Source organism: Ferrimonas sp. YFM (assembly GCF_030296015.1).
In the GTDB taxonomy this organism is placed as follows: Bacteria; Pseudomonadota; Gammaproteobacteria; order Enterobacterales; family Shewanellaceae; genus Ferrimonas.
The window spans coordinates 4,352,806-4,409,174 of record NZ_AP027368.1; the positions used below are offsets into that span (position 1 = coordinate 4,352,806).

Here is a 56,369-nt window from a genome sequence, read left to right on the forward strand (position 1 = left end):
AGCCTGTGGTTGCCGATCTTTATGAAGCCTACCTGGATCATGACATCGTTCCCGTGGTTCCCTCCAAGGGCACCGTGGGCGAAGCGGACATCCTGATGGCCTCTCACGTAGGCCTGGCGATGCTGGGTGAGTGGGATGTGTACTACAAGGGCGAGCGCATGAGCTCCTCCAAGGCGATGAAGAAGGCAGGCATCAAGCCTCTGTCTCCCATCGGTAAGGATGCCCTCTCCATCCTCTCCAACAACTCTTTCGCCACCGCCTACGCCATGCAGGCACTGAAGGATTCCGAGCAGGTTCTGGACGTGGCCCCCACCCTGTTTGGCCTGTCTCTGGAAGGCCTGAATGGCAACGTTGCCCCCTTCCTGCCCCAGACCAACGACGTGCGTCCTTTCCCCTATGTTCAGGCCACTGCCGACACCATCCTGAACAAACTGGACGGTTCCTACCTGTGGGAGCTGAACAAGGATCGTCCTCTGCAGGATCCCCTCTCCTTCCGCACCTCCGGCTACACCTTTGCCATGGCCGAAAAGGCGGCAGACGAGCTGGAGAAGATGCTGAGCATCCACATCAACGCCTCTGACGACAACCCGGCCGTGGTTCTGAACCCAGGCAAGGAGTACGTCAACAAGCCTCAGGTGGCCAAGTACCTGATCGACGGCAAGGGCGGTGTGTTCCCCACCACCAACTTCAACCCTCTGCCTGTGGCCATGGCGGTACAGCAGCTGAGTGTGGCCATGACCCAGGTGTCTCACAACTCCGTGATGCGCACCACCCGACTGTCTGACGACCACTTCACCCACCTGCCCCGCTTCCTGACTGCGCCAGGTAACATGGGCCACGCTTTCGGTGCGGTTCAGAAGGCTTACGTAGATCTGCACGTACGCAACAAGCAGCTGGCTCAGCCTGTCAGCTTCGAGGGTGTGGCCATCGCCGGCAACATCGAAGACACCTTCACCAACCTGAAGCTGGCGTCCGACAACCTGATCCAGATTGCCGACAACATGAGCTACATCTTCGGCCTCGAGCTGTTCCACTCTGCCCAGGCCATTGACCTGCGCAAGATGGACAACCCCAAGCTGAAGCTGGGTAAAGACACCGGCAAGATGTACAAGGAGTACCGCAAACTGGTTAAGTTCGTGGATAAGGATCGTCCTTACACTCCTGACTTCCAGGCCTCTTCCGAGTTCGTGAAAGCCTACTAAGGGTTATCTCACCCTGGTAAAGCCGGCCCTCGGGCCGGCTTTTGCGTTCCTCGAAATCACCAAATGTCGCAATCGAAAGATCCGCATCACAAAGACCCGCCAACAACAGATAAGAAACTTTCCAAATCCACACTTAACTTACGAAAATCACTCCAACAACTCGTAATCAATCACCATATCTCGTGACGCCTTAAGCCGACATTTCGTGCTTATGTGGGGCGGCTCATGAATCTGGGCCTTTTCCCCCCACCTGGCCAGGGTGGCACGGCCACTGCAGTGTTCAGGCATCACTTTGCCAAGGTGCACTGGAGAATTAACTATGAGTCACCAACACAACACCAACCCCTCCCGCCGGGCGCTGCTGAAGCAGGGTGCCGCCCTGGCCGCCGGCATGGGCGGCCTGATGGTTGCCGGCCCGAGCGCCGCCGCCTCCTCATCCCCCAGCCCCAAGTTTGACGAGATCTTCGACATCATCGTGGTCGGTTCCGGTTTTGCCGGCATGTCTGCCGCCGTTCAGGCCGCCGAAGAGGGTGCCAAGGTACTGGTTATCGACAAGATGCCGGTATTCGGCGGCAACTCCACCATCAATGGCGGCGCCATGGCCGTCGCAGGTTCCGGCCTTCAGGCCAAATCCAGCATCGAAGACAGCGTGGATCTGATGGTGTCCGACATGCTCAAGTCCGGCCGCGGCATGAACGATGTGGAGATGCTGAAGCTGGTGTGCGACGGTACCGCCGAATCCGCCCGTTGGCTGGAGAGCTACGGCACCGTGTGGAAGCCCTTCGTTCAGCACTTCGGTGGTCACTCTGTGCCCCGGGTTCTGCAAACCAGAGAGAGCTCCGGTGCCGGCATCATTCGTCCCCTGATTGCGGCAGCGAAGAAGGCGGGCGTCACCATGTACAAGCAGAGCAAACTGACCGCCTTCGTCCAGGATGAACAACACCGGGTGATTGGTGTAAAGGTCAAGAGCGGTTACTTCTTCCCCAAAGAGCGCACCGGCAGTGACAAACTGCTGGGGGCACGCAAAGGGGTGATCATGGCCACCGGCGGTTTTGGTCGGGACATCCCCTTCCGCCAGATGCAGCAGCCCAGGCTCACCTCTGAGTTGGACTCCACCAACCATCCTGGCGCCAACGCTGACGCCCTCAAGCAGATGATGCTGATCGGCGCCAACCCCATCCACCTGGACCAGATCCAGTTGGGCCCCTGGTCCTCCCCGGATGAAAAAGGCTTCGGTACCGCCTCTCAGTTCAACACCGCCGCCACCTATCAGAACGGCATCGTGGTCGACGTTCGCACCGGTGAACGCTTCTTCAACGAACTGGCGGATCGCAAAGCCCGGGCAGAGGCGATCATGACCCGCCGGGACGAGCAGGGCCAACCGGTCTACCCCGTCGGTTTCACCAATGAAAAGGGCGCGGCCAAGGCGCAGACCCTGGAGTGGGGTCTGAAGTACGACGTGATCAAGAAGGCGGACACCCTGGAGGAGCTGGCGGGCCTCTACGGCATCCCGGCGGAGAAGCTGAAGGCCCAGGTGGCCCAGTGGAACCAGTATGTGCGCGATGGCGAAGACAAGCAGTTTGGCCGCCCCTTGATGAAGGCATTCGAGCTGACCCAAGGCCCCTGGTACGCGGTGCGCATGTGGCCCAAGGTGCACTACTGCATGGGCGGCGTCCGGGTGAACACCCACTCTCAGGTGCTGCACCTGATCTCTGACAAACCGATTCCTGGCCTGTTCGCCGCCGGTGAAGCCACTGGCGGCATCCACGGTGCCTCCCGACTGGGCGCCTGCGCCGTGGCCGAAGGGGTAGTGACCGGCCGTAATGCCGCTCGCAGCGCCGTCAAGGCAGACGCCGTTTCCCTGAAGCTGGCCTGAGGAGCACCCAATCCATGAAAAGAGCAACCATGATCAAAGCCATCCCCTCCCTGGCCGCCCTGTTGATGGCCGCCACCGTCGGCCTGTCACTGCCCGCCATGGCCGCCAAGATGCCGCTGAAGTCCTATCACAAGGAGATCTTCAGCGACGACAAAGGCAACGTGGAGTGCAGCAGTTGCCACGGCGACAGCAAGCCCTACACCATCCCGGATGAGGACGCCTGCCTGACCTGCCACGGCAGCAAGGAGGACCTGGCCGAGGAGACCGAACGTCCCGGTCACGGCGCCGCCTACGAACCCAACCCCCATGACAGCCTGCACTATGGTCAGGATCTGAGCTGTGTCTACTGCCACGCCCAGCACAAGAAGACCGAGGTGTACTGCAACAACTGCCACGAGTTCAAATACCCCGAGCTCAAGCGCAAATAACCCAGGGCAGGACGCCCCACAGGTTTCATCATCATCTCACCGCCAATGCCCACATCAGTGGGCATTTTTTATGGGTTGAAGAAATTTTGGCCGATTCTGGCATTGGCAGGCGCCGCAACCAGCAGATCCGGCCACTAAAGGCAAGAGAGAGGGGCGAAATACCGTGATCAGTGCCCCGGGCACTGCTAGAATCGGACTCTGTTCAAACCCTTAAGCAGTAAAGTCCTATGAGCTTAGATCTATTAGATAAATTGGAGTCTCGCGTTCAGAGTGCGCTTGAGACCATTGAACTTCAGCAGATGGAGCTGGAAGAAGAGCGCGCCCGTGCCCAGGAGATGGCAGAGAAGGCGGCAGAGCTGGAAGCGCGCAACCGCGAACTGGAGCAGCAGTTGCAAGCCTGGAACAGCAAGGCAGAGGGCCTGCTCAATCGCCTGTCCCAGGCCGATGACAGCAATCAGCCCGCTCCGGGTCTGAGCGAGCTGGCCTAAATCGTTATCCGGCTGCTGCGGGTTCTGGCTGCAGCAGTCCGTTCAATTCGTTGATCACATCTCTCACTTTGGGCAGCGAGTGTCTGGGCATGATGAAACGCCCCGCTTTGAACTCAAGCCGACCTATGTGCTTCACCAGCACCACTCCGTCCCTGAACACCCTGGCGTGCTTGGCAATCATCCTTGGTGCGTAGATTGGGAAAATTCTCACCGTCAAATTCCTTGTTATATTCTGACTGACGCAAACTATCAGACCGCCGCAATTGTATTTGGTTTTATACGCAATACAACGTACTGCGATCAGATTAGCCCAAAGGGATCCGTAGCGATAATTTGACGCCTGCTCATTTGGCAAGATGTTGCAACTTTGTTACCTTGCTTGACGCAGTGTTCCTAACCGCGGACACCGGCAGTCAGTACTGCGCCCTCGAGGGGTATGGGGCTGAGAGGCCGTGGGGTCGGTTCCGCTTTTTGATCGGTGATTCACCGATCTTTTTTTTGTTACTGAAATGTGTATACATTATGCAGAAACATCCATTAACAAAAAGGGCGCCCCAAGGCGCCCTCTCAGAATCGTCAGGCTAAGCCTCAATCCTGCTTCTTGGCCAGGTAGTTAACCAGTTCGCTGAGCTGTTCGGCGCTCTCCAGGCTGCCCATCTCCACCTGATACTTGCCGTTGACGATCAGCGCGGGCACACCGCGGATACCGGAGTCGATCTGCTCCTTCTTCCACTTCTTCACCTTGGCGTTCACCATAAAGCTGTTCATCGCCTTATCGTACTTGTCGCCGTCAACGCCGTTGTCCACAAACAGCTGCTTCACATCGGAACCGGTGGAGAACTGCTTACGGGCATCGTGAATGGCGGAGAACAGAGGCTTTTTCACCTGGTCACCCACCTTGAGGGTCTGCATCACCGCCAGGGCCTTGGTCATCTCCACGCCCATGGGGCCACCGATGAAGTCCACGTGCTTCTGCTCAAACTTGATCCCCTCATCCAGCCCCTTCTTCAGGTTGGGCAGGTGCACCTTCTCGAAGGTGTAGCAGTGGGGGCAGTAGAAAGAGAAAAACTCGGTTACCGTTGGCTGGCCCTGCACCTTGGCCTGGCTGACCACCTTGTAGTGGGTTCCCTCTTCAAACTGGGCGGCCATGGCCATGGGGGCCAGCACCAGGGCGAAGAGGATGGCGAATAGTTTCTTCATAATCTCTACTCTGAATCAAAGGGTTGAATTGGCAACTACTGTGCCACAGCCCGGGGCAAACTAATAGCCCGGTGTCAGCGACAGCGCCGGCTCCTGCAGGGCCGCCAGCTGCTCCTTGAGCGCCAGCACCTGCTCCTCCCAGAATCGGCCGGTGCCGAACCAGGGGAAGTTACGGGGGAAGGCCGGGTCACTCCATCTCAGGGTCAACCAGGAGAGGTAGTGGATCATCCTCAGCGCCCGCAGTGGCTCCACCAGCTGTAACTCTGAGTGGTTGAAGTCGCAAAAAGTTTCATATCCCTCCAGCAAAATATCCAGCTGCATCACCCTTTGACTGCGGTCGCCGGAGAGCATCATCCACAGATCCTGTACCGCCGGACCGGTGCGGGCATCATCCAGATCCACAAACCCCGGACCATCGGGTGTCCACAGGATGTTGCCCGGGTGCATGTCCCCATGCAGGCGCTGTTGGGCCTGGTCCCAGGGCGCCTGAGTCACCTGCTCCAACACCTGGTCCAGCACGGTGAAGAAGGCGGTCTCGATGTGCGCGGGCAGCTGCGCCTGCTGCTCCAGCACCTGACGGGGCTGGTGACCATGGGTGTGGATGTTCAGCGGTGCCCGGTGGGCAAACTGCCCTCCACGGGCCACCTGATGCAGCCGGCCGAGGAACTGGCCCACCTGCTCCAGCTGCTCCAGGTTGTCCACCTCAAACTCCCGCCCGCCGATGCTGTCCCACAGGGCAAAGCGGTAGCCCTGATGTTCAAACAGGGTCTCTCCGTCGATGCGCAGTGGGGCGGCCACCGGCACCTCGGCATCGGCCAGTTCATGGGAAAAGGCGTGCTCCTCGAGGATCGCATCCACAGTCCAGCGCTGAGGCCGGTAGAACTTAACCACATAACGGCGGCCATCCTCGGCCCGAAACTGGTAGACCCGGTTCTCATAACTGTTCAGGGGCAGCAGGCCGGTGTCGGGGTAGATCCCCATGGATTCCACCGCATTGAGGATGCAGTCCGGTCCCAGGGAGTGAAAATCAAATTGGGCTTGGGTCATTGTTGATTCCAAAGTTGCGCCAGGAAGGCGACGACATCCGCCTCTTCGGGGCGTTCCGCCTCCAGCCAGAGGCTGTCACACAGCGCCTCATACTGAAGCCTCAGCCTGGCCCCTTCAAACTCCAGGGACCAGCAGTGGCGATCCGCCCCCCACTGGTGCTCGCCAATCTGGCAATCCAGGGCCCTCGCCAGCTGGGCGGCAAGTTCCCCCAGGCTCGATTCGGTCAGGCTGGCCTGCCAGCGCAGTTGCCCCGCGTCGGCATCGAAGTGAGCGCGGCCTAACTGGAGCAGGAGAGGGTGATGCTGCTGGCCCATGAAGGGGGGTCCTCGGAGTAGTGGGGCGTCTCAGGATGGTCATCATAGGGATGACACAGGGCCCGATGCAACTCCATTAGCGGCCCGGCGTCATCCCTTTCCGCCGCCTCGATCGCCTCCTGGGCCAGATGGGTACGCAGCACCACCGCCGGATTGGCCCGGGCGCGGGCCTGTTGCCAGGCCCCCAACTCGGTGAAGGAGAGCGCCTGCCGGTACTGCTGCCACCACTGCGCCCAGGCATCGTCACCGCCGAGGCGGACCTGCAGCTCGCCCCCCTCATCCTGGGGATCGAGCCGGGCAAACAGCCTCAGGGTGCTGTGGTAATCCACTCCGGCTCTTTGCATCATCCCCACCAGGGCAGCCATTCGGTCCAGCCTGGACTGAAGCTCCCCCTCTCCAGTCACCCCCAGCCGTGACTCCATCCGCCACAGGTAACGGGCGGTCAGCCGGCTCTGATACACCTCCAGTGCCTGAGGCATCACTTCGCTGTTCAGATGATCACTCAAGGCCAACGCCAGCCGCTGCAGGTTCCACCAACCGATGCCCGGCTGCTGATCGAAGGCGTAACGGCCATAGTGATCCGAGTGATTGCAGACGAAGCCGGGATCACAGCGGTCCATAAAGGCAAAGGGGCCATAGTCGAAGGTCTCCCCGAGCAGGGACATGTTGTCACTGTTGAGGACCCCGTGGGCAAACCCCGCCGCCTGCCAGTCGGCGATGGTCTCTGCGGTACGCGCGCACACCTCTAGGAACAGGGCCGACACAGGGTCCGATTGTTGCTGGCATTGGGGGAAGTAACGGGCCAGGGCGTAATCGAGCAGCGCCTGCAATCGTTCAGGCTGCTGGCTGTGGCGGAAGTACTCGAAGTGACCAAACCTCAGGTGGCTGGGCGTCACCCTGACGGTGATCGCCCCCCGCTCAGGCTGCTCACGAAACACCGGCGTGTCCGAGGCCAACACCGCCAGGGCCCGGGAGGTGGGGATACCCAAGTGGTGCAGGGCTTCGCTGGCGAGAAACTCCCGCACCGCTGAGCGGATCACCGCCCGGCCGTCTCCGCCTCTGGAGTAGGGTGTGGGGCCACTGCCCTTGAGGAACAGCTCCCAGCCATTGACCTCCCCCAGATGACAACCCCGGCCATCGCCCAGCCTGGGGGTATAGCCACCAAATTGGTGGCCGGAATAGACCTGGGCGGTCGGCGCCAATGGAAAAGGTCCCTCACCATTGAGCTGACGCAAAAGCGCCTCGCTGCACTCCCCCAGTCCGAGGGTGGAGGCCATCTGCTCACTCCAACCGAGCAAGGTCGGGTTTGCCAGGGGCACAGGCTGGACCTCCTCAGCCAATCCCGCTACCGCCTGATTGATTCCCGATGTTAGCTTCAGCACACTTTCTCCCATATCCCTCTGTCACAATAGCGGGATCTGTTATCCCAACTGGAGTGATCATGACCTCTATCCTGATGGTGGCCCACGACAGCCCCTATGGCTCCGAGAAGCTCTACAACGCCCTGCGCATCGCCCTGGCGCTGCAGGAACACGCCGACACCCCGATTCAGCAACACCTGTTCCTGATGTCCGACGCCGTGGGCGCCGCCCTGTCCGGCCAGAGCACCCCGGATCTCAGCTACCACATCGGCCAGATGCTGGAGCTGCTGATGGCCCAGGGGGTACCGGTCAGCCTGTGCAAAACCTGCGTCGAGGCCCGTGGCATCTCCGAAGAACGACTGATCCCCGGGGTGAAGATCGGCACCCTGGTGGAGCTGAGCCAGTGGACCCTCAGTAGCGACAAGGTGATCCATATTTGATCCCCTTCGCAAATCTAACCCAAGGCTGTAGAGGCATTGTCGATGCTTTTTTAAGATACCACCATACCTGAGCAATGAACCGGGGTATTGGATGAAAAGCGAATTTCTGACCGGGCGGCTGGCCCGTGAATACCAGACCATGGCCAAGATGACCCGCCTCTACTGTCGGGCCAACTGCAGCGACAGTGAGCCACAAACTGGCCTGTGCCCCCAGTGCGGCGAGCTGCTGGCCTACGCCGAGAAGAAACTGGACCGCTGCCCCTATGGCGGGGAGAAGCCCACCTGTGGCAACTGCCCCATCCACTGCTACAAGCCGGCCGAGCGTCAACAAGCCAGGGTGATCATGCGCTATGCCGGTCCGCGGATGATCCTGCGCCACCCCCTGGCCGCCATCCAGCACATTGCCGACAGCCGCCGCCCGGTGCCGGAGCGCCCTCCGATGCAGGCCAACCGCCGTCGCCGCAGCCGACCTCGGCCGCTGCAACCTTAGTACGAAAAAGGGCGCCAATTGGCGCCCTTTTTTGCCCAAAAATCCTCACCGGGACAGTAAGCCTCTACCCCAAATCCAATCTGAACCTACCGGCCTTTCACTCAAACAGACACAGGGTCGCCCTGACTCTTTAACCCTTTGGCAAAAATCCCCCTGTCGCCCCTACTCTGGGGCGGCAGATTTGGGTAAGCTCAACGGCAACAATCACAACAAGGACACGACCCATGAAGAGAGGATGGCTCCCCGCGGCAATCGCGGCGGCCCTGTTTGCCCAACCCGCCCTGGCCGAACGTCACCACGACATCACCCTGGACGACTTTTTCACCATCAACGGCATGAGCCAGGTGCAGCTGAGCGCCGATGGCAAGCAAGCTGTCTGGGTCCAGAGCTACTGGGACGAAGCGGCTGACAAGAGCCTCAACGATCTGTGGCGGGTGCAGCTGGGCAGCCAGATGCCCGAGCGTCTCACCTTCACCCCCGAGCGTGAGTCTCAGCCCCGCATCGACGCGGCCGGCAAGTACCTCTACTTCCTGAGAGGGGAGAAGCGCGGCGAAGGCAAGCAGCCTCCCTACAACGGCAAGTCCCAGGTGTTCCGCATGCACCTGAGCGGTGGCGAAGCGGTGCCTCTGACCCGCGAAGTCAATGGCGTGCGCCACTTCGAACTGGCGGATGGCCAGCTGTGGTTTACCGGGGTGCGTGACCACACCGAACAGGACGCCTTCACCCAGCACCGCAGTGCCAATAAGGGACCGGACTACGGCCACGGCACGGTCAAGGTGAACCCTCTCTACAAGCTGGATCTGCAAAACTTCCGCCAGGAACTGGTGCTGGATGACGACAAGGTGGTGTGGGACTTCGACATCAGCGCCGACGGCCAGCGCCTGGCCCGGGTCACCACCACGGACAACGAGCTGATCTTCCTCGAGGGCTGGTCCAACGTGGAGGTGTATGACATCGCCAAGGGCAACAACCTGGTGCTGGAGGACAGCGCCTGGCGTGAGCAGGCCCCCTCCCCCTACGGCTGGCTGATGCACCCCAAGTGGAGTCCGGATGGCGACAAGCTGGCCTGGCGCATCGACTTCGATGGCCACCCGGGCCAGATGTTCGTCGCCCAGTTGGACGATGAGATGAAGGTTGAGTGGCAGCTGGACATGAAGCGCCCCGGCAAGGCCACCCTCAACGGCAGCGACAGCCAGTGGCTGCCCGGCTCCGATGAGCTGTGCTACCGCGGCGCCGAGCAGGGCTCAGTCAAACTGTTCTGCACCGACATCGACGACGGCAAGCAGGGCAAGACCCGCACCCTGACCAAGGGCGACTATGTGGTGGGCAGCTACGCCTTCGATGGCCGCGGCAAAACCATGGTGATGAGCCACAATGCCCTGGACCACTTCTATGACCTCTATCAGGGTAAGGTGGGCAAAACCCCGCACCGGGTGACCAACATCAACCCCCAGAGCGACAGCTGGAAGCTGCCTCAGATCAGCCGCTACCAGTGGACCGCCCCAGATGGCAGCACAGTAGAGGGGATTCTGGAACTGCCCCCAGGCTACAAGAAGTCTGACGGCCCTCTGCCTCTGGTGGTGCAGATCCACGGCGGCCCGACTGCCGCCACTCCCTACGCCCTGGCACACCGCTCCTACGGGCGCGCCACCTTTGCCGCCAAGGGCTGGGCACTGCTCTCCCCCAACTATCGCGGCTCCACCGGCTATGGTGACAAGTTCCTGGTGGATCTCATCGGCAATGAGCACGACATTGAGGTGAAGGATATCGAAGCCGGCGTCGACGCCCTGATCAAAGAGGGGATCGCCGATGGCGACAAACTGGCGGTGATGGGTTGGAGTAACGGTGGCTACCTGACCAACGCCCTGATCAGCACCAACACCCGCTATAAGGCGGCCAGCTCCGGTGCCGGCGTGTTCGATCAGCGTCTGCAGTGGCTGCTGGAGGACACCCCTGGGCATGTACTCAACTACATGGAGGGACTGCCCTGGGAGAAGCCCGAGGCCTACACCCATGGCTCCAGCCTGAGCCACGCCGGCAACATCCGTACTCCTACCCTGATTCACATGGGTGAGAACGATGAGCGGGTGCCCGCTCCCCACGCCAAGGGTCTGTACCGCACTCTGCGCCATTACCTGAACGTGCCCACCGAACTGGTGATCTACCCGGGTGAAGGCCACGGCCTGAGCAAGTACTCCCACCGCAAGACCAAGATGGGGTGGGACCTGGCCTGGTTCGAGCACTATGTGCTGGGCAAAGAGCAGAAATAACTGATATTTCATCAAAATTGGGGAGCCTGTCGGCTCCCCTTTTTTATACTCTGGGTCTCGGATTGGCACAGCAAATATGGAGATTAACCTATGTGCACTCACCTGACCCTGGCTCCCTGGGGCGAGATCAGCAACCACAACCCCTACCTGTCGGGCCGCTGTCACGACTTCCCCTTCATCATTCCCACCACGCTGCAGCTGGTGCCGGCCAATGTGGACATTTTTCCTGATGGCCCAGCGGCGCCAACCGGCAACACCTACGGCTTTACTGCCGTTCGGGCGTCGGACGATTTGAGGGACTATCCGGTAACACCGGCCCTGAAGGCGCTGTTCAAAGGCCAGTTCGAGACCCTGGCCAGGAACACCTACTACGACGGCATCAACCAAGCCGGGCTCAGCGGCGCCGCCCTGTATATGGTGGGCTCCCAGTATGAAGTGGCTGACGCTGACCAGGAGGGCGTGCCCTACAACCAGCTGGTGGGCTTCATTCTGCGGCACTACGCCAGCGTGGATGAGATCGAGCGGGATTTCGGCCCACAAGGCAAGTTAGCGGTCACCAACCCCCTGCCCGGCGTATTGGAGCATGTGCTGCCCCTGCACATGGCCTTCACCGACAACAAGGGCCACTCATTGATCATCGAATGCCTGGAGGGCAAGACCCAGCTGTATCGCAATCAGCACGGCGTGATGACCAACCAGCCCGCCTACTCCTGGCACCTGAACAACCTCAACAACTACAACCGCCTCTCCTGCACCAATGTCATTGAGTTCGATGAACAGGGGCAGGCATCCCAGGCCAACGGCAGCGGCCTTCGAGGGGTACCGGCGGACGCCACTCCGGAATCGCGCTTTGTGCGAGCCTTCAAGCTGCGTCAGGCCGGCGCCACCATCAACGTGGATGAACCCGAGGAGCATCATTACCAGCTGAGGGTGATGCAAACCCTCAAGGTGCTGCAGAACATGTGGGTGCCCATGGGATCGGTGCTGGAGAATCTGAGCCTGGGACAGGACGGGGGGCCGGTGGACAAGCTGCTGGTGAACCCACCGAAAAATCCTCATGACTTCAGCCAGTTCTGTACCGTTCGCGACCACCAGAACGCCTGCTACTTCTACACCAGCTACAACAACCCCAGGCTCAACCGGGTAGAGCTGGCCACGGCACTGGAGGGACTGACGGAGATCCGCGACCTGAACCTGTTCCCGGCGAACCACTGGTATGAGGACGCCACCCAGACTGAACAGGTAACGGACTAACCGGCCCAGCCGTCACCGCCTGGGCGGACTGGTTCATCTACTGGGTATCAGGTGACGGCTGACCGCCAGGGTCTCAGAGGGGGTTTTGCCCAGGGTGTAACGCCCTGCCACGGCGAACTGCTGGTTGTATCTGGCCAGCCACTCATCCAGCTTTTGCTGAATGGGCGCCAACTCCTCATACCTTTGCGCCTTGAACAGGGGCTCATAGAGCTCGTTCCAGATCAAAGTATGGAAGCGGGCACCCAGGCCATTGACCACAGGACCGTTGTAGGCGCGCATGTGGATGTGGTTGCACTCCAGTTCGGCGATGGCCTGCTGATAAGGCAGGCTCTTGCCACCGAAAAATTCTGCCCCCTTATCGGTGAGCAGATTGGAGATGGGCAGGCTGTGCTGGCGATACCAGGGGGCCACCCGGCTCAGCAGGAATTCGCTGGCTGCGGCAGAGTCGTTGCTGGTGCTGATCCAGCCGTGGGCATACTGGCTGTAGGCGTCGAGGAAGGTGTGCTGATACAGGGTGCCCAGGGTACCCACCTCGCCCAGCTTGAAGGTGTCCTGAACGCACACCTCTCCAGGATAGCGACACTCCACCCCCATCTGATCCTGCTTGAGTTCGTAGAGCGCCTCTGCTTTGCGGCGAGACTCGGGATCCAGCTCCTTGCGCTGATCCAGGGCATTCTGCAAAGCCAGCAGTCGGTTCTTCTTGGTTTCCAGGTTGTGGCGAACCCAGATGGCCCGCACCCCGGAGGGGGAGATGGTGCAGCCTCGGGCGGTCAGCAGTTCGGCGGCCCTGGCCTGACCGTAGTTGGGGTAATCCAGGGCAATCTCGATCACCTGAGACTCCACCTCGGGGGAGACCCGGTTCTTCAATGCCGGCTTCTTGCGGGAGAGGTTCTTCAGACCCTGCTCTCCCGCCTTCTCATACTGACGCTTAAAACGGTAGTAGCTGTCTCGGCTGTAACCCATGATGTCACAGGCCCGGCTGATGCTGCCCAGTTCCTTTGCAAGCTGCAGCAGAGCCAGCTTGCTGCGAATGTCGCCACTGCTTTTTCCGGTCACTAGAGTGCCACTGATTTGTTGCAATTGAGTTCGAGGTTACCAGAAAACTCCATTAGGGGTGTAGCCCAACCACCTGAACCAGGTTTCTCCGAGTAACACACTGGTAATCCAGCCAATCATCAGCATGGTAAAGCCAAATTTGAAGGTGTCCGACAGGCTGTAATGGTCGGTGGAGTAGAGCAGCAACGCCGGCTTACTGTTGAAGGGGAGCACATAGACATGCTCAATCAGCAGTGCCACCGGCAGAGCCAGGCTCATCACCGGATAGCCGAAACGTTGGGCCACCCCAATGGCGATGGGCACAAACAGCATGGTCCTCATGGTCTTGGACTGAAACACCAATGAGCTGAGCAGCATGCATCCGGTCAGCGCCACATAGAACACCCAGAATGGGGTGGTCTCGCCCATGCCGAAGGTTTCCAGCCCGGCGTTCACCACCAGGTTGGGCAGATCCGTCTGCTTGAAACCGGCTCCCAGGGTATAGGCACCGGCGGAGAACATCAGCAGGTGCCAGGGGATGTCCACCTGATTCCAGTTGACCACCCCGATGCGGGGAGACAGCGCGACAATGGCGCCGATGAAGGCCACGGCCGTGGCACTGACACCGTGGTAGCGGTCAGTCGCCCAGAACACCAGGATGGTGACGAAGATCAGTATGGATTTGATCTCCATCCGGGTGACCGGCCCCATGGCCGTCAGCTCCTTCTGAAGCCGCTCCATGCCGCCGGGGATCTGGGGCAGGCGCTCCTCCGGCGCCAGAGGGAAGAACACCCGGGTGGCAAGTAACCAACCGATGAGGATCATGCACACCACTATGGGCAGGGCGACGATCATCCAGTCGGCAAAGAAGAAGCTGCCGCCTATGGCGCCGGCGATCAGGCTGGCCGCCAGCAGGTTGGCGCCGGACCCGGTCACAAAGGCGCCGGCGCAGAGGTTGATCTGCAGCAGGTTCTGCAGCACCAGGTTACGACCGAAGTTGTTCCTCTGGTTGCCGCCTCTGGCCCCGTAGACCGCGGCAATCACCATAAAGATCGGCATCAGTATCGCCGCCTTGGCGGTGGTGGCCGAGATGAAGGCGGACAGCACCAGGTTGATCACCATGAAGCTGTAGAAGATGGGGGTGGCACTGGTGCCGAAGCGACAGATAAACCACAGGGCAAACCGCTTGGCCGCCCCCGAGGTCACCAACATGGACGCCAGAATAAAGGAGAGGATGTTGAGCCACATGATGGGGTGCCCCAACTGGGCGTACGCCACCCGTTCAGGCAGTACCCCGGTCAGCACCATGGTAATGATCACGATGAGGGAGGTCAGATAGTTGGGCAGAGCCTCGGTGATCCACAGGATCACCGCCCCACAGAAGATCGCCAGCATCGCCAGTCCTTTCAGCCCAAAGGCTTCCGGCCCCAGCTCCTGATAACGCAGCGCCGCCCCCTTGCTCAACAGTTGTGGGTCAACCTGGGCCAGGAAGCCGGGCACATCGCCAAGCATCAGGGCAGCAAACACCGCCAGAGCGATAAACAACCCGCTCTGCTCCAGCCACTGCTCCAGGGAGGACTTGGCACGCACCGGCAGGTGCTCCATTCGATACTGACTCATGTCCAGGGGATCGTCCCTGACCACTTTCGCTACGTTCATCTGTCGTCTGCCTACTGTTTGACCTTGGTGACACGTTACCGATTTAGCCGAAGCAAAACCTGGATCCAGATCACTTTAACATCAAGGAAGTGTTTTTTTGATCAGATCCGCAAAGCTCAAACCAACTCCAAATAGATTTATTAAAATACTGAAATATAAGAAATAAAATAAAATTAACGACAAAGCAAAAAGGAGCACATGTATGATCTAGTCAAAACTAATAAGTTTCTTATTTGATCTGGGTCACACCTTTTTTCTGCCAGGCTGCTTAGCATAAATGGTGAAAACATCATCACGAACCGCGAAAGAAGGATTGCCCTGATGGCTGAACTGAAAATCGGAGAGATCTCCAAACCCCGTTTCGAATTCCGCACCTTTGGCCAGGACTTTACCCAGCCTGGAGAGCGTATGGCTCGCCTGTCCCAGCCGGTGCCGGAAAAAGTCTGGTGTCGTCACAGCGACGAGATCTACATCATGTCCAGAACCAACGACCTGAATAACACCAAGATTCGTGACGGCAAGATGGACATCAAAACCTTCGTGACCGAGCAGGATGGCCTGGAACAGTGGGATCCCAAACTGAAGGCGGAGTTTCCCGTTGGCCGTGCCCAATTGGCGGAAGAGATCCTGCCCGCCTTTATGGTGGATGCCCCCGAGCTGACCAAGGATGAATACAGCCTCGAGGCGTTCCTGGAGCTGGTGAACCGCCACCCCGACCTGCAGGCGGTCAAGGTTCACAAAGAACGCTACGGCTATATGGTCAATGACACCATCTGCGAAGTCGCCAAGGTCCTGGTCAACGGCGCCAGCATTGTCAGCATCAACTCCGAGTCCACCGAACTGGAAGACATCCAGAAAACCATCAAAGATGTTGGCCTGGAAGGTGTCGAGAACATCAACTATCTGCAGGCGATCAAACGCGTCATCGGCATGATCGACAAACCCCTGGCCAACTGAGGAGAGACACCATGACCCTGGAGATCGAACGCAAATATCGCGTCAAAGACGACAGCTTTAAGCCCCTGGCCACCAAGGAAACCCGCATTGTTCAGGGCTACCTGAGCAGCGTCCCCGAGCGCACGGTTCGAGTGCGCATCAAGGGAGAGAAGGGCTTTCTCACCATCAAAGGCATTGGCAGCGAATCCGGCGCCTCCCGCTACGAGTGGGAGAAGGAGATCAGTGTGGCGGATGCCCAAGCATTGTTGGCCATCTGCGAGCCCGGCGTCATTGACAAGACCCGCTATCTGGTTCCCCACGAAGGCCACACCTTCGAGGTGGACGAGTTCTACGGAGAGAACCTGGGCCTGACCGTCGCCGAAGTGGAACTGGAGTCTGAGCAGCAGCAGGTTCACCGTCCTCAATGGCTGGGCGAAGAGGTCACCGGCGACGCCCGCTATTACAACTCCATGCTGATGAAGACCCCCTTCAGCCAGTGGTAATGGCATGATCACCCTTGCCCAGGCAGACAGGTACCACCTTGAATTCAAGGTGGTCCTGCCGCCCGGTGTTCGCCGGGCCCAGTGGCAGGCTCAGCTGCTGCTGCCGCCGACCATGGCCAGCGACGGCAGCATCCCCACCGCAGACAGGTTCTATCGCAACCTGCTCCAGCAACAGCGACTGGTCTCCAGTCATCCACCCGAACTCGACTCGGTAAAGCGCTTTGGCCGTCTGCTCAGGGAGGGCCGACTGCTGAAGGAGCCGAAATTCAAACGGCTGTTGGCGGATCTGATCAATGGGTTGCTGACCCAGTTTCTCAACAAACGGGGAGAAGCCCTGCTGGCCTGCCGCCGACAGCTGCGGGCCCTGCTGTTTCTCAAGCCAGAGCTGACCCAATCCTGGCAGAAACGACGCTTCAAGCTGGCCAGGCAACTGCTGCTGTTTCATTTCCAGCAGGCACTGCTCAGGGAGCTGCATGGCGCCAGGGGACCTCTCAGAGAGCGGATAAAACGGCACCTGCGGGTCGTCGGACTCTATGCCCAGAGATACAGAGTCGCTCTGGATCATCCGGAAGAGGCCGGCAGGGAACGGATGCTTGAGCGCCTGACCCTGAGCCAAAGGGTATTGGATCGCCCCTATCAATTGAATCGTCGACAATCCCGGGACACCAAGCTGGCGGAGCAGCTGATTTTTGGCCTGGCCGCCGCCCTGGCGATGGCCTTCGCCACCGCCATCGCCTTCGCCACCCAGCAGGCGTTTGGCAACTTCAGTACGCCGTTCTTCTTCTCTCTGGTGTTCTCCTACATCTTCAAGGACCGCATCAAGGAGCTGGGCAGAAACTTCCTGGTGGACAAGTTCTATGCCCGCTTCTATCAGCGTCACTATCTGCTGTTTCAACCCGGTATCCGCAAAAACCTGGTGGAGATTCGCGACAGTTATTTCCAGCCCAAGGGAAAGGAGCTCGACTGCCTGGTCAGCACGGCAGCCTCGCGCATGACTTCAGGAGAAACGCTGCGTATCGACGGTGCCTGGGTCTACCGCCGCGCCTACCGATGCAGCCGGGAACTGGGCAGTAACAGCCCATACAGGTTTCATGACAATCTTACACTTAACCTGAGTCGGCCCCTCCGGCTTCTGCCCAGCAGGATTCAATCTCTGTGGAGAGAAGAATCCCACCAGCCACGCCGGGTGGATGTCCACCGCGTTACCAGCCTGTACCTGATGCTCCACACTCAGCACAACCAAATCAACTCACTGAAAATATTTCGCATACAGGTAAGCAGACGAGGAATTCACAGGATCAAGGAGGTGCAGATCACCCCGGAAATCTAGCTGATGATTGCCGTTGAACCCGCTGCTGTATCTGCACCTTGTCCTAGAGGTGCAGCCTTTGTCATGCCTGTAAAACCCATGCAACAACCGCGTTAAAAATAAGAGCCGGATTGTACGATAAGGTTAAGATTAGTTGATTAAGATCACATTAATTTGGCCAGTACGGACTTATTCTGATTCCGACAACGAAGCACAGACTTCCAACCCTTTCTCAGGATGAACTCCATCGGAGGAGACCGATTATGGCCCGTTTTGCTGTTACCGCTATCGCTACCGCAGTCACCCTAACCCTGTCCGGATTTGCCCCTAATGTCCTGGCATCCGATGATGCTCGCATCGCCGAGCTGGAGAAACGGATGGAAGCTCTGGAGATGGAGCTGATTGAAGCCCGCGACGCTGCCAAGAAACAGGACAGGGTGAAGTTCTCCAAGCACTCCCCCGCCCCCGAACTGGTCTCCCGCGATGGCAAATCCACCCTGGAGTTCAAGGCGCGCATCCAGGCAGACTACGTGGACGTGGACGAACTTTACACCGGCAAGAAAACCGAGACCTACGAGCCCAGCCACAAAGAGACCGGCATTCGCCGCCTGCGCCTGGGACTGGAGGGCCAGTTTTCCCGCCTGTGGGAGTATGAGATTGAACTGGATCTGGCCGGCAACGAAGTGGACCTGAAGGACGCCAACGTCACCTGGGAGGGCTGGGACAATCAGAAGCTGACCCTGGGTTACCAGAAATACGCCTTTGGGCTGCAGGCCACCCAGAGCTCCGCCCATCAGATCATGATGGAGCGCGCCTCCACCGATGTGTTCTCCCCGGACCGCGCCCTGGGTGCCCAGTGGCGCTATGCGGGCAACAACTGGGCCCTGAGCCTGGGTCTGGGCATGGAGTACTCCACCCTGGAGGAGGAGGACTGGGACAAGGATGAACTGGAGTTTGTCGAGGAGGTCAGTTATCCGGAAACCGACTTCTACACCGCCCGCATCACCTGGGCCCCTTACCGCGACAATAACAACCTGCTGCACCTGGGCGCCAGCTACATGAACCTGGAGATCAACGACGACGTTGGCGAACTGCGCTACCGTGCCCGTCCCGCCACCCGCCCCACCGGCCGCATGGTCGACACCGGCAAGTTTGACTCAGAAGGCGCCCAGCACTACGGCGTGGAAGCCCTGTATCAGTACCGCAACCTGCTGCTGCAATCCGAATACGTCGCCGCCAAAGCCGACGCCATGGAGGATCCGGACGTAGAGGTCGACGCCTACTACCTGACCGCCTCCTGGGTGATCACCGGCGAGCAGTGGCGCTACAGCCGCAAGAAGGGTGCGATGAAATCTCCTCGTCCCGCCAAGTCTGTCTCTGAGGGAGGCTGGGGCGCCTGGGAGCTGGCGGTACGCTACGACAAGGCCAACTTCATCGATGACAACCTCAAGTATGGCGGTGACATGACCGACTGGGTGATCGGCCTGAACTGGTACCTGGAAGACAACCTCAAGGCCCAGCTGAACTACGTCTATGCCGAAGGCGACTATGACCGCGCCTTCGAGGATAAGGATGGGGTGGACCAGACCGATCAGGACACCAGCGTCATCCAGGCTCGCCTGCAGTTCAACTTCTGAGGAATCCGTTATGCACAACAAATTCCTATGGGGACTGGCCGGACTTTGTCTTTCCGGCAATGCCCTGGCCCTGACCAAGGGGGACTTTGACCGCATCGAGTACGCGGTCAACACCGGCACCGGCGACACGCTGCCCTACGCCAGCGACAGCCTGACCCAGGCCTTCACCGAGGCCTTCCCCTTCATCCGCTTCGAGGAGGAACCCTCAGAGAAGCTGGTGGCCTATCTGGATACCCCCGACCGGGCCCTGAAGCAATTGGACCTGAGCATCCGGGTACGGGAGCACGTCACCAAGCCCGCCAAGAGCAAGATCACCGTCAAGCTGCGGGCGCCGGACCCGGCAGGGTTTGGCGACCTGGCGGGCTACCGCAAGGCGGAGATCGACTATGACGGCCAGAACAGCAAGTACAGCGTCAGCTACGACATCCCCTTCTCACCGGAGGAGATCGACGTCAAGCGGGTCGACATGAGCAAGGTGGTTGAACTGATCCGTCAGGACGGTAATGCCTGGAACCTGGTGGCGGATGTGCTCAGCGCCCGTCAGGAGGACCTGAAGCAGACCATAGTGATGCGCACCTACGACTGGGAAGGCACCATGGCCGACGCCCGCTATGACCGCATCGAGGTGGATTTCCAGGTCTGGACCCCCTACTACCGCAAACCCAGGGTGACCTTCGCCGACTTCTCCTTCAAAGGCGCCACCCGGGACAGGGAGGAGTTGGATCAGGCGTTCCACTACCTGCATGAGCAGGTTCAGAAAGCGGGCCTGACCCAGGGCATGCACACCGGCTCCAAGACCAAGGCCACCTTCAAGATGTCCCAGGGTTTCCACTAACCCGCCTTAGGGGCCCGCAATGGGCCCCACCCTTCTCGCACCTCAACTCTGTCCACCACTCCCTAAGGAGGTTCCATGCTTTGGTTCTCCAAAGTCACATCATTACTCAATCAAAGTCAAAGCACCGAAACCCAGGTGTTCCAGTTTCTCGATCAGGTGATTCTGGCCCACCACAAATTTGTCCGCCTGTGGCAGATCTACCTCAACCAGGGGGCCAACTGCCGGGAGTTTGACGACACCCTGGCGGAGTTGCAGGCGGTGGAGAGCGAAGCGGATAAACTGCGGCGGGAGATCGACACCCGCCTCTACGCCCGCACCCTGATCCCCGACCTGAGATCGGACGTGGCCCTGCTGATCGAGCTGATCGACAAACTGATGAACCAGCAGGAGACCGTCGGGGTTCACCTCAAGGTGGAGCAGCCGCTGATCCCCGAGGAGGTTCACGACGACCTGCAGGAGCTGCTGCAACTGGTGGGCCAGACCATAGATCATACCCTGCTCTGTGCCCGCAGCTTTCTGACCGACCTGCAGCGGGTTCAGGAGTATCACCAGAAGGTGATCCTGTTTGAGAGTGACGCCAACAAGGTGTGCACCCGCGCCAAGATGACCCTGTTCAGCACCGACCTGCCCCTGACCAACAAGGTGCAGCTGCGCTACTTCTTCGACCGCATCGACGATGTGGCCAACGTTGCCGAAGACATCAGCGACAGGGTGTCGGTGTTCACCCTCAAGCGGATGCAGTGACGGGGGATTCATGGACGCAGCTACCCTCATCTTCCTCTCCAGCGGACTGTTTTTGGGCTGGTCCCTCGGCGCCAACGATGCCGCCAATGTGTTTGGCACCGCCGTAGGCTCCCGCATGGTCCGGTTCACCACCGCCGCCGCCATCTGCTCGGTCATGGTGATCCTCGGCGCGGTGATCAGCGGTGCCGGCGCTTCTCACACCCTGGGAGCGCTCGGCAAGATCTCCGCCATGGGCGGGGCCTTCACCGTGGCCCTGACCGCGGCGCTGACCGTCTATATGATGACCAAGTGGGGCCTGCCGGTCTCCACCGGCCAGGCCATTGTCGGCGCCATCATCGGTTGGAACCTGTTCAGCACCACCCCCACGGATGCCAAGGTGCTGACCAAGATCCTCTCCACCTGGGTCTTCTGTCCCATTCTGGCTTTTTTTACCGCCATCGCCCTCTACAAACTGGTGGCGGCGGCCATCAACCACCTGCGGCCCGGCCTGTTCGGCCTGGATAACTGGACCCGCATCGGCCTGGTGCTGGCCGGCGCCTTCGGCTCCTACTCCCTGGGGGCCAACAACATCGCCAATGTGATGGGGGTATTTGTCCCCAGCGCCCCCTTCGACCACACCACACTGCTCGGCATCGATTTCACCCCGGCGATGCAGCTGTTCCTGCTGGGCGGGCTGGCCATTGGCGTCGGCGTCTTCACCTACTCGAAGCGGGTGATGATGACCGTGGGCGACAGCCTGATCCCCATGACACCGGTTACCGCCTGGGTGGTGGTGATGGCCCACTCCATCGTGCTGTTCCTGTTCTCCTCCCAGGGACTGGCGGATGCCCTGGTCTCAGTCGGACTGCCTCCCATTCCCCTGGTGCCGGTCTCCAGCTCGCAGGCGGTGATCGGGGCGGTGGTCGGGGTTGGGGTCTTGAAAGGACTGCCTATACGCTGGCGGGTACTGGCTCGGGTAGTGATGGGCTGGTGCTGCACCCCGGTGATCTCTGCTCTTGGCTGCTGGCTGCTGCTCTACTTCGTGCAGAACATCTTCCGGGTGGTGGTGATCTAGATGATGACGTTCTGTTCCAACCGGCGCCGCCGGGCCTGGTGGCACAGCCGCCGGCCGCCAGCGGACAATGACCGCCGATGATTCACTCCTGGCATTGCGCCCTTCGGGGCGCTTTTTTCCAGACAAAAAAAGAGGCGCAGGCGCCTCTTTTTTATTGAGCATAAAGCCTTAGGAGCCCATCAGCAGCTTCACCGCGATGGACCACATCAGCGCCCACACCAGCAGGTCGATGGCCCGCCACACCTTGGGAGAGGAGAGCACAGGCGCCAGCTTGGCCGCCCCCAGGCTGAGCCCCACAAACCACAGGGTGGAGGCGGTCACCGTACCCGCGTAGAAGGACCAGCGCGCCTCTCCGAACTGGGCACCGATGGAACCGAGCAACACCAGGGCATCCAGGTAAACGTGGGGGTTGAGCAGGGTCACCGCCAGGGTGGTGCCCATCACTTTACGGCGGCTGGCGATGGCCTCACCGGCCTGCATCCCCTGCTGCCCCCCCAGGGCCCGGCGCAAAGAGCAGAAACCGAACCACAGCAGGAAGGCCGCACCACCATATTGGGTCAGGGCCATCAGCTGTGGGGTATCGGTGATCAGGGCGCCGACACCGGCCACACCCAGGCCGATAAGCACCACATCCAGCAGAGTACAGGTCAAGGCCACCATCAGATGATATTGGCGTTTCAGCGCCTGACTGAGCACAAAGGCACCCTGAGCACCGATGGCCATGATCAGCCCCGCTCCTACTCCCAAACCATTGATGTATGCCGATACCATCTTCCACTCTCCTGAACTGCAACCCTGAGGGCTTGTGACTCGATGGCTGGGATTGTAGGCTGGAGAACGAATTAACAAAAATTAATAGTGCTAATCAAATATTAGCGGAGCTAATTAACATATGCTGGATTACAAACTGCTGGAAGCGATGGCGGCGGTGGCCCGTTTGGGCAGCTTCGATCACGCCGCCAAGGAGCTGGGTCTGACCCAGTCGGCGGTGTCCCAGCGGGTCAAGTTACTGGAGCAGCGACTGGGGCAACCCCTGCTGGTGCGGGCCCACCCCATACGCCCCACCCAGGCGGGCCTGGCACTGATGCGCCACCAACAGCAGGTGGCGATGATGGAGTCGACCCTGGCCGCCAGCCTGACCGAAGAGCAGGATGACAGCCACACCCCGGTGCGCCTGGCGGTCAATGCGGACAGCCTGGCCACCTGGCTGACGCCGGCCCTGTCGCAGCTGTACCGACAACACGGGGTACTGGCGCAGCTGACGGTGGAGGATGAGGAGCTGACGTTAGAGCGTCTGCGAGGCGGCGAGGTGGCTGGCTGCATCGCCTCCCACGCCCGGGCCGTGCAGGGGTGTCGCTCTCACTTGCTGGGAGCCCTGCGTTACCGGTTGATGGCCACCCCCGCCTTCGCCGACGCCCATTTTGCCCAAGGCCTGACCGAAGAGGCACTGATCGCCTGTCCGACCCTTACTTATGGCCGGGACGATGAACTGCTCAACCGTTTCTTTGCCCGCCACTATCCTCAGGTTGCCGGCCGTCCTCCCCATCATCAGTTGCCCTCCTCCCAGGGGTTTGTGGATGCGGTGCTGCTGCATATGGGGTACGCCCTGCTGCCGGAGCTGCAGGTGGAGGAGGCGTTGTCCAGGGGGAAACTCAGGCTGCTGTCCGACGCCCACATCGATGTGCCTCTCTACTGGCACAGCTGGCGACTGCAGAGTCCGGTGATGGAGGTGGTGGGTCAGGTACTCACCGCCGAGGGGAAACAGAGGTTGATTCAGTAGAGGTCCGGGCTGGGTCGAAAGGACAAAAAAGGGGGCCTCAGGCCCCCGTTGTCTCAATCTGGCGTCGCTTAGAAGCGGTAGGTGGCCTGAACACCGGCCAGCCAGACGTCACCGGAGATCTCGCCTTCATAGACGGCCGCCGCCTGCTGGCTCAGGGCCACGCTCTCGGTGATGGGGGCATCGCCGTGAGACTTGATGTAGGTCAGAGACATATCCAGGGTCAGATCCTTGGACGCCTGGTAGCCGGCACCGAAGGAGAACCACAGACGGTCGGAATCTGGGATGCTCAGGGTGCGGTGCTCATCGTCTACCGCAGTCTTGTCCAGGGCAACGCCGCCGCGCACCAGCCACTGGCTGTCCAGCTGATAGGTGGCACCCAGGGCAACACGCCAGTTGTCCTTGAAGTTCTCCTCCTTCAGCAGGTTGGAGGGTTCACCGGGGAAGTCCACCACCAGCTCCTCGAAGGCACTCCAGTCGGTCCAGTTGATGGAGCCGTGCACGGACAGGGCCTCGGTCAGCTGATGGACGCTGGAGAGCTCGGCGAACGCAGGCAGAGGCAGCTTGAGGCTGCCCTCTTTGCTCTGGCCGGGCATCAGGCCGAAGGCCAGGCCTTCCGCATCCCCTTCCAGCTTCAGCTCCACCTCGGAGTGGTAGGCCAGGCCGATGCGATGGCCTTTGGCCGGCTCCCAGGTCATGCCCAGCTGATAACCCCAGTCTACGCCATCACCTTCAACAGACTTCAGCTTGGCACCGGCTGGCAGACCGAAGTTGGGCCCCCAGTTTGGTACTGTGCCTTCCACCTTGCCTTCCCCGTAGACGATGCGCAGACCCAGGCCCACCGCCAGGGTATCGCTCAGCTTGTACGCCACATTGGGTGCCAGTTCCACTGTGGTGATCTGGGTGTCGGAGCCAAAGATCGCCGCTTCATGGGTATCAGGCAGCTCGGTGGCAAACCCGTAGTTGGAGGTCAGGGCCAGGCCGATGGCCCAGTCATCACTCAGACGGTTGCTGTAGTAGAAGTTGGGGACCCACTGAGCCGGCGCGATGTCATCGGCATTGGCAGAGGTGCTGAAACCGGCGGCGGGCACGGAAGTGGTGCCTTCCACATCGATATTGGGATCCACATAGATGAGGCCAGCGGAGATCTGATGCCCCTCCAGCTGCATCAGCAGGGCGGCGTTGCGCCCCTGGGCGGAGGCGTTGTCAGCAATGGCGGCTTCACCGGCAAAGGCACGGCCAAGGCCAGTGGCGGAGTACTCGGCCAGCTGGAAACCGGCGGCGTGAACCTGACCGGCGAGGGCGCCAGCCACCAGGGCAGCAACTACACGAATTTTCATACTTTCCCCAAAAATCTTCGATGTGGATATTGTTAGTCGCGGCCATATTAGGGGGAGGAAAAAATAGTGCAATTACTCCAGCGCGAAAAGCATAAAAACCCTGATTCACCTGGAGAACACGGAAGATCCAGCGTGAACCAATGATGACAACCGGAACTTTCGGCGCACAGAAGTAAACAGCTGTACCCTTAGGGTGATATAACCAACAGCCCAAAAAAGACAAAAGAAGATAAATTTCAAAAAGATAGATCGGAACATTTAGGAAGTCCATGTAGGCCTAAAAAAGAAAAGTCAGCCAGTGGATCTCACTGGCTGACTTTAAGTCATCAGGCTCGCTAACCTAAGCAATTGATCTTAAAAAAATTATACTGGTCGGAGCTGTTAAGTTCAGTCATTTTCGGCGTACAACCGATCACTGCCTCCAGTCAGGCAACTGAGATTCATGATCGGCAATGGCAGCCTCATGAGCCAGAGTCAGGCCGATGGCATCCAGGCCGTTCAGCAGGTTGTGCCTGGCATCGGCATCGATCTCGAAGCCGAAGCTGTGCTCGCCACAGCTGACGCGACACCCTTGCAGATCGATGGCCACCGGCTGCGCTGAACAGGCCTCCATCAACGCCTCCACCTGCTCCTGAGGCAGGGTGATGGGCAGCAAGCCATTGTTGATGGCGTTCTGATAGAAGATGTCGGCAAAGCTCGGCGCAATGATCGCCCGCAGGCCAAAGTCCGCCAGGGCCCAGGGGGCGTGCTCGCGACTGGAACCACACCCGAAATTCTCCCCCGCCAGCAGCACACTGGCACTACTGCCAGGCTTCTGATTCAAAACGAAATCCGGGTTGGGTTGTGTGCCTTCATGATCCAGGTAGCGCCAGTCATGGAACAGATGGATACCAAACCCCTCCCGGGTCACCTTGGCCAGGAACTGCTTGGGGATGATCTGGTCGGTGTCGATGTTGGCCCGATTGAGTACCGCGGCCACCCCAGAGTGTTGTGTAAATGCTTGCATCAGGCTCTCCTAGATCTGGCGGATATCGACGAAATGACCGGCCACCGCCGCGGCGGCGGCCATGGCTGGGCTGACCAGGTGGGTGCGACTGCCCCTGCCCTGACGGCCCTCGAAGTTACGGTTGGAGGTGGAGGCACAGCGATCCCCCTCCTCCAGCCGGTCGTCGTTCATCCCCAGGCACATGGAGCAGCCCGGCAGACGCCACTCGAATCCGGCGGCGACAAACACCTTATCCAGACCTTCCGCTTCTGCCTGGGCCTTCACCAGGCCGGAGCCAGGCACCACGATGGCATCGACGCCTTCAGCCACCCGCTTGCCCTCGACCATGGCGGCGGCGGCGCGCAGATCCTCGATGCGGGAGTTGGTGCAGGAACCGATAAACACCTTGTTGATGGCCACCTGAGTCAAGGGGGTGCCCGGCTGCAGGTCCATGTAGGCCAGGGCCTTCTCGGCGGCGGAGCGGCTGACCAGCTCATCGAAGCTGTCCGGTGCCGGCACCGGCTGATCGATGGCGATCACCTGACCCGGATTGGTGCCCCAGGTGACCTGGGGTGCAATCTCGCTGGCCTCTAACACCACCTCGGCATCGAAGCTGGCACCGGCATCGCTGTGCAGGGCCTGCCAAAACGCCACCGCCTGCTCCCAGGCCTCACCCTGGGGCGCCATGGGCCGCCCCTCAAGGTAGTCGAAGGTGGTCTGATCCGGCGCCACCAAGCCCGCCTTGGCTCCCAGTTCGATGGCCATGTTGCACACGGTCATCCGTCCCTCCATGGAGAGGTCACGGATCGCCTCACCACAGAACTCCACCACATAGCCGGTGCCGCCGCCATGGCCAACACGGCCGATGATCGCCAGCACGATGTCCTTGGCAGTGATCCCTTCAGCCACCTTGCCGCGCACCTCGATACGCATGGTCTTGGCCCGGCGCTGACGCAAGGTCTGGGTGGCCAGCACGTGCTCCACCTCTGAGGTACCGATGCCAAACGCCAGGGCGCCGAAAGCACCGTGGGTGGCGGTGTGGGAGTCACCACAAACGATGGTGGTCCCCGGCAGGGTAAAGCCCTGCTCCGGCCCCATCACATGGACAATCCCCTGATTCTGATGGTGGATGTCGTACAGGGTGATGCCGAACTCTTCGCAGTTGCGCTGCAGGGTCTCCACCTGGGTGCGCGCCAGGGAGGGCAGCGCCTCGATGGAACGGGTACGGGTGGAGGTGTTGTGATCCATGGTAGCCAAGGTGCGGCTGACCGCCCTGACCTTACGCCCCGCCTGGCGCAGACCGTCGAAGGCCTGGGGCGAGGTCACCTCATGGACCAGGTGGCGATCGATGTAGAGCAGCGGCGTTTCGTCCGCTGGCACCTTGATGGTGTGGCTGTGCCAGATCTTGTCATAGAGGGTCTGTGCCATGTCGTCTCCTTAAGAAATGTAGGCGGCGATGGCATCGCCCATCTGTGCGGTAGTCAGGGCCTGGTCGCGGCGCTCCTCGGGCAGCAACTCGGCGGTAAAGCGTCCCTCGGACAGCACCTTGGCCACGGCAGCGTCGATGGCGTCGGCGGCCTCGGCCTCTCCCAGGCTGTGACGCAGCATCAGCGAGGCGGAGAGGATCTGAGCCACCGGGTTGGCAATGCCCATCCCGGCAATGTCCGGAGCGCTGCCGCCGGCAGGCTCGTACAGGCCGAAGCCGGACTCATTCAGGCTGGCAGAGGGCAACAACCCCATGGAGCCGGTGATCATCGCCGCTTCATCGGAGAGGATGTCACCGAACAGGTTGGAGCAGAGCATGACGTCAAAGTCGAAGGGGCGACGAAGCAGCTGCATGGCGGCGTTGTCGATGTAGATGTGCTCCAACTCAACATCGGGGAAATCGGCGGCCACGGCGTTGACCTCCTCCCGCCACATCACCGAACAGGCCAGCACATTGGCCTTGTCCACCGAAGCGACCTTGCCACGACGCTTACGGGCCGCCTCGAAGGCCAGTCGGGCGATACGGCGGATCTCATGACGGCTGTAGGTCATGGTGTCGAAGGCGGTCTCCTGGTCCCCCTCGCCGCGGCGCCCCTTGGGCTCACCGAAGTAGATGCCGCCGGTGAGCTCACGCACCACCAGCAGATCCATCCCCTGGGCGCTGATGTCCGCCCTCAGGGGGGAGAGCGCTTCCAAACCCGGGTGGATCTGGGCTGGCCTCAGGTTACAGAACAGGCCAAAGTGACCGCGCAGGGGCAGCAAAGAGGCTCGCTCCGGCTGCTCGTTGGGGGGCAACCCCTCCCACTTGGGCCCGCCGACGGAGCCGAACAGGATCGCCTTGGCCTGCTCACAGGCGGCCAGGGTCTGCTCCGGCAGGGCCTTGCCGTGGTTGTCGATGGCGGCACCGCCGATATCACAGTGGGTGGTCTCCAGCTCGAAGCCGAACCGCGCCCCAGCGACCTTCAACACCTTCATCGCCTCGGCCATCACTTCGGGACCGATGCCGTCCCCGGCCAATACTGCTACGGGATACTGCCTGCTCATGCTTCCTCCAAAATCTGCTGCTTCTTCTTCTCTATCTGTTGCTGACGGTGGATCAGGTTGTAGACCCGAACCAGGGCGATGGCCGAGGACTCGATGATGTCGGTGGACAGCCCCATGCCGTGGAAGGTGCGCCCCTCATACTCGGCGGTGATGTCCACCCGGCCCAGGGCATCGTGACCGCCCCCCTCGGCACCGATGTGGTAACTCTTGATGGCCAGCGGGCGATCGGTGGCCCGGGTAATCGCCTTGTAGGCGGAGTCTACCGGGCCGTTGCCGGTGGCCGCTTCGGTGACCGTTTCCTCGCCAATCTGCATCTCCACAGAAGCGGTGGCAAAGTGGCTGCTGCCCGCCTGCACGTTCAGCTGGTTGATGCGGTAGTGCTCCTCATCCTCTCTCTGGTTTTCGAAGAACAGCAGCGCCTCCAGGTCGTAATCGAACACCTGACCCTTCTTATCCGCCAGGGCCAGGAAGCGCTCATACAGGGTATCCAGATCGTACTCGGCGTCGGTGTAGCCCATCTCAGCCATACGGTGACGAATGACGTGGCGACCGGAGCGGGAGGTCAGGTTGAGGTTGTTGCGCCCCAGGCCGATGGACTCCGGAGTCATGATCTCGTAGGTGTTCTGGCTCTTGAGCACCCCATCCTGGTGGATGCCGGAGCTGTGGCTGAAGGCGTTGGCGCCCACAATCGCCTTATTGGACTGAATCGGCATGTTGCACAGGCGGCTGATGGCCTGGCTGACCCGGTGAATCTCCTGGGGGTTGGCCCCCACCTCCAGGCCGAACTTGGCCGCCCGGGTCTTGAGGATCATGATCACCTCCTCCAGGGCGGCGTTACCGGCACGCTCGCCGATGCCATTGATGGTGCCCTCCACCTGCCGGGCCCCCGCCTCGACGGCGGCGATGGAGTTGGCGACAGACAGGCCCAGGTCGTCATGGCAGTGGACGGAGATCACCGCTTGGTCGATATTGGGCACCCGCTCAAACAGGGTGCGGATGATGCCGCCGAACTCGGTGGGAGTGGTGTACCCCACGGTATCGGGAATGTTGACCGTGGAGGCCCCGGCACGGATGGCGGACTCCACCATGCGGCACAGGTTGTCAATGGGAGTGCGTCCGGCGTCCTCACAGGAGAACTCCACGTCGTCGGTGAAGCGGCGGGCGTAGCGCACCGCGTCCACCGCCATCTCCTCCACCTGGGAGAAATCCCGGCGCAGCTTGCTCTGCACATGGATGTCCGAGGTGGAGATAAAGGTGTGGATGCGAAACTGGTCCGCCACCTTGAGGGATTCGGCAGCGGCATCGATGTCGCCTTTGACCGCCCGGGACAAGGCGCAGATGCGGCTGTCCTTGATGGTGGCGGCTATCTGCCTGACCGACTCGAAGTCGCCCGGAGAGGAGACGGGAAAACCCGCCTCGATGATGTCGATCCCCATACGTTCCAGAGCGCGGGCAATCTGCAACTTCTCATTCACTGACAAGCTGGCTGCCAACGCCTGCTCACCGTCCCTCAATGTGGTATCAAACAGGATTACCCGTTCACTCATAATGCCTCCATGACGACCTGGCTCTGAGCGCGGGCATAAAAAAACCCGCGCATACAGCGCGGGTTCTAATGCTCGAGTCGTACCGTTTTCAGTCCACGACCAAGCCGCCCGCGCAGCGTCCTGCTAGGGTTAGGCTAATTAGTAGGTTGGACTGAAAAACGTTGTACATAAATGGATTCTGTTTTCGTGGTTACGAAGTGACCTAACTATGACCGGAACCCGGCCGGGATGTCAACCCCTGAATACACAATCACCCTTTGGTCATTATTATGCAGTCGTGAACGGTTATTGTGCGACCTGGATCAGCATCTATATTGCTTCTTCTTTACCCCGACTTAACAGAGGTCTTATCCTATACCCCTTTTTACCCAAGATACTGGCCTGATGCCCGCACTGTTAAGGATAACCCTCTGGCTGCTGCTGATTCTGAACTGCCCATTGGCAGCAGCGGACGACCTGACCCAACGCCTCGATGAGTTGACCCTCGAGGTGCAGATCGCCACACCCGGCGCATATCGGAAATTGGACCATCTGGGACCCAGAGTCCTGTCGGCCACCCCAAGACAACAGATGCGCTGGCACGTCTTAAGGTGCGAGTCAGCACTGAACCATCGCTCCTATTCCGAAGCGCAACAGGCGGTCAATCAGGGACTGGCTCTGGCGGAAAAGCTGAAACAACCGCAAATGATCGCCTATATGAGCGCCTGCGAAGCCAACAATGTGATGATGCAGGGGGAGTATGAACAAGCACTGGAGATCATCAACAGGGCAATCCACGGCGAGGGGGCGGACAGTTCTCGGGGCCTGAGCCTGATGAGGCGGGCCGACATCTACGCAGAGCTGGGCGATCTGGAATCCTCCCTTGACGACCTCCATCAAGCTCTGGCATGGATGGAAAGCGTCCACAGCGAGGTCCCCATCTACCAGCCTCATCCAGCGATGATCTCCTACTCCCTGGCCCGAACCTATTTCTATCTCGGTGACTATCTTCGCAGTGACACCCTGTTCGAACAGGCGGTTCGCGAAGCCCCTCTGGGCAGCAACCTGATATGGGTGATTCAGGTTAACCACACACTGACCCTGATGCAGCAACAGCGTTATCTGGATGCCAGCTCCCGCATGGAGAATCTGAAGAAGCTGGCCCCCCAGATGGACATCAGTGCCCAGGCCAGGTTCAACCTGCTGTTTGCCCACCTGTCACTCAAGCTCGGCAACTACCCGGAAGCCTATAACTATGCCGCCTCCGCCGTGGGAACCTTCAGCGATCTGGCCATGGATGAACGCCAGGCCAGAGCCCGCTCCATGGCCGCGGAAGCCGCCTACCACCTGAAGCGGTTTGATGAAGCCCGGCACCACTTGAAATTGTCCAGAGAGCGTTACCTTGTCGACCAGGACAAACGCATGCTCACCGAATTAGACAGGATCGAATCCGCGGGTGAAGCCCTTCAGGGCAACTATAAAAAGGCTTATGAGCTGCAATTGGACTACCATGACGCCTTTGCTCTTCAACAGGAAGAGCTGCGCAAAGAGGCCCTGCTGCAGCAACAGATTCAGCTGGACCAGAAGATCGATCGCAATCGGGCGCAACTGGCCACTCAATCCTCCTCCTATTTCAAGCTGCACAACCAACTGATGGTGTGGCAGGTGGTGGCCTCCCTCAGCCTGCTGCTTTGGTTGATCTGGCTGCTGTTCAGACTCACCAGCAGTCGTAAAATCATCGAAACGGTTCAGGATAACGAACACCTGGATTGGCGCACCCGACTGGAGCAGGCCCTGGCCACGACTGACCGCACCCTCCCGGTGGTAAAATTTTCCTGGGAAGGCGCCGGACTGACCGACAAGCTGCGCAAACGAATTCGCAACAAAGACATTCGAATCAACGATCTGATGATCGAGTGCGGGGATCGGCAGCTACTGATTCTGCTGGTGGATGCCAGTGAGGCGGAAGCGGAAAGGCTGAGATACCGCCTAAGCCGAAACCTGGCGGAAGCGGGCCACAGAAACATCGCTACCGGGGTGGCCAGAACCCACCCTCTGGATCAGGCAGACTCTCTGCTGGCCAGACTGGAGTGCAATCAGATTCAGCACAGTCTGATGTTGTCGGAAAATGTCATTCGTCCAGATAAGCCACAATGGCGTCGATGAAGGCCTCGCCGTAGCGCTCCAGCTTCTTGGCCCCCACCCCATTGATTCTCAGCAGCGCCCACTCTGTGGTGGGCATCTCGCTGGCCATCTCGGCCAGGGTGGCATCGGAGAACACCTGGTAGGGCGGGATACCGGCCTCGTCCGCCAACTCCCTTCGCAGGGTCTTGAGCCTGGCAAACAAGCGCCGGTCATAATGCTGGGGCAACAACCGACTGCGTCCCCGCTTGGGTTTGGCCAGCACCACCCTGGGCTCGGCCAGCTCCAGACTCTGCTCTCCCTTGAGCACCGCCCGGGCCGCAGGGTTCAGGGTCAGCGCCATGGAGCGGGTGATGTCCTGGTTCACCAGTCCGTGGTGCACCAGCTGCCTGAGCACCGACAACCAGTGATCACTGGAGCGCTCTGAGCCGATTCCCCAGGTAGAGAGTTTGTCATGGCCCCGCTCCACCACGGCGTGGCCCTTGCTGCCTCTGAGCACCTCAATCACATGCCCCATGCCAAACCTCTGGTTGACACGGTAGATGCAGCTCAGGGCTTTGCGGGCCTCCTCGGTGGCATCGTAGCGCTTGGGAGGGTCCAGGCAGATGTCACAGTTGCCACAGGCCTGATGAGCAGGCTCGTCGAAGTAGTTGAGCAGCACCTGACGACGACAGGTTTGCGCCTCGGCGAAGGCGGCCATGGCGTTGAGCTTGTGGATCTCTACCGGATTGGGTTCGCGCTCTCCGCTCTCCAGCAATTGGCGAACCCGGGCAATGTCGCCCGGGTCGAACAACATCAGGGCTTCCGCTTCCAGGCCATCCCGACCGGCACGGCCTGTCTCCTGGTAGTAGCTTTCGATGGACTTGGGCAGATCCCAGTGCACCACAAAGCGCACATTGGACTTGTTGATCCCCATGCCAAAGGCCACGGTGGCCACCACAATGTCGATCTTCTCCCTCAGGAACGCGTCCTGAACCTGATGACGCAACCCAGACTCCAGCCCAGCGTGGTAGGCCTCGGCAGCGACCCCCTCCTTGCGCAGCTTCTCGGCCACCTCCTCCACCCGGCGTCGACTGCCGCAGTAGATGATGCCGGCATTGCCCTTCTGCTGTTGCAGGAAGGTTTTCAGCTGGGAAAAGGGACTCAGTTTGTCCATCACCGAGTAGCGGATATTGGGCCGGTCGAAACTGGCCAGATGCTCATGGGGGTGATGCAGCCCCAGTTGCTGCAGGATATCCTTGCGGGTCGCCTGATCGGCGGTGGCGGTCAGGGCCACCATAGGCACGGAAGGAAAGGCGGCTTTCACCTCACCCAGGCGGGCATACTCTGGGCGAAAGTCGTGCCCCCACTGACTGATGCAGTGAGCTTCATCCACGGCAATCAGCGACAGGGGCCACTCCCGCAGCCTGGCCATCATATCCGGCGCCAGCAAGCGCTCTGGCGACAGGTAGACCAGTTTGATCTGACCATCGCGTATGGCAGCCAGGCTGGCCAGCCACTCCTCACGACTCAGGCTGGAGTTCAGGGCCACCGCCCCTACTCCCAGCTGGCGCAGCGCATCCACCTGATCCTTCATCAGGGAAAGCAAAGGAGAGATCACCACAGTCACCCCGGGGAGTAACAGCGCGGGAAGCTGGTAACAGAGGCTCTTGCCGCCGCCGGTGGGCATGATCACCAGGGCATCGCGTCCGGCGCAGAGCTGCTCCACCACCTGCTGCTGACCCGGACGAAACCCACGGTATCCAAACACCTGCTGCAGCAGCTGCTGCGCAGGCGGGGCGCTGACGTCACTGTGTTCTGGGCTCAGGGTGGTGTCCATGGGGCTCGGCAAGGAATAAAAAGGGCCGCCATTGTAATGCAACTGACGCCCCCTGTCTGCCACCCACGGGGAGTTGTGTCCGTCAATAGATAGTGCTTTGATAACCGAGTAATAACTTTAGGCTGTGTTCAGGAAGAGCAGGAGAAAGCAGAATGGAACTGACCCAAGCCCAGGCCCTGGAGTATCTTCGGGAGCTGTTTGCCAACCGGTTACCCTTCCATCAGCTGATGGGCATCGAGCTGCACCAACAACAGGATGGTTCCATCGAGCTGCAACTGCCTATGCGGCCGGAACTGGTGGGCAACCCGGCCCAGCAGATCCTCCATGGAGGGGTCACCGCCACCCTGTTGGATGTGGTTGGCGGGCTGACCGCCTTCGGTGCCGTCCTCAAGACCCGGGACAGCTGGCCCAAAGAGCTGCTGGCCCGCAGACTGAAGAACCTGGGCACCATCGATCTGCGGGTGGATTACCTTCGCCCCGGCCGGGGAGAACTCTTTGTGGCCTCGGGCACAGTGATTCGTGCCGGCAACAAGGTGGCCGTGGCCCGTATGGAGCTGCACAACGAAAAGGGCAGCCACATCGCCTTCGGCACCGGAACCTATCTTGTGGGTTAGGGCGGGATGGGTGCATAATATCGCCCCCTCTTTTGGGGATTCACCCTTTTCCAGATTCAGGTCCGCCATGCAAAACCAGGAAATGCGTCAGGGCATCATCTTCGCCCTGATGGCCTACTCCATGTGGGGGTTCGCCCCGCTCTACTTCAAAGCCATTGCCGAGGTTCCCGCCACGGAGATCCTGATGCACCGGGTGATCTGGTCTTTCGCCCTGATGGCTTTGCTGGTGGCCTTCACCGGACAGCTGGGCGCAGTCCGCCAGCTGCTGCGTAATCCAAAGCAACTCTGGACCCTGGTGGCCACCGCCATCCTGGTGGCGGGCAACTGGCTGATCTTCATCTGGGCGGTCAACTCCGGACGCATGCTGGAAGCCAGCCTGGGCTACTTCATCAATCCCCTGGTCAACGTGGCCCTGGGGATGGTGTTCCTGGGTGAGCGTCTGCCAAAGATGCAGCTGGCTGCCGTAGGCGTGGCCGTCATCGGAGTGGTGGTGGAGCTGATTCAGTTTGGCTCTCTGCCCTGGATATCTCTGGCCCTGGCCGTCAGCTTCGGCCTGTACGGTTTGCTGCGCAAGAAGGTGGCTCTGCAGTCGGTGACCGGCCTGTTTGTGGAGACCAGCCTGATGCTGCCGGTGGCTCTGCTGTTCTGGTGGCAACTGGACAGCCCCACCGCCGACCTGACCAGTAATAGCCTGGATTTGAACCTGCTGATCCTGGCCGCCGGGGTGGTCACCACCCTGCCGCTGCTGGCCTTTGCCGCCGCCGCCGTCAGAATTCCCTTCTATATGCTGGGCCTGTTCCAGTACATCGGCCCCAGCCTGATGTTCATTCTGGCCACCACCCTCTATGGCGAGACCCTGGATCCGGCGATGCTGACCACCTTCTGCTTTATCTGGGCCGCCCTGCTGATGTTCACCCTGGATCTCTGGCGTCGCTCCCGCGCCAAGACGATGACCGCCAAGGCCTGATCAAAAAAGCCCGCAGGGTGCGGGCTTTTCGAGACTAAACCAGTTCGGGGTCCGCCAATCTGCGGTAGCTTTCCAGAGCCCCCCGGTGCTCCCCCAGTTGCTCCTGCAACTCCGCCAGCTGCGAGTAGCGATAACGGGTGGGCGCCAGCTCAATCGCCTTGCGCTGATACTGCTTTGCCTGCTTGTACTGTCGGCTCTGGCGGCTCAGATTGGCCAGGCAATCCCAGTAATCCGGCATCTGCGGGGCACTGTAGTTGCGCTCCAGCAGGTGCACCAGAGACTCACCCGCATCCTCGCTGCACAGGGGCAACAACTCCAGAAGGGCCGGCTGGGGCTCCTTCTTGTTCAACTGCGCCAACAGCGCCTTGCGCGCCTCAGCGGGCTGCTGGAAGCGGATCAACCCCTGGACATAGCTCTCCACCAGGGGGTCCTGGCGGCGTCGCCGCTTGGGAAGCTGCTGCCAGCGCTCATTGAGCGCCTCCAGGGTATGGCAGGCCTCGAGGGCACCGCTCTCGATCTGGACCGGCAGTTGCTCCAGAGTCTCGGCATCCAACACCTTGTGTTTGGTCAGCGCCGGGGCGATGCGCGCCACCGCATCCCAATCCCGCTGACGCAGGAACAGCTCATGGGCCAGCTTCAGTACCGTCGGCCGGTTTCTCAGGCTGGCGGAGAGTGACTCCAGACACTGGCGGGCACTGGCCAGCTCCCCGTCCTGAATCAGGTAGCGGATGCGGGCGATGTTCACCGCCGCCTCACTGCCGGGAAAGCTCTGGGCCTGGGTAAGGAAGGCCTCCACCTGCTCACTGTGTCCCTGGTGATGGGCGGCCCGGGCGGCGGCCAGGTAGTTTACCAGAGGCAACTCACCCGCATCGGCCCCCTTGGCCATGGTCTGCTCCGCCTTGGACCAGTTCTCTTCGGCCAGGGCCAACGCCCCTTCCAGGGTAAATTTGCGCGACTTGCGCTGGCGCCAGCGCCTGGGCAGGGAGCGGGTCAGCCCGACGGTACGCAGCAGCTTGACCAGCAGCCATTCGGCCAGCTGCAGCAGGGCGAACCCCACCAGCAGCATCAATACCGCCGCCACCACAGAGGTCTCTATGGTGTATTCGCCGATGGCAACCAGCAGATACCCTTTGTTCTCAACCAGCTTGGGACCGGCGATGGCGCCGGCCAGAACGATCAGGGTGTAGATCAGCAGCCTAATCATCCCTGACTCTCCCGGCCCAGCCTGTCCTGAACCAGGGCCTCCAGCAGCGGCTGGCTCGCCAGTGAGTCGGGCAGGCGGCTGCCCAGCTCTGTCCGCTGCAACTCAGCCAGGCTGGTGAGTGCCCCTTCGATGGTGGCCTCATCCCGCTTGAAGTAGGTCTCCACCCAATCCGCCGCGGTGGACAACGCCTTGCGGTAGGCATCGGTGTGGCCGTGATAGAGCGCCAGCTGGGCCTGCATCAGCTTGCCTTTGAGGTGCTCCCTCAGGTACCACTCCTGCTCAGGCGCCAACAGGGGCTGCAACTCCCCCTGACGACGGCGTATGGTGATGAAATCATCCACCAGGGCGTTCCAGCTCTTGGCCAGGTTGCTCTTCCAGTCGCTGACAGACTCGCTGGGGGAATCGCTCACCTCGGCCTGAGCCAGGTCCGGCAGCTCCACCCGATTCAGGGGCCAACGATCCACAGAGTTGATCAGAGATTCTATGGTCAGGGCCACTCCTGCCAGATCCTGGCGGGGCAAGCCTTGCAGCACGGTAATGTCATCCCGCAACGCCTGACGCACCGGGGTCAGGGCTTCGTCCTTCATCAGATTGAGGCGGCGGTCGGCGTCCTTGAGCAGGGCGATGGCGGTGGCCACATCCTGCTCGAGCCACAGCTTGCGTGCGGCCATCTGCACCAGGTAATCGGACTCGGCCAGCAGCCAGTCTCTGGGCTGGCGCTCCCTGGCCTTGACCAGCTCGCCCTGAAGGCCGGTGACCTGTTTGATCAGTGCCTGCTGCTGCCTGTCCTGCTCCACCAGGCGTTGCTCCAGCTGGTTTCGCTCCGCCCCCATGCGATTGCGCAGCTCGTCCAACTTGCCGGAGAGAGACTGGGATTGCATCAGTTGCGCCTGACGCTGCTGGCCCTGCCACACGGTGTAGCCCACGGCGGCGGCGGCGATCAGCAGTGCCACAACGGCCACCATCAGCGCCGGCCCCTGGCCGCTTCCCTCTCGGGGACGCTCTGGTGCAGGCGCCGGTTGCTCCGCCTTGGGCTCGGGCTTAGGTTGCGGTTCCGGCTGGGGTTTCACCTCGGGCTGAGGTTCAGATGTTACCGATTCGGTCTCTGCCTTGACGGCAGAGGGGGAGCGCTTGGTGGCTGATTTTGCAGCACGACCGCGCCCTTTGGTTCCGGGACGGGCGGCAGGCTTATCTGCCGCCTCCTTGGTGTTCTCAACGGAGGTGGACTCGTCGTTAAGAGTAGATTGATCCTGTTCGGCAGGTTTTGCGCTGGGAGAGCGAGGATTTTCAGGCTTCTTATCCATTACTGACGGTTCTTCCAGTTGGCTATCGACTCAAGGATGGCGTCATCTCCTGCACCGCCGGTGACCAGGGTATGATGACACCCCAGCTTGCGGGCCGCATCGGCCACCCTTTCTACGGGCACCAGCCACAACTGCCGGGTCAACCAGTCATGCTGGTGTTCCGGCAGCAGGGTAAAGAGGTTCTGCAGAATCTCGACACTGGTAGCCAGTATGGCGTTTACGCCGTCCCGTTGCCAGCTTTGAGCAAGATCTAATCCATTTAATTTAGGCAGTTGCCGACGGTAAACCTGCCAGTAACACACCTGCGCCCCCTCTCGATTCAACCGGTTAGCCATCGCCTCCCGCCCCCCGTTACCGCGCACTATGACAAAGCGCTTGCCGGCAACCTGCGCCATCTCAGGCAGGGTCCAGATCCCTTCGGTGGTTTCGTTGTCGGCGGGAGCGGTGAGCGGGTCCAGCCCCTGGGCACGCAGGGCAGCCGCTGTGGCGCCGCCGACGGCCAGATAGGTGATATTGGGCCAGACATCCACCAGGGGAGCGGCATGATTCACCGCATTGGCGGACACGAAGAAAGCGGCATCGGCGTTAGCCAGGGGAGAGGGTTGTGGCGAGGGTTCGGCGACGATCTCGACCATGGGGCAGCAGCTGGCCTGCCACCCCACTGCCGCCAGCTTCCCGGCCAGCGGCTCGTTGCGACCCGCTGGGCGGGTCAGCAATATGTGCATCAGGCCTCCCCGTACACCTCTTTCAGGATGACACCGGCGCCGGCTTCCAGCAGCTTGTCTGCCAGTTCGATGCCCAGGGCCTCGGCATTCTCCTTGTTGCCGCGAACCTCGTCACGCAGCAGCAGGCTGCCGTCAGGCTTACCCACCAGACCACGGAGCCACAGCTCATCACCCTCGAGCTCGGCATAGGCACCGATCGGCACCTGGCAGCCGCCTTCCAGACGGGTGTTCATGGCACGCTCGGCGATAACCCGGGCACGGGTTTCCGGATGCTCCAGTACGGAGAGCAGCTCCAGCAGTTCCTCATCTCCCAGGCGAGCCTCGATGCCGACGGCGCCCTGACCGTTCGCAGGCAGAGATTGCTCGCTCTCGATGAAGCCGGTGATGCGGTGTTCGAACTCCAGGCGCTTCAGACCCGCCGCCGCCAGGATGATGGCGTCATAGTCGCCGGCATCCAGCTTAGACAGTCGGGTGTTGACGTTGCCACGCAGGTCGCGAATCTCCAGATCCGGGCGCAGTTCACGCAGCTGGCACTGACGACGCAGGCTGGAGGTACCGACGACGGCCCCCTGAGGCAGCTCTTCCAGACTCTTGTAGTTGTTTGACACGAAGGCATCGCGGGGGTCTTCGCGCTCACAGATGGTGGTCAGGCCCAGGCCCTCAGGGAAGTCTACGGGCACATCCTTCATGGAGTGAACGGCGATGTCGGCACGGCCTTCCAGCATGGCCACTTCCAGCTCCTTGACGAACAGGCCCTTGCCACCAACCTTGGCCAGGGGGGTGTCGAGAATCTTGTCGCCCTTGGTGGACATAGGCAGCAGGATCACCTCCAGCCCGGGGTGTGCCTTCTCCAGCTCAGCCTTAACAAACTCAGCCTGCCACATGGCCAGGGGACTCTTGCGGGTGGCGATACGAATCTCTTTGCGTGCCATAACTCTCGGTATCCTCAAACTAATCACCGGCTCAGCAGCGGGCCGGAACCGTCAAAAATTGCGCTCATGTTGCCAGCATTTCGCCGGGCATTAAAGCTACTGCGCCTGTCAGACCTCGATTTCTCCACCTGAGTTCCGGAAAATTGATCCTTTTCACGGTTTCTCCTCCGAGCCCACAAAGTGTTATCATGATCACAGTTTTGTGACTTTCTGTGAGCACCGCTTGAACTCCTACGACTCCGATCTTGCCCTGAGCAATGCCCTTAACCAGTCCAGACTGAGCCAGTTTCTCGGATGGCTGCCCCTGCCTCAGCGACAGGTGCTGGACAAGCTGGTTCAGGCACTGCAAGACAGCGGTCCCGAGGGGTGTCCTGAAGCGGCAGAGGGCTTCGTCACCCCGCCCATGGATACCCTTCCCTCCGACCAGCCCGGGCCTCTGCTCGGGCTCTATGCCATGGGCAGTTGCGGCAGTCTGGGGCAAACCCGAAGCTCCGACGTGGACCTGTGGCTGATTCATGAGAGCACCATGCCCAAGGAGGAGGTGGCCGCCCTGCAGCGCAAGGCGGACTGGCTGAGCCACTGGGCCACGGAGCAGGGGCTGGAGACCCACCTGTTTGTCATCAACCCCTGCCAGTTTGGTATCCCCTGTCAGCGTTGTCTGGACAAGGAGCACAGCGGCAGTGCCCAGCACTGGCTGTTGCTGGAGGAGTTCTACCGCACCCAGGTCCGCCTGGCGGGGCTACCCATCGCCTGGTGGCCCGGAGCGCCGCAGGACGATCCGGGCCTGCTCACCCTGGGTGAGATCCAGCATCTGCCGGCGGCCGAGTTCTTCGGTGCCGCCCTGTGGCAGCTGTTCAAGGGGATCTCCCGCCCCCATAAATCCGCCCTTAAGGTACTGTTGCTGGAAGCCTATGTGGCCGACTACCCGGATCAGCGCATTCTCAGGGATCAGCTCTGGTATCGACTGAAAGCGGGACAATCCCCGCAGCAGGCGGATCCCTACCTGATGCTGTACGAGCGAATCGAAGGGTTCCTCAAGCGCCAGCAGGAAACCAGCCGGTTGTCCCTGGCTCAGCGCTGCTTCTACCTCAAGTGTCACGACCCCAGATTCAGCAGCCAGTGGCGCGGCGAATTGATGGACGAGCTCACCCGGGACTGGCAGTGGACCCCGCTGCTGATCGAATCACTGAATCAGGCCGAGCATTGGCATGCGGGTCAGGTGCGCTGGTTCAACCATCAGTTGCAACAGCTGATGCTCACCAGTTATCAGCGACTGACCGCGTTTGCCAGTCGCCAGCGCCTGCCACGACAGCTGCAGATTCAGGACATGGGCATTCTCACCCGCAAGCTCTACACCCAGTTCGAGTCAGAACCGGACAAATTGATTCGCCTTAACCCGCTGTGGAGCCACTCCCTGGCGGAGCAGGACCTGACCCTGCTGCAGGTGGATTCTGACGATGCTCAGGGGGGCACCTGGTACCTGTACCGCCAGCCTGCGGACAAGCGCCAGCTGTTTGGTGAAAGCCCTCTGTTTCATCATAGAAGCCGGCTGGCCTGCATCGCCTGGGCCGCCGCCAATGGGCTGGTTGAGGAGTACACCAGGGTGCACCGCTTCCACCTCGGGGAGGGCAGTGTCGACAAGACCCTGACCCGGCTGGCACGTCGGCTCACCCCGGCCCTGCATCGCCCGGAACGGGCGGATCTGGATGCCCTGCAACAACCCTGGCATCTGGATGAGGTCACCCTGGTGGTCAACCTGGAACAGGACCCCAGCAGTCGCTGGCACGGCTCTGAACTGATGCTGGACCTGCGGGGCAACCGGGTGCTCTCCACCGGCCGACCCCGACGCTCCCTGGCCGGATCGTTGGAGCTGATCACCCGCAACAGTTGGGGCGAACTGCACTATCACCAGTTTGAGGGGGAGCGGGGGCTGCTGCAGATGCTGGAGCAACTGCTGACCGGCATCACCAATGAGCATCTGCCCGAGATCCAGGTGATCTCAGTGGGCCAGCGCGCCAACGCCCAGTTGGAGGACAGGCTCAGCTTCCTGGTTCACCAGTGCTGCCGTTTGCGTCAGCAGAGCCGGGCCGAAGCCCTGCAGGTGTTGCCCCTGACCCTGGGGGAGGAGCGATTTGGACTGCTGTTCTCCAGCCATGGCATGCACTGGCGTCCCGCCGACGAGCTGCCCAAATTGCCGGGGCCTCTGGTGGATGGCGAACTTCAGACCCTGCCCCAGCCGGATCTGGGGGAGGACCCCTATGCCAGTGCACCGGAGATTCTCCGCCAGCATGCCCGCAAGGGAATGCGCCAGTACTTCGTCCGCGAGCGGGAGCAGGGACTGGATGTCTACCTGCTGGATGAGAACAATGTGCTGCAGCGCTTCTTCCACTCCGTGGGCCAGCTCAGCGCCCTCATCGACAGCATCAGTGAGCTCTACGTGTTCAAGCGGGAGGGCCGTTTCGGCGGGGGCAGCTTCAACCTGCCGCAGTTCTATCGGCTGAAACGCTGTCAGGGAGAGCTGACGGTACTGCCCCTGGCGGAGTCTGAGTTGGTCCACAACCAGGAGTGATCCCTGGGGCGACCGGCGCCGTACTGAGGGGTATTCCCTGCAGCGGAGGACCGCCATGCTTTCACGAATTGACGAAACCGCCATGGAGAGGATGGCCCAGCGCTATCGGGCCCACTTCGTCAACAGCCTGTCCGGCTATAAGAGCGCCAACCTCATCGGCAGCATCAATTCTCAAGGGCTGACCAACCTGGCCATCGTCAGCTCGGTGTTTCATCTGGGCGCGGATCCACCGCTGATGGGGCTGATCATGCGCCCCCACTCAGCCCCCCGGCACAGCCTGGAGAACATTGAGGCCACTGGCTGCTTCACCATCAATCAGGTTCACCAGAGCATTCACCGTCAGGCCCACCAGAGCTCCGCCCGCTACCCCAGGGAGGAATCGGAGTTTGACGCCGTGGGGCTGACCCCAAGATTTGGAGAACGGCTGATTGCGCCCTATGTGGCGGAGAGCCGACTGAGCATGGGGATGGAACTGGTTCGGGTAAGGCACCTCGAAGAGAACGACACCCTGATGGTCTCAGCGCGAATCGTCGAGGTCTGGCTGGACCAGGCGGCCCTGGCAGAGGATGGCCACCTGCATCTGGAGCACCTGGATACGGTGGCGGTCAGCGGGCTGGACCACTACCACAGGGGGGAGAGCCTCGGGCGGCTGGCCTACGCGAAACCGGGCCAGCCCCCGCTCTCGCTGGACAATTAGAAGCGGATCTGTTCGCCGCCCTGCTTGGCCACAGAGTCGCTGAGGAAGGTCAGCAGCTCCTGGCCACCACGCTCCTCTATCCAGTCTCCTTCACGAAAATCGAAGCGGTAGCCGCCGAACTTGGTGGCCAGCCACAGCTGGGACATCGCTTCCTGTTTGTTCAGGACGATGTGGCTGCCGTCGATGCACTCGAGATCAAGCACATTGCCGGACTGCTCATAATCCAGCTCCAACTCTGAGTCGTCGATGCTCTCGACAATCTGTTCCAGTATCTCGTCAGCCAGCTGGTGGAAGCGACTTTGGTCCATAGCCATAATCTGGTTCTCTATTCAGTTGCATTTGGCACATGGGATGCGATTATAGAGGGCTAACTCAACAAGGTCATTTGTTTTCCATGTCTCGACTCTCCACCGCCCTGATACTGGGAATGCTGCTCTGTGCCTGCGGCCAGAAAGGCCCCCTTGAACTGCCCCAGCAGGAGCAGGTCAACCCGCCTCAGGCCGATGCTCAACAGCAGCCACCACAGACAACTCAGGAACAGTAAGGGCCGCCCATGGACCACTTCAGTTATCAACAGGGAACCCTGATGGCTGAAGCCGTCTCGGTCGCCGAACTGGCCGAACGCATCGGCACTCCCTTCTATCTTTACTCTCGGGCCACCCTGGAGCGGCACTGGCATGCCTTCGATGGTGCCGTGGGAGACCACCCTCACCTGATCTGCTATGCGGTCAAGGCCAACTCCAACCTGGCGGTACTCAACCTGCTGGCCCGCCTCGGCAGCGGCTTCGACATCGTCTCCGGCGGTGAACTGGCCCGGGTACTGGAAGCCGGTGGCGATCCCGCCAAGGTGGTGTTTTCCGGGGTGGGCAAATCCGCCGACGAGATGCGCCAGGCGCTGTCGGTGGGGATCCACTGTTTCAACGTCGAATCGGAAGCGGAGCTGGAGCGCCTTAACATGGTGGCCCGGGAGCTGGGTGTTATCGCCCCCATCTCCCTGAGGATCAACCCGGATGTGGACGCCAACACCCACCCCTATATCTCTACCGGCCTGAAAGAGAATAAGTTCGGTATCCCCATGGCTCGGGCCCTGGAGAGCTATCGCCGTGCCGCCAGCCTCTCCCATGTGGAGATCAAGGGGCTGGATTGCCACATCGGCTCACAGCTCACCAGCCTGCCCCCCTTCCTGGCCGCACTGGAGCGCTTGCTGGGGTTGATTGAACAGCTGGAGCAGGAGGGGATTCAGCTGGAACACCTGGATGTGGGCGGTGGTCTGGGCGTCACCTATGATGACGAAACGCCCCCTCACCCTGACCAGTATGCCCAGGCGCTGCTGCAGTGCCTGAAGGGGCGCCAGTTGACCCTGATCTTCGAGCCCGGCCGGGCCATCATGGCCAACGCCGGCATCCTGGTGACCCGAATCGAGTATCTGAAACAGGGTGAGGAGCGGGACTTTGCCGTGGTGGATGCGGCCATGAACGACCTGCTGCGCCCCAGCCTCTACAGTGCCTGGCAGAAGATCATCCCGGTCACCCCCAGAGACGGCGAGCCGCGCCACTACGACGTAGTGGGCCCGGTGTGTGAAACCGGCGACTTCCTGGGTAAGGAGCGCCAGCTGACGGTGGAACAAGGGGATCTGCTGGCGGTGCGCAGCGCCGGGGCCTACGGATTTACCATGGCCTCCAACTACAACAGCAGGCCCCGCATCGCCGAGGTGATGGCCGATGCTGACCAGACTCACCTGATTCGGGAACGAGAAACCCTGAATCAGTTGTGGCAAGGTGAGCATCTGCTGCCGTAAACTAGTCAAAATTCAGATTCAACAGGGGTAGCCTCTTGATTCACTTCTCCAAAATGCAGGGGTTGGGCAACGACTTCATGGTGATCGATGCGGTCACCCAGAACCTCTATCTCTCGCCGGAACAGATCCGCCGTCTGGGAGACAGGCATTTTGGCGTGGGTTTCGATCAGCTGCTGCTGGTGGAGCCGCCCTATGATCCCGAGCAGGACTTCCACTATCGCATCTTCAATGCCGACGGCAGTGAAGTGGAAAACTGCGGCAACGGCGCCCGCTGTTTCGCCCGCTTTGTGCGGATGAAGGGACTGACCAACAAGGATCAGATCGGGGTCAGCACCAAGGCGGGCTCCCTGGCCCTGCGCCTGGGTCAGGAGAATCAGGTCACGGTCAACATGGGCACCCCCAACTTCGAGCCCGGCTCACTGCCCTTCAGGGCCAACAAGGTGGAGAAGACCTATCTGCTGCAGACCGACGATGGCGTCCACCTCTGTGGCGCGGTCTCCATGGGCAATCCCCACTGTGTCCTCAAGGTGGATGATCTGGACAGCGCCGACGTCGAAGGGATTGGCCGCAGCCTCAGCACCCACGAGCGCTTCGCCAAGGGGGTCAATGTGGGCTTTATGCAAGTCCTGTCCGAACGCCACATCCGCCTGAGGGTGTATGAACGTGGCGTCGGCGAAACCCTGGCCTGTGGCACCGGCGCCTGTGCCGCCGCCGTCATCGGCCAGCATCAGGGAGTGTTGGCAGAGAGGGTGCGCGTAGACCTTCCAGGTGGTACCTTACACATTGAATGGCCAGGCCAGGGTAAGGCAGTGGAGATGACCGGGCCAGCCGTACACGTCTACGATGGTCAAATTGGATTATGAAGCACGATTACAGTGACAGCCTGAAAGCCTTGAGCGCCGACATGGTCAAAGAGTACCTGTTGGAGAACTCGGACTTCTTCATCCGCCATCCCGAACTGCTGCTCAGCCTGCGCATCCCCCATACCGAGCGAGGCACCGTCTCCCTGATTGAGCATCAGCAACAGAATCTGAGATCCCGGGTCTGCCAGCTGGAGGAGGAGATCACCTCCCTGCTGTCGGTGGCCTCCCGCAACGAAGACATCTACCGCTTCTACAATCAGCTGTTTTTCGATTTGCTGGAGACCGAGAGCCTGGAGGAGATCAATCGGGTTCTGGTGGACAGTTTCAAGAGCCGCTTCCGCTTTGCCAAGGTGCGCCTGGCGGTCACCGACAGCACGGGTCAGTTCGATCAGCCCGAGCTGAACCTGATCCTGCGCCGACGCCTCAATGAGCACGGCTACTATCTGGGTCGGCTGCCCGCTCAGGAACAAAACCCTCTGGTGGCCCAGGACAACGGTTCTGTGGCCCTGGTGTGCATCGGTGACCGTGGCACCCCGGTGGCCCTGCTGGCCATCGCCTCCAACGATCCCAGTCACTTCTCCCCGGATATGGACACCATGATGCTGGACCAGATCCGTCAGTTGCTGGCCTATAAGATCCCCCAGCTGCGCCATGGCTGACACCGTCGCCCGCTTCGAGCGCTACCTGCGCAGCGAGCGCCAGTACTCTCCCCACACCTGCCGCAACTACCTGCGAGAACTCAATCGCTGCCAGCCCCTGCTTCAGGAGTTGGGCATGGCACAATGGCATCAGGTCAGCCTGGATCAATTGCAGGCTCTGCTGGCCAAGCTGCATCGTCAGGGACTGTCGCCGCGCTCCCTGGCCCTGACCCTGTCGGCCCTGCGACAGCTGGGAGAGTTTATGGTGCTGTGCGGCGAAATGGACCACAATCCCGCCAAGCACCTCTCCGCCCCCAAGCAGGGCAAGCCCCTGCCCAAGAACCTGGACGTGGACCAGATGGACCAGCTGCTGAGTCTGGACGGTCAGGATCCCCTGGTTGTCCGTGACCGGGCGATGATGGAGCTGCTCTACTCCAGCGGCCTGCGGCTGGCCGAGCTGGTCTCCCTGGACCTGGGGGATCTGGATCTGAAGGAGAAGCAGGTGCGGGTGACGGGTAAGGGAGTCAAAACCCGCCTGTTGCCAGTGACCAGCACCGCCGTCGCCAGCCTGCAGCTGTGGCTGAGCGTTCGGCCCCAACCCACAGACCCTGAGGATCAGGCGCTGTTCCTTTCCAGCCGGGGCAGACGCATCAGTCACCGCTCGGTCCAGGCAAGGCTGTCTAAATGGGGGATGGAGCAAACCGTCGGTGCCAGGGTTCACCCTCACAAGCTGCGACACGCCTTCGCCACCCATATGCTGGAGTCATCCGGCGACTTGAGAGCAGTGCAGGAGCTGCTCGGCCACGCCAACCTCAGCACGACCCAGGTCTATACCCACTTGGACTTTCAGCACCTGGCCGAGGTCTATGATCAGGCTCACCCCAGGGCCAAGAAGCGCTGACCGGCCACCAGCCTGGGCATCTAGCCCTTATTGATGGTGATCTTGTTGTCGGGCCTGGGCGGCTCGGGGTAGATGGGATCTCCCTGCTCATCCAGTGACAACCACACCAGGGGGCCGTCCGGCATAAAGGGATCCTTGGGACCACAGAGCACCATCTTACCCACCATCTCGATGCGGGCGCCCTGGGAATACTCGCGCCCCTCAAACCAGCACACCGACTGCAGTTGCTGAGGCTGGGCAATGACGACCGGGTCCACCTTGGCAGAAGCAGGGGTGGCAATAAGGATCAAAGGGAGAAAAACTGCGGGGGATTTCAAAGACATTATCCTGGCTCCAGGGAGGCTTCCTTGCTCCTCAGACTATCGAACCGGGACCGGGAATCAAGAGGGAATCAGACCAGATTGCCGGAGATCATCATAAAGGCATTGATCACGAAAGGGGTCAGCGCCAACAGCACGCCGAAGATCAGCACATAAAGATGAGGTAAGCGAGCCTGTCGCATGTCGCACTCCACTGGGTTCACAAAAAGAATCATGTTCGGGAACAAAAATTCAGCGTGAGCAGAGTAGCGAATCTGGGAGAAACCCCATTGATCGAGATCAACGAAAGACCCATTAGTTGAAAACCGTCACACTTTTTGAAGCATTCCGGCCCCTGTCACTGTTTTTGCTTATAGCACCTAAATTTTCGCGACTCAAAGCTCAAAAGTGATGCAAAAGCGGTAAAAACCAAATTTAACAACCCTGTTACGACCGAGAATCTGCCAGGCTGACGTAGAAAAACAGGCTGATCACTAAACATTCGATCCAAGGGACATTCTGTCCCAACACGCAGTTATTAAGGGGTTTTTCAGTGACAAAGCTCAACAAAGCATTAGGGAAAACACCATTTTGTATCATTTTTCAGTCACAAATCCGTGAATCCAGTGTTAAAGCAGGCTTAACAAGACGATTCAGGTCAAATAACCGTTCGATTTCTCTCTCCCCCTCCGAGGAAACCCGTTTCAGTTCACGTTTTTCCCCCGGTTCTCCATGGACAATCCGGCCAGCCATTTAGATGGCCTTAACTCGCCCTACAAACAACTGTTTAAAAAAGGCACTACGCCCTTTTGTCACACCAGATTCGAGAGAAGACGATGACACAAGATCACGCCAAGTCGACCCGACGCGGTCTGCTGAAGGCCCTGGCCATGGCTCCGGCCGCCGCCGGCCTCGCCACCGTTGCTGCCCCCTCCAAGGCAGAGACCGGTCGCCCCCAGGAAGCTGTTCAAGGCTACCAGGAAACCGATCATATCCGCCGCTACTACGCCAGCCTGCGCGGCCAGTAATCCAGGAGAGTTTCTCTGATGCAACTTACCCGCACCTCTGCCAAGGTTAAGGCAGACGCCAACAAAGGGCTGGGCCTCGACCGCCGTCAGTTCCTGAAGAACGCCGGTGTCACCACCGGTGGTATCGCCGCCGCCTCCATGCTGGGCACCGGCATGATCCGCAAGGCCAACGCCTCCGACCATCACGTTGATCCCAGCGCCCCCATCGAAGTGAAGCGCACCATCTGCTCCGCCTGTGCTGTGGGCTGTGGTGTCTACGCCGAAGTTCAGAACGGTGTCTGGACCGGCCAGGAGCCCGCCTTCGATCATCCCTTCAACCGCGGCGGTCACTGCGCCAAGGGTGCCGCACTGCGCGAGCACGGTCACTCCAAGCTGCGGGTGAAATACCCCATGAAGCTGGAAGGCGGCAAGTGGAAGAAGCTCTCCTGGGAGCAGGCCATCGAAGAGGTGGGCAGCCAGATGCTGAAGATCCGCGCCGAATCCGGTCCGGACTCCATCTACTTTATGGGCAGCGCCAAGTTCTCCAACGAAGGCTGTTACATGTACCGCAAATTTGCGGCCATGTGGGGCACCAACAACGTTGACCACTCCGCCCGTATCTGTCACTCCACCACAGTAGCCGGTGTTGCCAACACCTGGGGCTACGGTGCGATGACCAACTCCTTCAATGACATCCGTCACGCGAACGCCATCTTCTTTATCGGTGCCAACCCTGCGGAAGCCCACCCGGTTTCCATGCAGCACATCCTCACCGCCAAAGAACGCAACAACGCCAAAATCATCGTTGTTGACCCACGTTTCTCCCGTACGGCTGCACATTCTGATCTGCACGTTGGCATCCGCCCCGGTACCGACATCCCCTTCATCTACGGCATGCTGAACGTCATCTTCGACAACGGCTGGCAGGATCAGACCTTCATCGACCAGCGCGTCTGGGGCATGGAAGACATCCGTAAGGAAGCCGCCAAGTGGCCCCTGGAAGAGGTGGCTCGCGTCTGTGGCATCGACGGTGATCTGGTGTACCAGGCCGCCAAGCTGATGGCGGAAAACCGTCCCGGTTCCGTGGTCTGGTGTATGGGTGGTACCCAGCACACCGTGGGTAACGCCAACACCCGTGCCTACTGCCTGCTGCAGCTGGCCCTGGGCAACATGGGTCAGTCCGGCGGCGGTACCAACATCTTCCGCGGCCACGACAACGTACAGGGCGCCACCGACCTGGGTCTGCTGTTCGACACCCTGCCCGGCTACTATGGCCTGTCCACCGGTGCCTGGAAGCACTGGAGCCACGTGTGGGATCTGGAGTTTGACTGGGTGAAAGGCCGCTTCGACCAGGGCGAATACCTGGGCAAGGTGCCCATGACCACCCCTGGCATGCCCTGCTCCCGCTGGCACGACGGCGTTCTGGAAGACAAGAACAAGCTGGGCCAGAAAGACAACATCCGTATGGCCTTCTTCTGGGGCCAGTCCGTCAACACCGAAACCCGTGGCCGCGAAGTGCGTGATGCCCTGGACAAGATGGACACCGTGGTTGTGGTCGACCCCTACCCAACCATGGCCGGTGTGATGCACCGCCGCAAGGATGGCGTCTACCTGCTGCCCGCCTGCTCTCAGTTTGAGACCGAAGGCTCCCTGTCCAACTCCGGCCGCTCCGTTCAGTGGCGTCAGCAGGTGGTTGAGCCCCTGTTTGAGTCCAAGCCTGACCTGGAGATCATGTACCGTCTGGCCAAGAAGCTGGGCTTCGCCGAGCAGTTCACCAAGCGCATGCAGGTGAAGAACGACATGCCGGTGATCGAGGACGTGACCCGCGAGATCAACCGCGGCATGCTGACCATCGGTATGTCCGGCCAGTCTCCCGAGCGCATCAAGGAGCACACCAACAACTGGGGCACCTTCTCCCACGAGAACCTGCAAGCCCTGGGTGGCCCAGCCAAGGGTGAAACCTATGGCCTGCCATGGCCTTGCTGGGGTACCCCTGAGCAGAAGCACCCTGGTACTCACATCCTGTACGACACCTCCAAGCACGTGTTGCAGGGCGGCGGTAACTTCCGTGCCCGTTTCGGTGTCTCCTACGAGGGTGAAAACCTGCTGGCCGAAGGCTCCGCCTCCCTGGGCTGTGACCTGGGCGACGGTTACCCCGAGTTCACCGACAAGATGCTCAAGCAACTGGGTTGGTGGGATGAGCTGACCGCCGAAGAGAAAGCAGAAGCAGAAGGTCGTAACTGGAAGACCGATCTGTCCGGCGGTATCCACCGGGTGGCGATGAAGCACGGCTGCATCCCCTTCGGTAACGCCAAGGCCCGCTGTAAGGTGTGGACCTTCCCTGATCCTATGCCGGTACACCGTGAGCCTCTGTATACCCCTCGCCGGGACCTGATCGCTCAGTACCCCACCTACAACGACATGCAAGTGCATCGTCTGCCCACCCTGTACAAGTCCATTCAGGACAAGGTGATCAGCGATAACCTGGATAAGCGTTACCCGCTGGTGATGACCTCCGGCCGACTGGTGGAGTATGAAGGTGGCGGTGAAGAGTCCCGTTCCAACCCGTGGCTGGCCGAGCTGCAGCAGGAGATGTTCATCGAGATCAACCCTGCCGACGCTGCCGACCGTGGTCTGCAGAACTGGGACGATGTCTGGGTGGAAGGTGCCGAAGGCGCCCGCATCAAGGTGAAAGCACTGGTGACCCCACGGGTGAAGCAGGGCGTGACCTGGATGCCTTACCACTTCGCCGGTGTTATGCACAACGAAGAGCTGGTCTACCCAGAGGGCACCAAGCCCTACATCGTTGGCGAGTCCGCCAACACCGCTCTGACCTATGGCTATGACCCGATCACCCAGATGCAGGAGACCAAGTCCTCCCTGTGTCAGATCGAGAAAGCGTAAGGTTCAAGGTAGGAGATAAGCCAACATGGCAACTATGAAATTTATGTGTGACACCCAGCGCTGCATCGAGTGCAACGGCTGTGTCACCGCCTGTAAGAACGAGAACGACAGTGCCCTGGAGTGGGGTGTCACCCGCCGCCGCGTGGTGACCATCAACGACGGTGAGCGCAACGAAGCCTCCCTGTCCGTGGCCTGCATGCACTGTGCCGACGCCCCCTGCATGGCGGTCTGTCCGGTGAACGTATTCACCAAGACCGACGATGGCATCGTGCTGCACGACAAAGAGCGTTGCATCGGCTGTGGTTACTGCCTGTACGCCTGCCCCTTCGGCGCCCCCCAGTTCCCCAAGAAGGCGGTATTCGGCTCCAAGGGCAAGATGGACAAGTGCACCTTCTGTGCCGGCGGTCCCGAGACCGAAGCGGGCAGTGCCAAGGAGCGTGAGCTCTACGGCGCCAACCGTCTGGCGGAAGGCAAACTGCCCATGTGTGCCGAGCTGTGCTCCACCAAGGCACTGCTGGCCGGCGATGCCCAGATGGTGTCTGACATCTACCGCGAGCGCGTTGCCCAGCGTGGCATGAAACGCGGCGTCTGGAACAAGTAACCTCGAAGCGGGGAGGTCACTCCCCGCTCCTTTGGAGCATTCATATGAAGCATATGTTCAAGACGCTGCTGGTGATGGTTGCCCTGCTGCTGCCCGGCCTGGCCCTGGCAGAGGCGGCGGAATCCACCGCTCAGGCTGCCAGCCAGTCGGAAGTGGTGTGGCAGGCCATGAAGGAAGGTGCCACCGGCTACACCACCTCCCAGAGTGAGTTCCACGGCCAGCCGATCAACAGCTATGACCCGCGCATCCTGCCCCTGCGCAGTGACATCCTGGCCCCGGGCCTGATGCTGGCACTGTTTGGCATGATCGGCGTGTTCATCCTGTTCATCATGGTCAACGGCATCTCCAAGCTGCACCACGGTTATTCCGGCAAGATGGTGTTTCGCTGGTCCAAGCGTGATGTGGCGATCCACTGGCTGGGTGCGATTCCCTGCCTGCTGCTGATCCTCACCGGGCTGATGCTGCTGGCAGGCCGCTTCTTCGTGGAGCCGGTACTGGGCCAGGGCGCCTTCGCCTCCATGATGGCGCTGGTCAAGCCGGTGCATGACGTGATGGCCTTCCCCTTTATGGCGGGCTGGCTGCTGATGACCCTGCTGTGGGCCAAGAACCAGATCCCCGCCAAGTACGACCTGGACTGGTTCCTGGTGGTGGGCGGCTACATCAACTTCGGTCCCTTCAAGGGCAAGCACCCGGATGCTGGCTTCGCCAACGCCGGTGAGAAGCTGTGGTTCTGGACCTTCGCCGCCTTCGGTCTGGTGATCTCCCTGTCCGGCATCGTGCTGCTGTTCCCCCAATATGTGGAGCCCAGCCGCACCCTGAGCCTGCTGGCGATCATCGCCCACGGCGCCTCCGCCATCATCCTCTGCGCCTTCTCCATCGTCCACATCTTCATGGCGACGGTGATGTCCGAGGGGGGTATGGAGTGCATGGTGTCCGGTTACTGTGATGAGAACTGGGCCAAGCAGCACCACAATGTTTGGTACGACGAGATCAAGGCTGACGGCACCCTGCAATACAAGTCCTGAGGCCGCAATAACCTCTACCCCAAAAAACCCGGCACTGCGCCGGGTTTTTTTAGGTTCTGAGCGGGCCACTAATAACGCAAGGGTGGCTGAGTGACTCTGGCCGTCGGCTGACACACCGCCGGAGGCCAGGTGGCACCGCCGGTCTCGGCGAATCTCGGCCACTCCCTGGGCTCACTGGCCGGTGCCAGCACAGATTCCTCCATCTCTCCCTGCCAGGCCCAGAGCAGCAGCGCCGCAAAGGTGAGGCCGGCGATGCCGGGCAGCAAGACGCTCTCCCTGGGGGCCTGGCCACCCTCGATTTGGGCCGACAGGGGCGCCTTCAGCCAGCGGTACCCCTGACTCTGCCGGGTTTCCAGATACCTGGGTGCCCGGAAGTCGTCACCAAACCCCTTGCGGATCTCAGTCACCGCCCGGCGAACGGCACACTCGGTAACCACCCGCCCGCCCCAGGCCAGCTTCATCAGGGCGGAGTAACTGAGCAGTTCCCCCGGATGGGCCAGAAACACCTCCAATACCTGAGCCGCCTTGGGACTGAGCTGCTGCCAGCGACCACTGGGGCCACGGAGCCTTCTGCCAGAGCTAAGATACAGAAATTCCCCAATAATCCATTGCATCTGTGCCATCCATGGCCTCCGCGAAACGTCAGTGATCCTCCCATAAGCCTAGCTAATGGTGACCTTGAACCGGATGAAAACTCTGTAGGACCTGGCTTACATCAGCGTAATACTCTGCCCCTAGTGGAAAGCGTACAAATTTCGATCCCCGAGTGTGGCCACCATCACAGCTTGGGGAGCAAAGTGAAGTGGAATAGATCACAGTTCTGCACTTTTAGCCTATTAGGTGTACAAAGTTTCAGTCTTTGCTCACAGACGGGGATTTGGCCCTCTTCTACACTGTGGCCTCATCCAAACGCAGTCCGGGAAGCACACATGTCTCTTGCAGAACGCGCCCTAAACAACGCCGCCATCCGTGAGACGGCCAAGATCACCACACCCAGCTGGATGCTCAACAGCCTGGAGCGGGTGATGGAGTACTACACTGAGCGCCACCTCTGCCTGGACACCCAGGCGTGTGACACCATGCCTGGGCCACAGCCCGGCAAAAAGTACATGCTCTATGCCCATGTACCCTTCTGTCACACTCTGTGCAGTTTCTGCACCTTCCACCGTTTCCTGTTCAAAGAGGACAAAGCCCGCGCCTACTTCAAGTCTCTGCGCAAAGAGATGGAGATGGCCAAGGCCCTAGGGTACGACTTCGAGGAACTCTACATTGGTGGCGGCACCACTACGGTGCTGGTGGATGAGCTGGCGAAAACCATTGAGCACGCCCGCACCCTGTTCCCCTCCATCAAACAGGTCTCCTGCGAATCCGACCCTCTGCACCTGACCTCCATGGAGTTCACCCAGCTGCATGGCCTGGTGGACAGGCTCTCCGTCGGCGTCCAGAGTTTTGACCGGGATATCCTGGCCCGCACCGACCGTCTGGAGAAGTTTGGCGAACCCGAGGTGATCTACGAGAAGCTGGCCCGGGCGAAGGAGAACTTCCCCATTCTCAGCGTCGACATGATCTTTGGCTTTGCCGGCCAGACTCAGGAGGTCCTGCAAAAGGATATGGACACCCTGGTGCGCCTGGGGCCCACCCAGATCACCACCTACCCGCTGATGGTGACCCACCAGACCCGCAAGAGCGCCAAGGGCAATCTGGCCAACCCGACTCAGGATATTGCCCGGGATTACGAACTGATCCTCAACTCCCTGAACGGTCACTACGATCAGATGACCGCCTGGTCCTTCGGCAAGCGCGCCGACCAGAGCTTCGATGAATACGTGGTCAACTACGACGATTATCTGGGTGTGGGCTCCGGCAGCTTCAGCTTCCTCCACGACACCCTGTACGTAAACAGCTTCTCCCTGCGCAAGTACCAGGAGAAGATCGAAGCAGGCCGCATGGGTGTGGAGTCCTCCAAGTACTACAACCCCAAGGCGGTGATGCAGTACCGCTTCCTGCTCAACCTGTTTGGCGGACGCCTGTCCAAGTCCTACTTCAAGGACAATTTTGGCAAGAGCCTGTGGGGCGGCCTGACCAAGGAGATGGCCTTTATGAAGATGACCGGCGGCCTGATTGAGGATCCCCAGGATCCCGATAAGCTGCAGGCCACCCCCAACGGTCTGATGATGGGCGTACTGATGATGAAGAATTTCTACGCCGGCATGGACAATGTCCGGGCCGAGCTGCGCCGCCCCCTGAGCGCCAGGGATATGTAACGGCACAGCAATAGAAAGGGGCGGATTTCCGCCCCTTTTTTTATATCTTTACCACGATTGTCGGCACCAATTCGGTGCAGTGGTCAACGGGCATTGGTATAGTAATCTCACTGACACAAACCCGAAGCCACACCGTCATGGCCCAAATATCCATCATTGCCAACCTCAACTGCGACCAGATCCTTCGCCTGAGTCGCCCCCTAAGTACCGGCGCCCGCATCCATTATGAAGACCTGGGCCGACGCATCGGCGGCGGTGCCGCCAACACCGGCACCGCCCTGGCCTGGGCCGGACACAGGGTCACTCTGCTCAGCCAGGTGGGGGAAGATGCGCTGGGTGAGTGGCTACTGGATCAGGCCAAAGGACTGGGGCTGGTGTGTGACCAGGTCCACCGCCACCCGGGCCCCACCCAACCCCTGCAACTGCTGATGGAGCCCAACGGAGAGCGCACCATACTGCGTCCCAACCGGCCCAGACTGTTGCTGCCTCCACAGCTGAGCGGCCCGATGGACGCCCTCTATGTCAATCTCACCGCGGAAGGCCTGCCGCAACTGATGCAACAGGCCCTGGCTCAGGGTCTGGTGTTCGCCCAGTTGCCCAAGGATCTCAGCCGTCGTCCCAGCCATTATCTGATCACCTCGGTGGACGACCTCGCCCCCCATCAGGTCAGCGATCCCTGGATCTTTGGCCGGGAGATCGCCGGCCCCTCTCTGGAGGCTTTTATTGTCACCCAGGGCGAACACGGCGCCATCGCCTATACTCAGGATGGTTGTTTCTCAGTGGCGGCCTATCCCACCCAGGTGGTGGACACCACAGGAGCTGGTGACAGCTATGCAGCAGGCTTGATGGACGGCCTG

53 protein-coding genes (2 of these 53 only partly in view) are annotated in these 56,369 nt (G+C 60.5%); 32 read left to right on the forward strand and 21 right to left on the reverse strand.

Going from position 1 to position 56,369, the window contains the following annotated elements:
* From QUE41_RS20120 to QUE41_RS20135, 4 genes are all read left to right on the forward strand, one after another.
* On the forward strand, positions 1-1,202 hold the 3' portion of the coding sequence (locus QUE41_RS20120; RefSeq protein WP_286340733.1) for an HAL/PAL/TAL family ammonia-lyase. 445 nt of this gene lie to the left of the window's left edge; the window shows 1,202 of its 1,647 coding nt (coding positions 446-1,647); the start codon falls outside the window, past its left edge; its stop codon occupies positions 1,200-1,202.
* Between the two features lie 319 nt (positions 1,203-1,521).
* A complete protein-coding gene (locus QUE41_RS20125) occupies positions 1,522-3,078 on the forward strand; it encodes a flavocytochrome c (RefSeq protein WP_286340734.1) in 1,557 nt (518 codons plus the stop codon).
* Between the two features lie 14 nt (positions 3,079-3,092).
* On the forward strand, positions 3,093-3,506 hold the full coding sequence (locus tag QUE41_RS20130) for a cytochrome c3 family protein (protein WP_286340735.1): 414 nt from the start codon (positions 3,093-3,095) through the stop codon (positions 3,504-3,506).
* Between the two features lie 227 nt (positions 3,507-3,733).
* Complete coding sequence (locus QUE41_RS20135) at positions 3,734-3,994, forward strand: cell division protein ZapB (RefSeq protein ID WP_286340736.1); 261 nt, start codon at positions 3,734-3,736, stop codon at positions 3,992-3,994.
* Positions 3,995-3,998: 4 nt separating this feature from the next.
* Here the strand turns inward: QUE41_RS20135 and QUE41_RS20140 are convergent, their stop codons facing one another.
* The 5 genes from QUE41_RS20140 to QUE41_RS20160 form a co-directional block, all read right to left on the reverse strand.
* Positions 3,999-4,205, reverse strand: coding sequence for a DUF1107 family protein (locus QUE41_RS20140; protein ID WP_028107889.1), 207 nt, complete (start codon positions 4,203-4,205; stop codon positions 3,999-4,001).
* Positions 4,206-4,582: 377 nt separating this feature from the next.
* Entirely contained in the window at positions 4,583-5,194 is a 612-nt protein-coding gene (locus QUE41_RS20145; protein WP_286340737.1) for a thiol:disulfide interchange protein DsbA/DsbL, read from the reverse strand.
* Positions 5,195-5,254: 60 nt separating this feature from the next.
* Positions 5,255-6,241, reverse strand: coding sequence for a serine/threonine protein kinase (locus tag QUE41_RS20150; RefSeq protein WP_286340738.1), 987 nt, complete (start codon positions 6,239-6,241; stop codon positions 5,255-5,257).
* Complete coding sequence (locus tag QUE41_RS20155) at positions 6,238-6,555, reverse strand: DUF3630 family protein (protein ID WP_286340739.1); 318 nt, start codon at positions 6,553-6,555, stop codon at positions 6,238-6,240. The genes QUE41_RS20150 and QUE41_RS20155 overlap by 4 nt, the downstream gene beginning before the upstream one ends.
* On the reverse strand, positions 6,519-7,937 hold the full coding sequence (locus QUE41_RS20160; protein WP_286340740.1) for a protein adenylyltransferase SelO: 1,419 nt from the start codon (positions 7,935-7,937) through the stop codon (positions 6,519-6,521). The genes QUE41_RS20155 and QUE41_RS20160 overlap by 37 nt, the downstream gene beginning before the upstream one ends.
* 59 nt (positions 7,938-7,996) lie before the next feature.
* Here QUE41_RS20160 and QUE41_RS20165 point away from each other — a divergent pair, with 59 nt between their 5' ends.
* From QUE41_RS20165 to QUE41_RS20180, 4 genes are all read left to right on the forward strand, one after another.
* Complete coding sequence (locus QUE41_RS20165; protein WP_286340741.1) at positions 7,997-8,356, forward strand: DsrE/DsrF/TusD sulfur relay family protein; 360 nt, start codon at positions 7,997-7,999, stop codon at positions 8,354-8,356.
* A gap of 91 nt (positions 8,357-8,447) precedes the next feature.
* Positions 8,448-8,846 (forward strand): nitrous oxide-stimulated promoter family protein, encoded by a 399-nt coding sequence (locus tag QUE41_RS20170; protein WP_286340742.1) that lies wholly within the window; start codon positions 8,448-8,450, stop codon positions 8,844-8,846.
* A gap of 224 nt (positions 8,847-9,070) precedes the next feature.
* Positions 9,071-11,116 (forward strand): S9 family peptidase, encoded by a 2,046-nt coding sequence (locus QUE41_RS20175; RefSeq protein WP_286340743.1) that lies wholly within the window; start codon positions 9,071-9,073, stop codon positions 11,114-11,116.
* 90 nt (positions 11,117-11,206) lie between these two features.
* On the forward strand, positions 11,207-12,370 hold the full coding sequence (locus QUE41_RS20180; RefSeq protein ID WP_286340744.1) for a linear amide C-N hydrolase: 1,164 nt from the start codon (positions 11,207-11,209) through the stop codon (positions 12,368-12,370).
* A 33-nt stretch (positions 12,371-12,403) separates the two neighbouring features.
* Here QUE41_RS20180 and QUE41_RS20185 read toward each other — a convergent pair whose 3' ends face one another.
* The gene (locus tag QUE41_RS20185; protein ID WP_286340745.1) at positions 12,404-13,426 is read right to left on the reverse strand and encodes a helix-turn-helix domain-containing protein; all 1,023 of its coding nucleotides are present in this window, start codon (positions 13,424-13,426) and stop codon (positions 12,404-12,406) included.
* A 36-nt stretch (positions 13,427-13,462) separates the two neighbouring features.
* Positions 13,463-15,064 carry an SLC13 family permease gene (locus tag QUE41_RS20190; protein WP_286340746.1) on the reverse strand — a complete coding sequence of 534 codons (1,602 nt, stop codon included), beginning with the start codon at positions 15,062-15,064 and terminating at the stop codon, positions 13,463-13,465.
* Between the two features lie 321 nt (positions 15,065-15,385).
* Between QUE41_RS20190 and QUE41_RS20195 the strand changes: the two genes are divergently transcribed.
* From QUE41_RS20195 to QUE41_RS20225, 7 genes are all read left to right on the forward strand, one after another.
* Entirely contained in the window at positions 15,386-16,021 is a 636-nt protein-coding gene (locus QUE41_RS20195) for a hypothetical protein (RefSeq protein ID WP_286340747.1), read from the forward strand.
* An 11-nt stretch (positions 16,022-16,032) separates the two neighbouring features.
* A complete protein-coding gene (locus QUE41_RS20200; protein ID WP_286340748.1) occupies positions 16,033-16,503 on the forward strand; it encodes a CYTH domain-containing protein in 471 nt (156 codons plus the stop codon).
* Positions 16,504-16,507: 4 nt separating this feature from the next.
* On the forward strand, positions 16,508-17,833 hold the full coding sequence (locus QUE41_RS20205) for a hypothetical protein (RefSeq protein WP_286340749.1): 1,326 nt from the start codon (positions 16,508-16,510) through the stop codon (positions 17,831-17,833).
* Between the two features lie 242 nt (positions 17,834-18,075).
* Positions 18,076-19,449: an OprO/OprP family phosphate-selective porin gene (locus QUE41_RS20210; protein WP_286340750.1), complete on the forward strand. Its 1,374-nt coding sequence runs from the start codon at positions 18,076-18,078 to the stop codon at positions 19,447-19,449.
* A 10-nt stretch (positions 19,450-19,459) separates the two neighbouring features.
* A complete protein-coding gene (locus tag QUE41_RS20215) occupies positions 19,460-20,284 on the forward strand; it encodes a hypothetical protein (protein WP_286340751.1) in 825 nt (274 codons plus the stop codon).
* Between the two features lie 75 nt (positions 20,285-20,359).
* Complete coding sequence (locus QUE41_RS20220; protein WP_286340752.1) at positions 20,360-21,028, forward strand: DUF47 domain-containing protein; 669 nt, start codon at positions 20,360-20,362, stop codon at positions 21,026-21,028.
* 10 nt (positions 21,029-21,038) lie between these two features.
* Positions 21,039-22,082 (forward strand): inorganic phosphate transporter, encoded by a 1,044-nt coding sequence (locus QUE41_RS20225; protein ID WP_286340753.1) that lies wholly within the window; start codon positions 21,039-21,041, stop codon positions 22,080-22,082.
* Between the two features lie 168 nt (positions 22,083-22,250).
* Here QUE41_RS20225 and QUE41_RS20230 read toward each other — a convergent pair whose 3' ends face one another.
* A complete protein-coding gene (locus QUE41_RS20230; protein WP_286340754.1) occupies positions 22,251-22,853 on the reverse strand; it encodes a LysE/ArgO family amino acid transporter in 603 nt (200 codons plus the stop codon).
* 121 nt (positions 22,854-22,974) lie between these two features.
* Between QUE41_RS20230 and QUE41_RS20235 the strand changes: the two genes are divergently transcribed.
* Positions 22,975-23,862, forward strand: coding sequence for a LysR family transcriptional regulator ArgP (locus QUE41_RS20235; RefSeq protein ID WP_286340755.1), 888 nt, complete (start codon positions 22,975-22,977; stop codon positions 23,860-23,862).
* A gap of 68 nt (positions 23,863-23,930) precedes the next feature.
* Here the strand turns inward: QUE41_RS20235 and QUE41_RS20240 are convergent, their stop codons facing one another.
* The 5 genes from QUE41_RS20240 to leuA form a co-directional block, all read right to left on the reverse strand.
* On the reverse strand, positions 23,931-25,199 hold the full coding sequence (locus QUE41_RS20240) for an outer membrane protein transport protein (RefSeq protein WP_286340756.1): 1,269 nt from the start codon (positions 25,197-25,199) through the stop codon (positions 23,931-23,933).
* Between the two features lie 412 nt (positions 25,200-25,611).
* A complete protein-coding gene (leuD, locus tag QUE41_RS20245) occupies positions 25,612-26,205 on the reverse strand; it encodes a 3-isopropylmalate dehydratase small subunit (RefSeq protein ID WP_286340757.1) in 594 nt (197 codons plus the stop codon).
* Between the two features lie 9 nt (positions 26,206-26,214).
* On the reverse strand, positions 26,215-27,612 hold the full coding sequence (gene leuC / locus QUE41_RS20250; protein ID WP_286340758.1) for a 3-isopropylmalate dehydratase large subunit: 1,398 nt from the start codon (positions 27,610-27,612) through the stop codon (positions 26,215-26,217).
* Positions 27,613-27,621: 9 nt separating this feature from the next.
* Positions 27,622-28,713: a 3-isopropylmalate dehydrogenase gene (gene leuB / locus QUE41_RS20255; RefSeq protein WP_286340759.1), complete on the reverse strand. Its 1,092-nt coding sequence runs from the start codon at positions 28,711-28,713 to the stop codon at positions 27,622-27,624.
* A complete protein-coding gene (leuA, locus tag QUE41_RS20260; RefSeq protein WP_286340760.1) occupies positions 28,710-30,260 on the reverse strand; it encodes a 2-isopropylmalate synthase in 1,551 nt (516 codons plus the stop codon). Before leuA ends, leuB begins: the two co-directional genes overlap by 4 nt.
* 384 nt (positions 30,261-30,644) lie before the next feature.
* Between leuA and QUE41_RS20265 the strand changes: the two genes are divergently transcribed.
* Positions 30,645-32,405, forward strand: coding sequence for a tetratricopeptide repeat protein (locus QUE41_RS20265; protein WP_286340761.1), 1,761 nt, complete (start codon positions 30,645-30,647; stop codon positions 32,403-32,405).
* Here the strand turns inward: QUE41_RS20265 and recQ are convergent.
* Positions 32,371-34,200: a DNA helicase RecQ gene (gene recQ / locus QUE41_RS20270; RefSeq protein WP_286340762.1), complete on the reverse strand. Its 1,830-nt coding sequence runs from the start codon at positions 34,198-34,200 to the stop codon at positions 32,371-32,373. The two genes, QUE41_RS20265 and recQ, sit on opposite strands and share 35 nt — an antisense overlap.
* Before the next feature lie 152 nt (positions 34,201-34,352).
* On the opposite strand from recQ, the gene QUE41_RS20275 reads away from it, so the two are divergent.
* Together QUE41_RS20275 and rarD are read left to right on the forward strand one after the other, a co-directional pair.
* On the forward strand, positions 34,353-34,814 hold the full coding sequence (locus QUE41_RS20275) for a thioesterase family protein (protein WP_286340763.1): 462 nt from the start codon (positions 34,353-34,355) through the stop codon (positions 34,812-34,814).
* Between the two features lie 67 nt (positions 34,815-34,881).
* Complete coding sequence (rarD, locus tag QUE41_RS20280) at positions 34,882-35,781, forward strand: EamA family transporter RarD (RefSeq protein ID WP_286340764.1); 900 nt, start codon at positions 34,882-34,884, stop codon at positions 35,779-35,781.
* A gap of 34 nt (positions 35,782-35,815) precedes the next feature.
* Here rarD and QUE41_RS20285 read toward each other — a convergent pair whose 3' ends face one another.
* The 4 genes from QUE41_RS20285 to hemC are packed head-to-tail and all read right to left on the reverse strand — an operon-like array spanning position 35,816 to position 39,946.
* The gene (locus QUE41_RS20285; protein WP_286340765.1) at positions 35,816-36,985 is read right to left on the reverse strand and encodes a heme biosynthesis HemY N-terminal domain-containing protein; all 1,170 of its coding nucleotides are present in this window, start codon (positions 36,983-36,985) and stop codon (positions 35,816-35,818) included.
* Entirely contained in the window at positions 36,982-38,289 is a 1,308-nt protein-coding gene (locus QUE41_RS20290; RefSeq protein WP_286340766.1) for a uroporphyrinogen-III C-methyltransferase, read from the reverse strand. Before QUE41_RS20290 ends, QUE41_RS20285 begins: the two co-directional genes overlap by 4 nt.
* The gene (locus QUE41_RS20295) at positions 38,289-39,014 is read right to left on the reverse strand and encodes a uroporphyrinogen-III synthase (protein ID WP_286340767.1); all 726 of its coding nucleotides are present in this window, start codon (positions 39,012-39,014) and stop codon (positions 38,289-38,291) included. Before QUE41_RS20295 ends, QUE41_RS20290 begins: the two co-directional genes overlap by 1 nt.
* A complete protein-coding gene (gene hemC / locus QUE41_RS20300; protein WP_286340768.1) occupies positions 39,014-39,946 on the reverse strand; it encodes a hydroxymethylbilane synthase in 933 nt (310 codons plus the stop codon). The genes QUE41_RS20295 and hemC overlap by 1 nt, the downstream gene beginning before the upstream one ends.
* Before the next feature lie 223 nt (positions 39,947-40,169).
* On the opposite strand from hemC, the gene QUE41_RS20305 reads away from it, so the two are divergent.
* Complete coding sequence (locus QUE41_RS20305; protein WP_286340769.1) at positions 40,170-42,515, forward strand: class I adenylate cyclase; 2,346 nt, start codon at positions 40,170-40,172, stop codon at positions 42,513-42,515.
* Positions 42,516-42,570: 55 nt separating this feature from the next.
* A complete protein-coding gene (locus QUE41_RS20310; protein WP_286340770.1) occupies positions 42,571-43,212 on the forward strand; it encodes a flavin reductase family protein in 642 nt (213 codons plus the stop codon).
* Here QUE41_RS20310 and cyaY read toward each other — a convergent pair.
* Positions 43,209-43,526, reverse strand: a complete 318-nt coding sequence (gene cyaY, locus QUE41_RS20315; RefSeq protein ID WP_286340771.1) for an iron donor protein CyaY — start codon at positions 43,524-43,526, stop codon at positions 43,209-43,211. The two genes, QUE41_RS20310 and cyaY, sit on opposite strands and share 4 nt — an antisense overlap.
* Positions 43,527-43,606: 80 nt before the next feature.
* Here cyaY and lptM point away from each other — a divergent pair, with 80 nt between their 5' ends.
* Genes lptM through xerC form a run of 5 tightly spaced genes read left to right on the forward strand, consistent with a single transcriptional unit; the run spans position 43,607 to position 47,412 of the window.
* Complete coding sequence (lptM, locus tag QUE41_RS20320; RefSeq protein ID WP_286340772.1) at positions 43,607-43,756, forward strand: LPS translocon maturation chaperone LptM; 150 nt, start codon at positions 43,607-43,609, stop codon at positions 43,754-43,756.
* 9 nt (positions 43,757-43,765) lie between these two features.
* Positions 43,766-45,010: a diaminopimelate decarboxylase gene (gene lysA, locus QUE41_RS20325; RefSeq protein WP_286340773.1), complete on the forward strand. Its 1,245-nt coding sequence runs from the start codon at positions 43,766-43,768 to the stop codon at positions 45,008-45,010.
* 35 nt (positions 45,011-45,045) lie between these two features.
* The gene (gene dapF, locus QUE41_RS20330; protein ID WP_286340774.1) at positions 45,046-45,873 is read left to right on the forward strand and encodes a diaminopimelate epimerase; all 828 of its coding nucleotides are present in this window, start codon (positions 45,046-45,048) and stop codon (positions 45,871-45,873) included.
* Positions 45,870-46,532, forward strand: coding sequence for a DUF484 family protein (locus QUE41_RS20335; protein WP_286340775.1), 663 nt, complete (start codon positions 45,870-45,872; stop codon positions 46,530-46,532). The genes dapF and QUE41_RS20335 overlap by 4 nt, the downstream gene beginning before the upstream one ends.
* The gene (gene xerC, locus QUE41_RS20340; protein WP_286340776.1) at positions 46,525-47,412 is read left to right on the forward strand and encodes a tyrosine recombinase XerC; all 888 of its coding nucleotides are present in this window, start codon (positions 46,525-46,527) and stop codon (positions 47,410-47,412) included. Before QUE41_RS20335 ends, xerC begins: the two co-directional genes overlap by 8 nt.
* A gap of 20 nt (positions 47,413-47,432) precedes the next feature.
* Here xerC and QUE41_RS20345 read toward each other — a convergent pair whose 3' ends face one another.
* The gene (locus QUE41_RS20345) at positions 47,433-47,735 is read right to left on the reverse strand and encodes a DUF1496 domain-containing protein (RefSeq protein WP_286340777.1); all 303 of its coding nucleotides are present in this window, start codon (positions 47,733-47,735) and stop codon (positions 47,433-47,435) included.
* Between the two features lie 812 nt (positions 47,736-48,547).
* Here QUE41_RS20345 and QUE41_RS20350 point away from each other — a divergent pair.
* Genes QUE41_RS20350 through QUE41_RS20365 form a run of 4 tightly spaced genes read left to right on the forward strand, consistent with a single transcriptional unit; the run spans position 48,548 to position 53,248 of the window.
* Positions 48,548-48,739 carry a twin-arginine translocation signal domain-containing protein gene (locus QUE41_RS20350; protein WP_028107918.1) on the forward strand — a complete coding sequence of 64 codons (192 nt, stop codon included), beginning with the start codon at positions 48,548-48,550 and terminating at the stop codon, positions 48,737-48,739.
* A gap of 18 nt (positions 48,740-48,757) precedes the next feature.
* Positions 48,758-51,622: a formate dehydrogenase subunit alpha gene (locus QUE41_RS20355; protein WP_286340778.1), complete on the forward strand. Its 2,865-nt coding sequence runs from the start codon at positions 48,758-48,760 to the stop codon at positions 51,620-51,622.
* 25 nt (positions 51,623-51,647) lie between these two features.
* Positions 51,648-52,223, forward strand: a complete 576-nt coding sequence (gene fdh3B, locus QUE41_RS20360; RefSeq protein WP_286340779.1) for a formate dehydrogenase FDH3 subunit beta — start codon at positions 51,648-51,650, stop codon at positions 52,221-52,223.
* A 44-nt stretch (positions 52,224-52,267) separates the two neighbouring features.
* Positions 52,268-53,248 carry a formate dehydrogenase subunit gamma gene (locus tag QUE41_RS20365; protein ID WP_286340780.1) on the forward strand — a complete coding sequence of 327 codons (981 nt, stop codon included), beginning with the start codon at positions 52,268-52,270 and terminating at the stop codon, positions 53,246-53,248.
* Between the two features lie 68 nt (positions 53,249-53,316).
* On the opposite strand, the gene QUE41_RS20370 is transcribed toward QUE41_RS20365, so the two are convergent.
* Positions 53,317-53,862, reverse strand: a complete 546-nt coding sequence (locus tag QUE41_RS20370; protein ID WP_286340781.1) for a winged helix-turn-helix domain-containing protein — start codon at positions 53,860-53,862, stop codon at positions 53,317-53,319.
* Positions 53,863-54,177: 315 nt separating this feature from the next.
* Here QUE41_RS20370 and QUE41_RS20375 point away from each other — a divergent pair, with 315 nt between their 5' ends.
* Both QUE41_RS20375 and QUE41_RS20380 read left to right on the forward strand, forming a co-directional pair.
* Positions 54,178-55,512 (forward strand): coproporphyrinogen III oxidase family protein, encoded by a 1,335-nt coding sequence (locus tag QUE41_RS20375; protein ID WP_286340782.1) that lies wholly within the window; start codon positions 54,178-54,180, stop codon positions 55,510-55,512.
* A gap of 137 nt (positions 55,513-55,649) precedes the next feature.
* Positions 55,650-56,369: the 5' portion of a PfkB family carbohydrate kinase gene (locus QUE41_RS20380; protein WP_286340783.1), read on the forward strand. Its footprint extends 126 nt past the window's final position; the window shows 720 of its 846 coding nt (coding positions 1-720); the start codon lies at positions 55,650-55,652; its stop codon lies off the right edge, out of view.

What these genes read in the sequence shown, in the direction of transcription:
- QUE41_RS20370 (WP_286340781.1), bottom strand. Translation starts at nt 53,862, where the DNA reads ATGCAATGGATTATTGGGGAATTTCTGTATCTTAGCTCTGGCAGAAGG.
- QUE41_RS20215 (WP_286340751.1), top strand. Translation starts at nt 19,460, where the DNA reads ATGCACAACAAATTCCTATGGGGACTGGCCGGACTTTGTCTTTCCGGC.
- QUE41_RS20155 (WP_286340739.1), bottom strand. Translation starts at nt 6,555, where the DNA reads ATGGGCCAGCAGCATCACCCTCTCCTGCTCCAGTTAGGCCGCGCTCAC.
- QUE41_RS20375 (WP_286340782.1), top strand. Translation starts at nt 54,178, where the DNA reads ATGTCTCTTGCAGAACGCGCCCTAAACAACGCCGCCATCCGTGAGACG.
- QUE41_RS20170 (WP_286340742.1), top strand. Translation starts at nt 8,448, where the DNA reads ATGAAAAGCGAATTTCTGACCGGGCGGCTGGCCCGTGAATACCAGACC.
- QUE41_RS20190 (WP_286340746.1), bottom strand. Translation starts at nt 15,064, where the DNA reads ATGAACGTAGCGAAAGTGGTCAGGGACGATCCCCTGGACATGAGTCAG.
- QUE41_RS20180 (WP_286340744.1), top strand. Translation starts at nt 11,207, where the DNA reads ATGTGCACTCACCTGACCCTGGCTCCCTGGGGCGAGATCAGCAACCAC.
- QUE41_RS20175 (WP_286340743.1), top strand. Translation starts at nt 9,071, where the DNA reads ATGAAGAGAGGATGGCTCCCCGCGGCAATCGCGGCGGCCCTGTTTGCC.
- QUE41_RS20195 (WP_286340747.1), top strand. Translation starts at nt 15,386, where the DNA reads ATGGCTGAACTGAAAATCGGAGAGATCTCCAAACCCCGTTTCGAATTC.
- leuD (WP_286340757.1), bottom strand. Translation starts at nt 26,205, where the DNA reads ATGCAAGCATTTACACAACACTCTGGGGTGGCCGCGGTACTCAATCGG.
- cyaY (WP_286340771.1), bottom strand. Translation starts at nt 43,526, where the DNA reads ATGGCTATGGACCAAAGTCGCTTCCACCAGCTGGCTGACGAGATACTG.
- QUE41_RS20310 (WP_286340770.1), top strand. Translation starts at nt 42,571, where the DNA reads ATGCTTTCACGAATTGACGAAACCGCCATGGAGAGGATGGCCCAGCGC.
- lysA (WP_286340773.1), top strand. Translation starts at nt 43,766, where the DNA reads ATGGACCACTTCAGTTATCAACAGGGAACCCTGATGGCTGAAGCCGTC.
- rarD (WP_286340764.1), top strand. Translation starts at nt 34,882, where the DNA reads ATGCAAAACCAGGAAATGCGTCAGGGCATCATCTTCGCCCTGATGGCC.
- hemC (WP_286340768.1), bottom strand. Translation starts at nt 39,946, where the DNA reads ATGGCACGCAAAGAGATTCGTATCGCCACCCGCAAGAGTCCCCTGGCC.
- QUE41_RS20235 (WP_286340755.1), top strand. Translation starts at nt 22,975, where the DNA reads ATGCTGGATTACAAACTGCTGGAAGCGATGGCGGCGGTGGCCCGTTTG.
- lptM (WP_286340772.1), top strand. Translation starts at nt 43,607, where the DNA reads ATGTCTCGACTCTCCACCGCCCTGATACTGGGAATGCTGCTCTGTGCC.
- QUE41_RS20135 (WP_286340736.1), top strand. Translation starts at nt 3,734, where the DNA reads ATGAGCTTAGATCTATTAGATAAATTGGAGTCTCGCGTTCAGAGTGCG.
- QUE41_RS20350 (WP_028107918.1), top strand. Translation starts at nt 48,548, where the DNA reads ATGACACAAGATCACGCCAAGTCGACCCGACGCGGTCTGCTGAAGGCC.
- QUE41_RS20225 (WP_286340753.1), top strand. Translation starts at nt 21,039, where the DNA reads ATGGACGCAGCTACCCTCATCTTCCTCTCCAGCGGACTGTTTTTGGGC.
- QUE41_RS20125 (WP_286340734.1), top strand. Translation starts at nt 1,522, where the DNA reads ATGAGTCACCAACACAACACCAACCCCTCCCGCCGGGCGCTGCTGAAG.
- QUE41_RS20220 (WP_286340752.1), top strand. Translation starts at nt 20,360, where the DNA reads ATGCTTTGGTTCTCCAAAGTCACATCATTACTCAATCAAAGTCAAAGC.
- QUE41_RS20165 (WP_286340741.1), top strand. Translation starts at nt 7,997, where the DNA reads ATGACCTCTATCCTGATGGTGGCCCACGACAGCCCCTATGGCTCCGAG.
- QUE41_RS20240 (WP_286340756.1), bottom strand. Translation starts at nt 25,199, where the DNA reads ATGAAAATTCGTGTAGTTGCTGCCCTGGTGGCTGGCGCCCTCGCCGGT.
- QUE41_RS20295 (WP_286340767.1), bottom strand. Translation starts at nt 39,014, where the DNA reads ATGCACATATTGCTGACCCGCCCAGCGGGTCGCAACGAGCCGCTGGCC.
- QUE41_RS20130 (WP_286340735.1), top strand. Translation starts at nt 3,093, where the DNA reads ATGAAAAGAGCAACCATGATCAAAGCCATCCCCTCCCTGGCCGCCCTG.
- QUE41_RS20230 (WP_286340754.1), bottom strand. Translation starts at nt 22,853, where the DNA reads ATGGTATCGGCATACATCAATGGTTTGGGAGTAGGAGCGGGGCTGATC.
- QUE41_RS20290 (WP_286340766.1), bottom strand. Translation starts at nt 38,289, where the DNA reads ATGGATAAGAAGCCTGAAAATCCTCGCTCTCCCAGCGCAAAACCTGCC.
- QUE41_RS20145 (WP_286340737.1), bottom strand. Translation starts at nt 5,194, where the DNA reads ATGAAGAAACTATTCGCCATCCTCTTCGCCCTGGTGCTGGCCCCCATG.
- leuA (WP_286340760.1), bottom strand. Translation starts at nt 30,260, where the DNA reads ATGAGTGAACGGGTAATCCTGTTTGATACCACATTGAGGGACGGTGAG.
- QUE41_RS20150 (WP_286340738.1), bottom strand. Translation starts at nt 6,241, where the DNA reads ATGACCCAAGCCCAATTTGATTTTCACTCCCTGGGACCGGACTGCATC.
- QUE41_RS20345 (WP_286340777.1), bottom strand. Translation starts at nt 47,735, where the DNA reads ATGTCTTTGAAATCCCCCGCAGTTTTTCTCCCTTTGATCCTTATTGCC.
- QUE41_RS20355 (WP_286340778.1), top strand. Translation starts at nt 48,758, where the DNA reads ATGCAACTTACCCGCACCTCTGCCAAGGTTAAGGCAGACGCCAACAAA.
- leuB (WP_286340759.1), bottom strand. Translation starts at nt 28,713, where the DNA reads ATGAGCAGGCAGTATCCCGTAGCAGTATTGGCCGGGGACGGCATCGGT.
- QUE41_RS20365 (WP_286340780.1), top strand. Translation starts at nt 52,268, where the DNA reads ATGAAGCATATGTTCAAGACGCTGCTGGTGATGGTTGCCCTGCTGCTG.
- QUE41_RS20200 (WP_286340748.1), top strand. Translation starts at nt 16,033, where the DNA reads ATGACCCTGGAGATCGAACGCAAATATCGCGTCAAAGACGACAGCTTT.
- leuC (WP_286340758.1), bottom strand. Translation starts at nt 27,612, where the DNA reads ATGGCACAGACCCTCTATGACAAGATCTGGCACAGCCACACCATCAAG.
- recQ (WP_286340762.1), bottom strand. Translation starts at nt 34,200, where the DNA reads ATGGACACCACCCTGAGCCCAGAACACAGTGACGTCAGCGCCCCGCCT.
- QUE41_RS20205 (WP_286340749.1), top strand. Translation starts at nt 16,508, where the DNA reads ATGATCACCCTTGCCCAGGCAGACAGGTACCACCTTGAATTCAAGGTG.
- xerC (WP_286340776.1), top strand. Translation starts at nt 46,525, where the DNA reads ATGGCTGACACCGTCGCCCGCTTCGAGCGCTACCTGCGCAGCGAGCGC.
- QUE41_RS20275 (WP_286340763.1), top strand. Translation starts at nt 34,353, where the DNA reads ATGGAACTGACCCAAGCCCAGGCCCTGGAGTATCTTCGGGAGCTGTTT.
- fdh3B (WP_286340779.1), top strand. Translation starts at nt 51,648, where the DNA reads ATGGCAACTATGAAATTTATGTGTGACACCCAGCGCTGCATCGAGTGC.
- QUE41_RS20285 (WP_286340765.1), bottom strand. Translation starts at nt 36,985, where the DNA reads ATGATTAGGCTGCTGATCTACACCCTGATCGTTCTGGCCGGCGCCATC.
- QUE41_RS20210 (WP_286340750.1), top strand. Translation starts at nt 18,076, where the DNA reads ATGGCCCGTTTTGCTGTTACCGCTATCGCTACCGCAGTCACCCTAACC.
- QUE41_RS20265 (WP_286340761.1), top strand. Translation starts at nt 30,645, where the DNA reads ATGCCCGCACTGTTAAGGATAACCCTCTGGCTGCTGCTGATTCTGAAC.
- QUE41_RS20335 (WP_286340775.1), top strand. Translation starts at nt 45,870, where the DNA reads ATGAAGCACGATTACAGTGACAGCCTGAAAGCCTTGAGCGCCGACATG.